General features: G+C 43.6%; 44 protein-coding genes, 1 other RNA gene, 14 pseudogenes and 1 other annotated feature. Of the genes and pseudogenes, 11 read left to right on the top strand and 48 right to left on the bottom strand.

What is annotated here, in order from left to right; translation table 11 throughout:
• Window positions 1-328: 328 nt before the first annotated feature.
• Window positions 329-646: a MerR family transcriptional regulator gene (locus JCM19037_RS16495; RefSeq protein ID WP_042403088.1), complete on the top strand. Its 318-nt coding sequence runs from the start codon at window positions 329-331 to the stop codon at window positions 644-646.
• A 51-nt stretch (window positions 647-697) separates the two neighbouring features.
• On the opposite strand, the gene ssrS is transcribed toward JCM19037_RS16495, so the two are convergent.
• Window positions 698-882: non-coding RNA, 6S RNA (gene ssrS, locus JCM19037_RS24545), on the bottom strand.
• 135 nt (window positions 883-1,017) lie between these two features.
• Between ssrS and JCM19037_RS16490 the strand changes: the two genes are divergently transcribed.
• Window positions 1,018-1,305, top strand: a complete 288-nt coding sequence (locus JCM19037_RS16490) for a hypothetical protein (RefSeq protein WP_042403080.1) — start codon at window positions 1,018-1,020, stop codon at window positions 1,303-1,305.
• Window positions 1,306-1,308: 3 nt separating this feature from the next.
• Here JCM19037_RS16490 and aspS read toward each other — a convergent pair.
• From aspS to JCM19037_RS16440, 13 genes and pseudogenes are all read right to left on the bottom strand, one after another.
• Window positions 1,309-3,077: pseudogene (aspS, locus tag JCM19037_RS16485) on the bottom strand (aspartate--tRNA ligase).
• Window positions 3,078-3,096: 19 nt separating this feature from the next.
• Window positions 3,097-4,358, bottom strand: a pseudogene (gene hisS, locus JCM19037_RS16480) (histidine--tRNA ligase).
• Window positions 4,359-4,411: 53 nt separating this feature from the next.
• Window positions 4,412-4,644, bottom strand: a binding site (T-box leader).
• A gap of 49 nt (window positions 4,645-4,693) precedes the next feature.
• On the bottom strand, window positions 4,694-5,143 hold the full coding sequence (dtd, locus tag JCM19037_RS16475) for a D-aminoacyl-tRNA deacylase (RefSeq protein WP_042403079.1): 450 nt from the start codon (window positions 5,141-5,143) through the stop codon (window positions 4,694-4,696).
• An 18-nt stretch (window positions 5,144-5,161) separates the two neighbouring features.
• On the bottom strand, window positions 5,162-5,812 hold the full coding sequence (locus tag JCM19037_RS27560) for an ACT domain-containing protein (RefSeq protein ID WP_304412695.1): 651 nt from the start codon (window positions 5,810-5,812) through the stop codon (window positions 5,162-5,164).
• Window positions 5,716-7,296, bottom strand: a pseudogene (locus JCM19037_RS16470) (bifunctional (p)ppGpp synthetase/guanosine-3',5'-bis(diphosphate) 3'-pyrophosphohydrolase); the annotation flags it as partial. The gene JCM19037_RS27560 and the pseudogene JCM19037_RS16470, both read right to left, overlap by 97 nt.
• Window positions 7,297-7,518: 222 nt before the next feature.
• Window positions 7,519-8,019 (bottom strand): adenine phosphoribosyltransferase, encoded by a 501-nt coding sequence (locus JCM19037_RS16465; protein WP_238544768.1) that lies wholly within the window; start codon window positions 8,017-8,019, stop codon window positions 7,519-7,521.
• The gene (gene recJ, locus JCM19037_RS16460; RefSeq protein WP_052363981.1) at window positions 8,009-10,168 is read right to left on the bottom strand and encodes a single-stranded-DNA-specific exonuclease RecJ; all 2,160 of its coding nucleotides are present in this window, start codon (window positions 10,166-10,168) and stop codon (window positions 8,009-8,011) included. The genes JCM19037_RS16465 and recJ overlap by 11 nt, the downstream gene beginning before the upstream one ends.
• Before the next feature lie 11 nt (window positions 10,169-10,179).
• Window positions 10,180-10,332 carry a hypothetical protein gene (locus JCM19037_RS25935; RefSeq protein ID WP_193744789.1) on the bottom strand — a complete coding sequence of 51 codons (153 nt, stop codon included), beginning with the start codon at window positions 10,330-10,332 and terminating at the stop codon, window positions 10,180-10,182.
• Between the two features lie 63 nt (window positions 10,333-10,395).
• A pseudogene (locus JCM19037_RS30255) lies at window positions 10,396-10,706 on the bottom strand (lipopolysaccharide assembly LapA domain-containing protein).
• Window positions 10,703-11,634 (bottom strand): annotated as a pseudogene (locus tag JCM19037_RS16450) (cation diffusion facilitator family transporter). Before JCM19037_RS16450 ends, JCM19037_RS30255 begins: the two co-directional pseudogenes overlap by 4 nt.
• Window positions 11,635-11,706: 72 nt before the next feature.
• A complete protein-coding gene (gene secF, locus JCM19037_RS25220; RefSeq protein ID WP_238544767.1) occupies window positions 11,707-12,636 on the bottom strand; it encodes a protein translocase subunit SecF in 930 nt (309 codons plus the stop codon).
• A complete protein-coding gene (secD, locus tag JCM19037_RS25215; RefSeq protein ID WP_152549111.1) occupies window positions 12,626-13,927 on the bottom strand; it encodes a protein translocase subunit SecD in 1,302 nt (433 codons plus the stop codon). Before secD ends, secF begins: the two co-directional genes overlap by 11 nt.
• 133 nt (window positions 13,928-14,060) lie before the next feature.
• On the bottom strand, window positions 14,061-14,369 hold the full coding sequence (locus JCM19037_RS16440; RefSeq protein ID WP_042403077.1) for a post-transcriptional regulator: 309 nt from the start codon (window positions 14,367-14,369) through the stop codon (window positions 14,061-14,063).
• Between the two features lie 114 nt (window positions 14,370-14,483).
• On the opposite strand from JCM19037_RS16440, the pseudogene spoVB reads away from it, so the two are divergent.
• Window positions 14,484-16,039: pseudogene (gene spoVB, locus JCM19037_RS16435) on the top strand (stage V sporulation protein B).
• 58 nt (window positions 16,040-16,097) lie between these two features.
• On the opposite strand, the gene JCM19037_RS16430 reads toward spoVB, so the two are convergent.
• A complete protein-coding gene (locus tag JCM19037_RS16430) occupies window positions 16,098-16,742 on the bottom strand; it encodes a DUF421 domain-containing protein (RefSeq protein WP_042403075.1) in 645 nt (214 codons plus the stop codon).
• Between the two features lie 136 nt (window positions 16,743-16,878).
• Between JCM19037_RS16430 and JCM19037_RS16425 the strand changes: the two genes are divergently transcribed.
• Window positions 16,879-17,256, top strand: coding sequence for a TIGR04086 family membrane protein (locus tag JCM19037_RS16425; RefSeq protein ID WP_193744788.1), 378 nt, complete (start codon window positions 16,879-16,881; stop codon window positions 17,254-17,256).
• A 48-nt stretch (window positions 17,257-17,304) separates the two neighbouring features.
• On the opposite strand, the gene yajC is transcribed toward JCM19037_RS16425, so the two are convergent.
• From yajC to hemE, 17 genes and pseudogenes are all read right to left on the bottom strand, one after another.
• Window positions 17,305-17,568 (bottom strand): preprotein translocase subunit YajC, encoded by a 264-nt coding sequence (gene yajC / locus JCM19037_RS16420; RefSeq protein ID WP_042403071.1) that lies wholly within the window; start codon window positions 17,566-17,568, stop codon window positions 17,305-17,307.
• A gap of 32 nt (window positions 17,569-17,600) precedes the next feature.
• Window positions 17,601-18,740 (bottom strand): tRNA guanosine(34) transglycosylase Tgt, encoded by a 1,140-nt coding sequence (gene tgt, locus JCM19037_RS16415; RefSeq protein ID WP_042403069.1) that lies wholly within the window; start codon window positions 18,738-18,740, stop codon window positions 17,601-17,603.
• A gap of 7 nt (window positions 18,741-18,747) precedes the next feature.
• Window positions 18,748-19,779 (bottom strand): tRNA preQ1(34) S-adenosylmethionine ribosyltransferase-isomerase QueA, encoded by a 1,032-nt coding sequence (queA, locus tag JCM19037_RS16410; RefSeq protein WP_042403068.1) that lies wholly within the window; start codon window positions 19,777-19,779, stop codon window positions 18,748-18,750.
• A gap of 30 nt (window positions 19,780-19,809) precedes the next feature.
• Window positions 19,810-20,028 carry a DUF2905 family protein gene (locus JCM19037_RS16405; RefSeq protein ID WP_042403066.1) on the bottom strand — a complete coding sequence of 73 codons (219 nt, stop codon included), beginning with the start codon at window positions 20,026-20,028 and terminating at the stop codon, window positions 19,810-19,812.
• 2 nt (window positions 20,029-20,030) lie between these two features.
• Window positions 20,031-21,034: pseudogene (gene ruvB, locus JCM19037_RS16400) on the bottom strand (Holliday junction branch migration DNA helicase RuvB).
• 10 nt (window positions 21,035-21,044) lie between these two features.
• Window positions 21,045-21,638, bottom strand: a complete 594-nt coding sequence (ruvA, locus tag JCM19037_RS16395) for a Holliday junction branch migration protein RuvA (RefSeq protein ID WP_042403063.1) — start codon at window positions 21,636-21,638, stop codon at window positions 21,045-21,047.
• Window positions 21,639-21,721: 83 nt separating this feature from the next.
• On the bottom strand, window positions 21,722-22,438 hold the full coding sequence (locus JCM19037_RS16390) for a YebC/PmpR family DNA-binding transcriptional regulator (RefSeq protein WP_042403061.1): 717 nt from the start codon (window positions 22,436-22,438) through the stop codon (window positions 21,722-21,724).
• A gap of 123 nt (window positions 22,439-22,561) precedes the next feature.
• Entirely contained in the window at window positions 22,562-22,960 is a 399-nt protein-coding gene (locus JCM19037_RS16385) for a YhcN/YlaJ family sporulation lipoprotein (RefSeq protein WP_042403059.1), read from the bottom strand.
• Entirely contained in the window at window positions 22,954-23,358 is a 405-nt protein-coding gene (locus JCM19037_RS16380; RefSeq protein WP_042403056.1) for a hypothetical protein, read from the bottom strand. Before JCM19037_RS16380 ends, JCM19037_RS16385 begins: the two co-directional genes overlap by 7 nt.
• 82 nt (window positions 23,359-23,440) lie before the next feature.
• Entirely contained in the window at window positions 23,441-23,764 is a 324-nt protein-coding gene (locus tag JCM19037_RS16375) for a hypothetical protein (protein ID WP_152549109.1), read from the bottom strand.
• A gap of 29 nt (window positions 23,765-23,793) precedes the next feature.
• On the bottom strand, window positions 23,794-24,381 hold the full coding sequence (gene safA, locus JCM19037_RS16370) for a SafA/ExsA family spore coat assembly protein (RefSeq protein WP_052363980.1): 588 nt from the start codon (window positions 24,379-24,381) through the stop codon (window positions 23,794-23,796).
• 90 nt (window positions 24,382-24,471) lie between these two features.
• Entirely contained in the window at window positions 24,472-25,341 is an 870-nt protein-coding gene (pheA, locus tag JCM19037_RS16365) for a prephenate dehydratase (RefSeq protein WP_042403050.1), read from the bottom strand.
• A 62-nt stretch (window positions 25,342-25,403) separates the two neighbouring features.
• Window positions 25,404-25,819 (bottom strand): annotated as a pseudogene (locus JCM19037_RS16360) (ACT domain-containing protein).
• 65 nt (window positions 25,820-25,884) lie between these two features.
• Window positions 25,885-27,168, bottom strand: a complete 1,284-nt coding sequence (obgE, locus tag JCM19037_RS16355; RefSeq protein WP_042403046.1) for a GTPase ObgE — start codon at window positions 27,166-27,168, stop codon at window positions 25,885-25,887.
• A 46-nt stretch (window positions 27,169-27,214) separates the two neighbouring features.
• Window positions 27,215-28,657, bottom strand: coding sequence for a protoporphyrinogen oxidase (gene hemG / locus JCM19037_RS16350; RefSeq protein WP_052363979.1), 1,443 nt, complete (start codon window positions 28,655-28,657; stop codon window positions 27,215-27,217).
• Window positions 28,658-29,585: pseudogene (gene hemH / locus JCM19037_RS16345) on the bottom strand (ferrochelatase).
• Window positions 29,582-30,625, bottom strand: a complete 1,044-nt coding sequence (gene hemE, locus JCM19037_RS16335) for a uroporphyrinogen decarboxylase (RefSeq protein WP_373901107.1) — start codon at window positions 30,623-30,625, stop codon at window positions 29,582-29,584. Before hemE ends, hemH begins: the two are co-directional and overlap by 4 nt.
• Window positions 30,626-30,953: 328 nt before the next feature.
• Between hemE and JCM19037_RS16330 the strand changes: the two genes are divergently transcribed.
• Window positions 30,954-32,639 (top strand): methyl-accepting chemotaxis protein, encoded by a 1,686-nt coding sequence (locus JCM19037_RS16330; RefSeq protein WP_042403039.1) that lies wholly within the window; start codon window positions 30,954-30,956, stop codon window positions 32,637-32,639.
• A 209-nt stretch (window positions 32,640-32,848) separates the two neighbouring features.
• Here JCM19037_RS16330 and JCM19037_RS27555 read toward each other — a convergent pair.
• The 3 genes and pseudogenes from JCM19037_RS27555 to JCM19037_RS27545 all read right to left on the bottom strand — a co-directional run bounded on the left by JCM19037_RS27555 (window position 32,849) and on the right by JCM19037_RS27545 (window position 35,005).
• A pseudogene (locus tag JCM19037_RS27555) lies at window positions 32,849-34,026 on the bottom strand (transglycosylase domain-containing protein).
• Complete coding sequence (locus tag JCM19037_RS27550; protein WP_238544766.1) at window positions 34,026-34,316, bottom strand: hypothetical protein; 291 nt, start codon at window positions 34,314-34,316, stop codon at window positions 34,026-34,028. The pseudogene JCM19037_RS27555 and the gene JCM19037_RS27550 overlap by 1 nt, the downstream one beginning before the upstream one ends.
• Window positions 34,317-34,321: 5 nt before the next feature.
• Window positions 34,322-35,005 carry a transglycosylase domain-containing protein gene (locus tag JCM19037_RS27545; RefSeq protein WP_238544765.1) on the bottom strand — a complete coding sequence of 228 codons (684 nt, stop codon included), beginning with the start codon at window positions 35,003-35,005 and terminating at the stop codon, window positions 34,322-34,324.
• Between the two features lie 266 nt (window positions 35,006-35,271).
• Between JCM19037_RS27545 and JCM19037_RS16320 the strand changes: the two are divergent.
• A pseudogene (locus JCM19037_RS16320) lies at window positions 35,272-36,449 on the top strand (M20 family metallopeptidase).
• A gap of 13 nt (window positions 36,450-36,462) precedes the next feature.
• Here JCM19037_RS16320 and JCM19037_RS28700 read toward each other — a convergent pair.
• From JCM19037_RS28700 to JCM19037_RS16300, 5 genes and pseudogenes are all read right to left on the bottom strand, one after another.
• Window positions 36,463-36,621 (bottom strand): EcsC family protein, encoded by a 159-nt coding sequence (locus JCM19037_RS28700; RefSeq protein ID WP_255357932.1) that lies wholly within the window; start codon window positions 36,619-36,621, stop codon window positions 36,463-36,465.
• 35 nt (window positions 36,622-36,656) lie between these two features.
• A complete protein-coding gene (locus JCM19037_RS16315; protein WP_052363978.1) occupies window positions 36,657-37,199 on the bottom strand; it encodes an EcsC family protein in 543 nt (180 codons plus the stop codon).
• 24 nt (window positions 37,200-37,223) lie between these two features.
• Window positions 37,224-37,991, bottom strand: coding sequence for an ABC transporter permease (locus JCM19037_RS16310; protein WP_042403038.1), 768 nt, complete (start codon window positions 37,989-37,991; stop codon window positions 37,224-37,226).
• On the bottom strand, window positions 37,946-38,449 hold the full coding sequence (locus JCM19037_RS28695) for an ABC transporter permease (protein WP_042403035.1): 504 nt from the start codon (window positions 38,447-38,449) through the stop codon (window positions 37,946-37,948). The genes JCM19037_RS16310 and JCM19037_RS28695 overlap by 46 nt, the downstream gene beginning before the upstream one ends.
• Window positions 38,439-39,187 (bottom strand): annotated as a pseudogene (locus tag JCM19037_RS16300) (ABC transporter ATP-binding protein). The gene JCM19037_RS28695 and the pseudogene JCM19037_RS16300 overlap by 11 nt, the downstream one beginning before the upstream one ends.
• A gap of 196 nt (window positions 39,188-39,383) precedes the next feature.
• Here JCM19037_RS16300 and JCM19037_RS16295 point away from each other — a divergent pair.
• The 3 genes and pseudogenes from JCM19037_RS16295 to JCM19037_RS16285 all read left to right on the top strand — a co-directional run bounded on the left by JCM19037_RS16295 (window position 39,384) and on the right by JCM19037_RS16285 (window position 41,617).
• Window positions 39,384-39,800 (top strand): HIT family protein, encoded by a 417-nt coding sequence (locus tag JCM19037_RS16295; RefSeq protein ID WP_042403081.1) that lies wholly within the window; start codon window positions 39,384-39,386, stop codon window positions 39,798-39,800.
• Window positions 39,800-40,902 (top strand): annotated as a pseudogene (gene serC / locus JCM19037_RS16290) (3-phosphoserine/phosphohydroxythreonine transaminase). The gene JCM19037_RS16295 and the pseudogene serC overlap by 1 nt, the downstream one beginning before the upstream one ends.
• Before the next feature lie 154 nt (window positions 40,903-41,056).
• Window positions 41,057-41,617 carry an HTH-type transcriptional regulator Hpr gene (locus JCM19037_RS16285; RefSeq protein ID WP_042403033.1) on the top strand — a complete coding sequence of 187 codons (561 nt, stop codon included), beginning with the start codon at window positions 41,057-41,059 and terminating at the stop codon, window positions 41,615-41,617.
• Between the two features lie 298 nt (window positions 41,618-41,915).
• On the opposite strand, the gene JCM19037_RS16280 is transcribed toward JCM19037_RS16285, so the two are convergent.
• The gene (locus JCM19037_RS16280) at window positions 41,916-42,467 is read right to left on the bottom strand and encodes a YpmS family protein (protein WP_042403031.1); all 552 of its coding nucleotides are present in this window, start codon (window positions 42,465-42,467) and stop codon (window positions 41,916-41,918) included.
• Between the two features lie 125 nt (window positions 42,468-42,592).
• On the opposite strand from JCM19037_RS16280, the gene JCM19037_RS16275 reads away from it, so the two are divergent.
• Window positions 42,593-42,775 carry a hypothetical protein gene (locus tag JCM19037_RS16275; protein WP_042403030.1) on the top strand — a complete coding sequence of 61 codons (183 nt, stop codon included), beginning with the start codon at window positions 42,593-42,595 and terminating at the stop codon, window positions 42,773-42,775.
• A 69-nt stretch (window positions 42,776-42,844) separates the two neighbouring features.
• Here the strand turns inward: JCM19037_RS16275 and JCM19037_RS24535 are convergent, their stop codons facing one another.
• The gene (locus tag JCM19037_RS24535) at window positions 42,845-42,949 is read right to left on the bottom strand and encodes a YjcZ family sporulation protein (protein ID WP_081829368.1); all 105 of its coding nucleotides are present in this window, start codon (window positions 42,947-42,949) and stop codon (window positions 42,845-42,847) included.
• 382 nt (window positions 42,950-43,331) lie between these two features.
• Here JCM19037_RS24535 and JCM19037_RS16270 point away from each other — a divergent pair, with 382 nt between their 5' ends.
• Complete coding sequence (locus tag JCM19037_RS16270; protein WP_042403028.1) at window positions 43,332-44,261, top strand: peptidylprolyl isomerase; 930 nt, start codon at window positions 43,332-43,334, stop codon at window positions 44,259-44,261.
• 31 nt (window positions 44,262-44,292) lie between these two features.
• Here the strand turns inward: JCM19037_RS16270 and JCM19037_RS16265 are convergent, their stop codons facing one another.
• The 6 genes and pseudogenes from JCM19037_RS16265 to JCM19037_RS25205 all read right to left on the bottom strand — a co-directional run bounded on the left by JCM19037_RS16265 (window position 44,293) and on the right by JCM19037_RS25205 (window position 48,948).
• Window positions 44,293-44,565 (bottom strand): sporulation YhaL family protein, encoded by a 273-nt coding sequence (locus JCM19037_RS16265; RefSeq protein WP_042403025.1) that lies wholly within the window; start codon window positions 44,563-44,565, stop codon window positions 44,293-44,295.
• Between the two features lie 117 nt (window positions 44,566-44,682).
• Window positions 44,683-45,622 (bottom strand): annotated as a pseudogene (yhaM, locus tag JCM19037_RS16260) (3'-5' exoribonuclease YhaM).
• A 47-nt stretch (window positions 45,623-45,669) separates the two neighbouring features.
• Window positions 45,670-47,016, bottom strand: coding sequence for a cell wall metabolism sensor histidine kinase WalK (locus JCM19037_RS16255; protein ID WP_042403022.1), 1,347 nt, complete (start codon window positions 47,014-47,016; stop codon window positions 45,670-45,672).
• Window positions 47,013-47,693: a response regulator transcription factor gene (locus JCM19037_RS16250; RefSeq protein ID WP_042403019.1), complete on the bottom strand. Its 681-nt coding sequence runs from the start codon at window positions 47,691-47,693 to the stop codon at window positions 47,013-47,015. Before JCM19037_RS16250 ends, JCM19037_RS16255 begins: the two co-directional genes overlap by 4 nt.
• Before the next feature lie 426 nt (window positions 47,694-48,119).
• The gene (locus JCM19037_RS25925) at window positions 48,120-48,599 is read right to left on the bottom strand and encodes a hypothetical protein (protein WP_042403017.1); all 480 of its coding nucleotides are present in this window, start codon (window positions 48,597-48,599) and stop codon (window positions 48,120-48,122) included.
• A gap of 166 nt (window positions 48,600-48,765) precedes the next feature.
• On the bottom strand, window positions 48,766-48,948 hold the full coding sequence (locus JCM19037_RS25205; protein ID WP_152549107.1) for a hypothetical protein: 183 nt from the start codon (window positions 48,946-48,948) through the stop codon (window positions 48,766-48,768).
• Window positions 48,949-49,224 lie beyond the last annotated feature (276 nt).

The following is a 49,224-nucleotide window of genomic DNA, read 5'->3' as shown; positions in this document are numbered from 1 at the left end:
ACGTGAGCCTCGGTCACGACTTTTTACCCTTCGGCAAACGTTTTTCGTGTTGCCCGCAACCCTTACAGTGACGAACAACGATCGGCAACGAGATGAATTTCATCAGACAATATGCAAGCACTCACCCGCAAAGCCCCATCTCGATCATCCGATACAGTGAAATTCTTTAGTTCAACTTGTTTAGTTACGCGCCCTTCTTTCTTAAATTGTTAGATTTACTTCCTTTCTTAATGGAAATTCACAGATAGATTATCTAACAAATTTATTACACGATGATTGTGAATTTTGCTATCATTAGGAGTATCATCAACGAATGGGCGGGGATATCATGAACTATAAAAAGAAAAAAGTCATCACGATTGGTGTGGTTTGTGAACTGACCGGCCTGAGTGAGCGTCAAATTCGCTATTACGAAGAGCGTCAGCTTATTTTTCCGGAACGAAGCAAAGGCGGAACACGCAAATATTCTTTTTTAGACATTGAACGCCTTATGGAGATTGCCGAAAAAATGGCAGATGGTATGCAAACTTTTGAAATTAAACGCATGGACAAGCAACGAAACGCATCTTTGCGCGAGAAAATGATTAAAGGTCAAATTAGTGCACGTTTCGGCGGGCCACAGACCGCGGAGAACAAAACAAATTAACGAAAAAGAGTGAATGACCATGACGGGTCATTCACTCTTTTTTGTTATGTATGTCGTCCCGTTGTGCCGTATATAAACACCAAGTTTTGAAGCCTGCTCTCACAGGTGGGTGCCTTGTTCAATACTCCGTAAAGTCCTCAGCTTCCGAGGCGTGTACTTCCTATTGAAACGGCAGGCTCCCAAGTTAAAAATGTTGGCTCAAAACGTATAGTGTGCTACGAACACCACAGGACTTCTTATGTAGCAAAATTATAGCACGTAACCTTCGCTCTGCAAGCTGTTAATCATTCTTAAAGAAATTGTGAAACCCTTGGTCCACAAGGGTTTCACTTGGACTACCTGTTGGGTATACTAGCAGAAGGAGGGATCATATGTCAAAAGCACTTCACCGAATACCTATCACTCATATCGAACAAAAGATCAGTTCCATTGAGAAACATACGGAACATTACGATACAGATATGGTACTATACGAAGAAAAGATTACAATCGACAACGAGTCATTTACCATTGAATCGGTTTTCGACATGTCGTACCGATTCAAACAAGGCGAAATTGGATTTTTGTATCTCCATACTTCGCAAGGAGTAAGGACGTTTTACATTAAGGAAGACCCGACTTCTTTCATAGATCGCTTTCGCACTGTCGAAAGGAAATAAACGTTACCTCGGGCGAATGTTCAACTCTTTCCATTGGTTAGCGCTGACTTCGCTCGGTGCTCCTGTTAACAAGCAACTTGCACTTGCAGTCTTAGGAAAGGCAATCACTTCACGCAAGTTGTCTACCCCGGCAAAAAGCATTACCAATCGGTCTAAGCCTAACGCAATACCACCGTGAGGTGGTGCACCATTGCTTAGCGCCTCAATCAAGAAGCCAAATTCATCCAACGCATCGGCCTCTTTAAACCCTAACGTCTTAAACATTTGCATTTGTAAGTCAGGCTCATGAATACGTTGTGAACCGCCACCGAGCTCGTAGCCATTTAATACAAGGTCATAAGCGTGTGCGGTAACTTCTTCTGGACGTTCCTCTAACTTATCGATATCTTCGGCAACAGGACGTGTAAACGGATGGTGTAAAGCGACGTGGCGTTTAGCATCTTTGTCATATTCTACGAGTGGAAAGTCCGTCACCCATAAGAAATTGAACTTGGATTCATCAATCAACTTCAATTCCTTCCCAAATTTCATCCGTAAAGCGCCTAGAACATCATAAACAATACCCGCTTCATCAGCGGCAAACATGAGTAAATCTCCACTTTCTGCTTGCATTGCTGTTTTCATTTGCTCTTGAATTTCTACAGATAAGAATTTCGCAATTGGACCTTTTAATTCAAGAGATTCGTCGACTTTCAACCAAGCAAGACCTTTTGCTCCGTAAATGGCTGCAAAGTCCGCGAGATCATCAATCTCCTTACGTGACATCTGATCTCCTTGGCCTTTTGCATTTAAGCCTTCACTTTTCCTCCAGACTCAACGGCTGAAGTGAATACTTTAAAATCACTTGATTGCACAATCTCCGAAAGCTCGACAAGTTCCATCTCAAAACGTGTATCTGGCTTGTCTGACCCGTAACGATTCATTGCTTCATCGTACGTCATTCTCGGAAACGGCTTTGGAATTTGGATACCTTTCGTAACATCCATTAAGTGCGACATCATCTCTTCTGTCATTTTGAACAAGTCTTCACTATCCATAAACGATGCTTCAATATCAATTTGCGTAAATTCTGGTTGACGGTCTGCTCGCAAATCTTCATCACGGAAACAACGCACAATCTGATAGTAACGTTCAAAGCCTGCAATCATAAAGAGCTGTTTAAACAACTGCGGGGATTGCGGTAGCGCATAAAATTCTTCTTCATGTACGCGGCTTGGTACGAGATAATCTCTAGCGCCTTCTGGCGTACTCTTTGTGAGCATCGGCGTTTCGGCTTCCATAAACTCTTGATTGTCTAAAAAGTGTCTGATTTCTTTTGTAATCTGATGACGCAGTCGAAAAACCTGTTGCATATCTGGTCGTCTTAAATCTAAGTAACGCTTAGAAAGACGTACATCTTCAGATACTTGTACATTTTCTTCAATCGCAAATGGAAGTGCTTTTGATGCATTTAAAATACGAACTTGGTCGACATGTACTTCCACTTTTCCCGTTGGAATCTTCTCGTTAATCGTTTCTTCTTCTCGAAGAACGACCGTCCCTTCTACATCGAGTACATATTCATTACGAATGGATTCAGCGATTTTGAGTGCATCTGCATTAATTTCTGGACTAAAAACGACTTGTACAATTCCTTTACGGTCTCTTAAATCAATAAAGATTACTTGACCGAGATCGCGTCTCGTTCTCGCCCACCCTTTCAGTTGCACTCTTTCTCCGATCATGCCTTCAGTTATTTCTCCACTGTAATGCGTTCTTCCTATCCCTACCATGTTTTTCTCTCCTTTATGTCTACTTTGACAGTTCAGATACGAGCGCTTCAAATGGAACTTGTTGTTGATCCCCAGTTTCCATATTCTTTACGTTCGCAGCTCCTGTTTCAAGTTCATTCTCACCGATAACAATGACATGCTTAGCGCCACTGCGATCAGCCGCTTTGAATTGAGCTTTCATCTTTCTTTGCAAATAATCTTTATCAGCGGTAATGCCAGATTGTCTTAATTCTCGAAGCATAACGGCTGCATAGTCACTCGCTTTCTCTCCAACCGCAACCACATACACATCCAATGTACGGTTGTTTTCTTCTAGTAATCCTCTTGCTTCAAGAGCCATGAGAACACGCTCAATACTTAAACCAAAACCGATCCCCGACACTTTCGGTCCGCCGAACTCTTCCACTAAGCCTTCGTAGCGCCCTCCGCCTGTAAGCGTCGTAATGGCACCAAACTCAGGTTCATCAAGCATGATCTCAAATGCGGTGTTCGTATAATAATCAAGGCCACGGACGAGGTTTGGATCAATAACGTACGGGATGTTCATCGCATCTAACAACTGCTTCACTTTTGCAAAATAGGCGACAGACGTTTCATTCAAATAATCTTGTATGGACGGTGCGGTTTGCACGAGTTCGTGCTCACGATCGACTTTGCAATCGAGAATTCGCATCGGATTGCTCTCGAGCCGGGACCTACAGTCTGAGCAAAATTCGTCGATTCGCGCTGAAAAGTGATCCACAAGTGCGCTGCGGTGATCGCCTCGACTTTCTTTATCTCCTAAGCTGTTTATGACGAGCTTCAACTTGTCTAGACCGCACGCTTTATAAAAGTCCATAGCTAGAGAAATAACTTCCGCATCAATGGCTGGGTCATCACTTCCGAGCACTTCGACACCGACTGGTGGAATTGCCGCATTCTACCGGACTCTGGTCGTTCATAGCGAAACATCGGACCCGTATAATAAAGTTTGATCGGCTGCTGGACAATGCCGTACATTTTATTTTCTACAAATGAACGTACGACTGAAGCCGTACCTTCCGGGCGCAATGACAGATGTCTTCCTCCCCGGTCTTGGAACGTATACATTTCTTTTTGCACAATATCTGTGCTATCCCCGACACTGCGCTGAAATACCTCAGTTGTCTCAAATATCGGTGTACGAATTTCTTCGTAATTGTAAGCTCGGCTCACCGACCGAGCGATAGCTTCGATCTTTTGCCAATCCGAAGACGCGCCTGGCAAAATGTCTTGTGTTCCTCTTGGAATCCGATAATCCATAATATCATTCTCCTTCCGGTCTCATAAAACGCAAAAACGTCCCTCTGTAAAAACAGAGGGACGAGTATAACCCGCGGTGCCACCCAAACTTGAAGTACAATTCAATTACTTCCGCTTATCACAGTTAACGCCTGTGTTACGTCTCATCCTACTGCGTAGAACACGGTTCGAATGAGGCCCTGTGAAGTGTCTTTCTCAAACGGATAAACAGAAGGGCTTTCAGCTATTGCCGCTTCCTCTCTTTTGAATAGTGCCGCTTGATACTTTTCTCCGTTAACGGGATGTATTATGTTTTATATCATAAATATCTCTTTGCACGTTGTCAACTGTATGTGTTACTTTTTTTCTGGCGATTCAAGCATTAACGTAACTGGACCATCATTTACGAGAGCGACATCCATCATCGCCCCGAACTTGCCGGTTTGCACATCTAGCCCATAGGCGCGGAGTTTTTCATTGAATAATTCATATAAACGATCCGCCTCGGTCGGATTCGCCGCCCCAGTAAAACTTGGTCTTCGACCTTTCTTTGCGTCTGCGTAGAGCGTGAATTGCGATACGGACAAAATGCTACCTTCTCGGTCTAAGATGGAGTCATTCATTTTTCCGTCCCCATCTTCAAACAAACGAAGATGGGCGCACTTGTCCGCCAACCATTCCACGTCTCTTTCGGTATCTTCATGAGTGACGCCAACGAGAAGAACATACCCATAGTCAATCTCGGCAATTCTCTTATCATCCACCGTCACGCTTGCTTGTTTGCTTCTTTGCAAAAGCACTCTCATCTTGAAAAACTCCTTTGCCTAATGCATCACACGACGAACGGAATAGATATCTGGTAGCTTTTTTATCTTGTCGACGACTTTGTAGAGATGATCAAGGTTCGTGATCGCGATCGTCATATCAATGACCGCCATTTTATTCTTATCTGACCGTCCATTTACCGCATGAATATTCGTTCTTGATTCCGCAACAACGTGTAACACTTCATTGAGCAGACCTCTACGATCATAACCAGTCACTTCAATATCCACATTGTAGCTTTTCTTCTTTTCTTCGTCTCGGTCCCATTCAACCGGAACGAGTCGGCTGTTGTCTTCTTCCAAACCAACGACATTAGGGCAATCTGAACGGTGAATGGATACACCTCGACCTTTCGTAATAAATCCTAAAATCTCATCACCTGGAACCGGATTGCAACATTTGGACAGTCGAATGAGTAGATTATCTACCCCTTTTACACTCACACCTGCGCCGGATTTGCGCGTGCGAACTGGCGTACTAATTTCTTTAACTGCCTCAGTAACGGTCTTCTTTTCTTGTTGTTCATTTTCTTGACGCTTCTTATCCGTGAGACGTGTAACGACTTGTTTAGCGCTAATGCCATTATAGCCGACCGCGGCAAACATATCTTCTTCGCCCGCAAAACTAAACTTGTCCGCTGCTTTTTGCAAATTCTCCCGATGAGAATTTCTTTTGGACTAAATTCTTGGGATTTTAATTCGCGTTCAATCGCTTCCCGTCCTTTTTGCACGTTCTCATCTCGCCGCTCTTTTTTGAAGAACTGTTTAATTTTATTTTTTGCATGGGAGCTTTGTGTAATTTTTTGCCAGTCTTGCGATGGACCATAAGAATGCTTGGACGTGAGAATTTCAATAATATCTCCGGTCTTCAATTCATAATCAAGAGGAACCATCTTGCTGTTTACTTTCGCCCCGATCGTTCGATTTCCAATTTCTGTATGAATCCGGTATGCAAAGTCAATTGGCACTGAGCCTCGCGGTAATTCAATCACATCACCTTTTGGCGAGAAAACAAACACCATATCGGAAAATAGATCAATTTTGAGCGATTCCATAAATTCTTCTGCGTTCGTTGCATCGTTTTGCCATTCGAGAATCTCTCGAAACCACCCGAGCTTATCGAGTGAATGCTCGGTACTTGCAGCACCCTCTTTATACGCCCAGTGTGCTGCCACACCGTATTCAGCGATGCGGTGCATTTCTTCTGATCGGATTTGCACTTCTAACGGCTCACCTTTTGGGCCAATAACCGTCGTATGAAGTGACTGATACATGTTCGCCTTCGGCATCGCAATGTAGTCTTTAAACCGACCTGGCATCGGTTTCCATTGCGTATGAATCACCCCTAATACCGCATAGCAATCTTTGATGCTTTTGACGATAATTCGTACAGCTAACAAATCGTAAATCTCATTGAACTGTTTCTTTTGGATTGTCATCTTGCGATAGATGCTATAAATATGTTTCGGGCGTCCGGAAATGTCCGCCTCGACATTTAATTCTTTCACATTGTCACGAATATCGGTCATCACTTCATCAATGTATTGCTCACGTTGTGCACGCTTTTGCTTCATGAGATTGACAATCCGATAGTATTGCTGTGGATCTAAATATCGAAGCGCGATATCTTCAAGTTCCCACTTAATCGTTGAAATCCCTAGACGATGAGCAAGAGGAGCAAAAATTTCTAAAGTTTCGTTGGAAATACGTCTTTGCTTCTCTGCAGGCAAATGCTTCAACGTCCGCATGTTGTGCAGACGGTCGGCGAGTTTAATGAGGATGACCCGTATATCCCGTGCCATGGCAACGACCATTTTACGGTGATTCTCAGCTTGCTGTTCACGCTTGGATTTGTATTTGATCTTCTTTAGCTTTGTGACACCGTCGACGAGCATCGTTACCTCTTCGCCGAAATGTTCATTCAACTGCTCTAAGCTCGTCTCTGTATCTTCGACAACATCGTGCAAGAATGCACCGGCGATTGTCGCAGGTTCAAGCTGAAGGTCAACAAGAATCCCTGCGACCTGTACGGGATGGTGAATATACGGTTCTCCTGATTTTCGAAACTGTCCTTCGTGTTCTCGTTCTGCATACTCATAAGCTCTTGTAATAAATTGTACGTGCTCATCTGACATATACTTCGCTGCCCGCTCTAGTAACTGCTCAATCGTCATGGAATCACCTTTCATCAATCTCTCGGTTCTCTATTTAATCTATTATCAATAAAAAATGATGGCATGTAAAGTGTCATGCTCGTTAAAACCCAAATCTTCAACAACAAATAGGGTCAATAATAAAAAGGTCCTCTAAAAGAAAGGACCTCCATGTCAAAAAAGTATCACATTATTTGTAAGAGATTAATGAAAACACATCATAATCTTTAATCTTTGAACGACTGTCAATGTAAGCGAGTTCAATGAGAAATGCACAGCCAACCACTTCGCCACCGAGCTTTTCAACGAGCTTAATCGTCGCTTCAATAGTACACCTGTCGCCAACAGGTCATCGGTAATAATGACACGGTCCCCAGGCTTGATGCTGTCTTCATGAATCGCTAATGTGTCATTGCCATATTCTAAACCGTAATCGGCTTGCACAACTTTACGTGGAAGTTTGCCTGCTTTTCTAACAGGCACAAAGCTTTTTTCTAATTGAAAAGCAATTGGGCAACCCACGACAAATCCCCGGGCTTCAGGACCGACAATAATGTCAGCTTTTCGTTCTTTGACATACTCACTCATTTCAAGAATTGCACTTCGATAAGCAGGCCCGTTTTGTAAGAGTGGGGTAATGTCTTTAAATTGAATGCCTTCTGTTGGGTAGTCCTCAATAATCGTAATATGTTCTTTATAATCCACTGAGTAATTCCTCTCTTTCAGGTAACTTCCGCTTCAATTGCTGGTCAAACCAGCGTTTTAACTCCTCTGAACTTGAAAGTAACAACGTTTTTTCTGCATCTACACGTGTTTGATGCATCATATAGGTCGGTGCATCTTTCAAGTCTTTCTTCAATGGCGCATGATGAATCTTAATCAAACCATCCTCTATTGTAACAAATTCGAGCTCTCGAAACACGTTTGTCATGAATTTAATCATCGGTTCTGACCAACCTTTATACTTTTCAAGCTGCGTCAATTCATTTTTTGAGATTGGACCCTTTTGCTTAATAAAGGCAAAGTACCACTTAAATTCTTCTCGAGAAGGTACCGTCATAAAGTAAGATACCGCTTCTTCTTGGAAAGCGACATACACATTCTTTACAGATGATGAGGTTCTTGTCAACAATGTTTCGATTTCCTCAAGTGAGTCTGGAATTTCGACGAGAGCACACGTGCCAGGCATCGTTGAATCTACTTCATCTGCGCGGATAACCGCACTCTCTGTGTCTAAACGCTTCAGCTGTTGTTTTTTCTCTTCGGTAAACACAACAAGTGCAACATCAGCGGGTAATGAAGCGAGTGATTTGCCTCGCACATCAAACAGTTGGTAGCCGTTTACTTGTGCATCTTTCAAAATCAGTTGCGGCTTTATCTTCCCTCGCCATTCGTTCGTTTCCAACTCACCAATCACAGATATGCTGCTGCTCATGCTCACTTGATCATCGATATAACTTTTGCGAAAACCGATGCAATCCAATTGCGCATCGTCATCCGCCAGTTGCATCTTCACGTGATTCTTCTTTGCGCCGATCGAGCGTTTATCAATGATCTTAGACTCTTCAATCAGTACACATGGCTTGGGATTGCCCATTCCAAAAGGGGCCAACTGTTCAACTTCTCGAATAAGGTCAATCGTTACATCAGAAACCGTTAAAGACAATTCAATGTGAGTGACCGGAATAAACTCTTCTTCTGTCATCGTCTCGTTTACACGCTTATTCATATGACTTCGGAGCTCGTCAATATGAGTCGTATCGATCGTTAATCCTGCTGCCATCGGATGTCCGCCAAAATGAGTAAATAGGTGACGAACTTCTGAAAGTGTATCGTATAAATCAAAACCTGGAATGCTACGTGCCGAACCTTTCCCGACGCCATGTTCATCTACCGCAATGACGATCGCCGGTCGATTGAACTTTTCCACGAGGCGAGAGGCCACAATACCGGTCACACCCGAGTTCCAGCCAACACCAGATACGACAACGGCATCAACATCTGTCTCTTGATCTACGCTTTTAAGGGCCTCTTCGGCAATCCGCTCTACCGTCTCTTGGCGGTCTTGATTTAAATGATCAATTTGCTCAGCAAGAACGAGCGCTTCCTCTGTATCTTTCACCATCAGCAGCTCACAAGCTGGCCTAGCAGAAGCCATTCTCCCTGCCGCATTTAGCCTTGGACCAAGTCCAAACCCAACATCTTGAGCAGAAAACGGAGGGCCGTTTAACCCACTCACTTCGCCTAATGAACGTAAACCCGCACGCTTTTGTAGGCCCAACTGCTTTAACCCCCGCTTTGCAAAATATCGGTTTTCATCTACTAGCGGAACAAGGTCACTGATCGTGCCAAGTGCAACCAAATCAAATCCGTCTTTAGGTACTTCACCTAACAGTGCGTGCGATAGTTTCAGCACAACGCCGACCCCTGCCAGGTCTTTGTAAGGATACGAGCAGTTTTTCTTCTTCGGATTAATGATGCTTTGAGCAGCTGGCAATTCAGGACCGACTTCATGGTGATCAGTCACAATGACGTCTAAGCCAATTTCATTGGCAAAATTTACCGAGTCTATTGCCGCAATGCCTGTATCCACCGTAATGATAAGCGACGCACCTCCATCACGTAAACCTTGAAAAGCGTTCACGTTTGGACCATACCCTTCAGTAAACCGGTTGGGGATGTACCAGTCATACACCGCTCCAAGCTTTTGTAGTGTTTCACACATGAGTGCTGTACTTGACACCCCATCGACATCATAATCCCCGAAGACAATGATCTTCTCTTTGTCAATCACCGCTTTATGGACCCGGTCAACAGCTTCTTTCATGCCATGCAAAAGAAAAGGATCGTGCATACGATCCTCGTTCATATGTAAAAAGCTTCAGCTTTCTCTTTCGTCTCACACCCGCGATTCATGAGGAGATGGGCAGTCAAAGATGACACACCGAGCACTGATGCCAACTGATCTGCTTTCATCGTCTGTGTTTTCATTTGCCATTTTGTGTTTGCTTGTAACATTCGTTCTTCACTCCTCACCTGACCGTATACATTATACAGAACAGCTGAACGCTCAGCAATCGACTAATCTGTGTCCGAATGCTCGGTTTCTGAAGTTTGATCTTTCGGATCTGGGTGATCACTCACTTGGCGACCTTCTTGTTGGCTCTTCTTCAAACGACGAATTTCTTGTTGCAATTTGTACACTTTCAACATTCCTACAGCGCCGACAATCACCCCACCCATTAATACAGAACCTAAAATGATGAGAATAAGTGGCACTTGGTTGTGGCAAACATAAAGTCTACCGTTACCGAGTCAACGTTTATCACAGCAAAAATTGAGATTAAAAGTGCAGCGATTAAACCGAGAATTAATGTCCATTGACCTTTCATGTTAGATCACTCCTGCGTATAGTTTCTCGTTCATCAACATCTAATGGGTTAACGTGGACGAGGACGTCCCGAACCCGCTCCTCTTCCATCAGTGTATTCTTTACACGTTTGGCAATGTCGTGCCCTTCTCGAACTGAGATGTCAGGATTTACTACTATTTTAATATCAACAATCACATAATGTCCATGCTCTCTTGCGTGAAATTCGTCAATTTTTATGAGACCTTCCACTCCGTTTACACGCTCAATCATGTCAACGGTATCTTCCTCATGCAACACATGGTCCAAAGAGTTGTGAATCGCATCTCGACCGAGTTTATACGCCATAACCATTACAAGAGCTGCGACAAATACACCAGCAATCATGTCTCCATACATGAGCCATGACAGACCAAATTGCGCCCCTAAAAGTGAAGCACCGACCCCGACCATTGCCGCGATCGAAGAATAAGCATCAGAGCATGATGCCATGCATCCGTAATGATGGCTTCACTGTTATATTTCTTCCCAAGATGAAGCTTATAACGGAATAACGCTTCTTTTACGATGATCGAGAAAATAATTACATACAGAGCAGCAATACCTGGAACAGGGTTCTCAGACCCGATGTCTCCAAGCGTACTGATCGCAATATCTAGGCCGACCACGAACAGCAACACACTAACGATAATTGCTGTAATCGATTCTGCTTTCCCGTGACCATACGGGTGGTCTTCGTCTGGTGGAAGCTCGGCGGCACGCACACCAATCAGCACAGCAAAAGAGGTGACGACATCTGCAGCTGAGTGAAGCGCATCGGCAATAAGTGCCCGGCTATTCGCAAACCAACCGACGAAAAACTTTAAAGCGGCGAGGATGATATTAATCCCGATTCCGAGCCAAGCAGCGAAATTAATTTTCTTGAAACGCTCACTGTTTCCATTTTGCATACCGATCGCTCCATTATTCAAAGATTTGATACGGTAAAAACACCCCTCCAAATGTCTCGGAGGGGTATTGTCCTAGTATTCTTCTGCTTCTACTGGCTTATTCTTTTTTCTTTCTAACGAACGATGCTTCATCACTAACCACAATTGTGCGGCGAAGAACAATGAAGAATACGTTCCGGCAATAAGACCAATGACAATCGCAAAGGCGAAGGACGTAATTGCTTCACTACCAAACAACCAAATTGCACCTGCTGCGAATAGAACGGTAAGAACAGTGTTAATGGAACGAGTGAGCGTCTGTAACAAACTATCATTCACAACTTTAGCAAGATGGTTAAAGTCTCGAATCTCATCTTGTTTCTTCATATTCTCGCGAATACGGTCAAACGTAACGATCGTATCATTTATCGAATACCCGACAACCGTCAAGATCGCGGCAATGAACGGGATGTTCACCTCAAGCTGTAAGATGCTAAAAATGGTTAGCACAAAGATGGCATCATACAAGAGAGCGGCAACCGCTGCAACACCGTATAGAAATTCAAATCGAAACGCAACGTAAACGACAATCCCGAAGGCAGCAAGTAACGTAGCGATAATCGCGTTTTGTGCAAGCTCGCGCCCAATTTGTGGAGAAACGGTGCTTATGTTTGGTTCTTCTCCAAATTCATTCGTGAAATACGCCTGTATCGCCCCGACGTCTTCTTGGTCCATTGCTCCGATAAACCGAGCAGATGCTTGTTCATTGTTGTCACCTGCAAGTGTAATATCATCGGGTTCAAATCCACCGGCGGCGATAAAGTGATCCGCCACTTCTTCTTCTGTTAACGGCTCCCCAGCAACGACATCGACACGCGTTCCACTTTCAAAGTCAATGCCGAGGTTGAGACCGACCGTTGAGAGCAATATCGCTCCAATGAGCGTCATAATGATTGTTAAACCGAAATATTTTTTGCGGTGTTTAATCAGGTCCCAGTTCTTGTTAGCCATATTAAAGTCCACGAACGTCACGCCCCTTTACACCAAATAACCAATATTTACGGTTTAAGGTCCGGCTGTTCACCCATAACCCAAGGAGAACCCTCGAGCCCCACACAGCCGTAATAAAGCTTGTTAGAATACTCGTAATCAACATGACAGCAAACCCTTGAACCGCACTTGTTCCGAAGTAGAACATGACAGCAGCGGCAATAATGGTCGTAATATTGGCGTCAATGATCGTACCTAGCGCACGACGACTTCCCGCTTTGTATGCTGATTTCACTGATTTTCCATCTTTTAGTTCTTCTTTTATTCGTTCATAGGTAAGAATATTCGCATCAACCGCCATACCAACACCGAGAATTAATGCTGCAATCCCTGGCAATGTGAGTACACCTTGGATGGCATTGAAGAAAATCATTACCAAATAGATGTATACCGAAAGTGTGATCGTTGCAATGACACCCATGAAACGGTAATACGCCAACATATAAATAAACACTAACGCGACACCGATGATGCCGGCAATCAACGTCTGCTCTAATGCTTGTTCACCGAGTGACGCACCGACGGCATTTGAATACACTTCCTCTAGTGATACAGGAAGGGCACCCGCATTAAGTATGTCTGCAATAAATTCCGTCTCTTCGAGTGTAAAACTACCCGTAATTACAACTTCTGGCTGACGAAGCGTTTGTGTCACTTGCGGTGCAGAAAGATAAGCTGGGTCTTCACTTTGCGCTTCTTCTGCAAATGACATGCCTTCTTCGTAGTCTAACCAGATAACGAGTAAGTTTTCTGGTGGTGTTTGTTGCGATAATTCCGCAGTAATGTCACCAAACTTGTCACCATCTTGAAGCGTTAAAGCGACAATCGGGGAGTTGTCATCCGGGTCAAACGTCGCTTGCGCGCCTCCCTGCTGTAAATCTTCACCGGTAAGTAACACATTATCGTTTACGTCTCTAAACGTTAACTCCGCTTCCGTACCGAGCGTGGCCCTTGCTTCTTGTTGGTCCTCAACGCCAGGCAGCTGAACGCGAATTCTGTCTTCCCCTTCTACAGAGATTGCCGGTTCGGATACACCGAGTACGTTTACTCGTTGGTTCAGAGCCGTTGCTGTTGACTGTATATCATCGTCTGTCAACTCTTCTCCATCTTCAGGTTGCAACTGGTACAACACTTCGAACCCGCCTTGAAGGTCAAGTCCTAAATTCGTATCTGATGCAACGTCTTCAGCTGTCTGAAAAATCAGCACACCTAGAGCGATGACGATGGCGAAAAATGTACCGATTCTCAGCCACTTCTTACCCATTACATGTCCTCCTTCATTAAAAACAAAAAAACTATCCATCTCGCAATCCCTTCAGACACGGTTCACTGAAGATGATGATCTACGAGCATCTTTTGCACAACATATCTATTATACGAACCCTACTTTTTTACTGTCAATGCCGAAGAACGTCATGAAGTAAGCCTTCTAGCTCATCTTCGGTATCTTTCGACCATTTTCCCTCACCTTTATACGCTGAAATTGTGACTTTGTTCATATAGTCCGTCACATTCAAACGCATAAACACACTCACGAATTGATAGAAAGGGACAAATTCTTCTTCTTTTTGCAATTTCTCTAGCCCTAGCTGCCATACGTCTTCTTTCGTCGCTTCTTTTTGCCCTAGTAAGTGAAACTCATCGGCTTTCAATATTAACACCGGTTCTAAATCATCTCTCCACACTTCAAATTGTTGGGGGTTCACTACGTTCACCTCTCGATTTCTTCCCTTCCGTCACGAGCTTGTCATGCCTTCCAAAAATGCGCATACATATGGAGAAGGACAACCTTACGATTAGATGACAAAAAGGAGGCGTAAATGTCTAAACAAACCTTCTTTGCAGGAGCATTTATCCTGATTATGGCCGGTCTTGTTACCCGTTTGCTTGGTTTTGTCAATAAAATTGTCGTCGCCAGAATTATGGGCGCTGAAGGAATGGGCTTGTACATGATGGCCATTCCAACATTTTACTCGTGATTACACTCACACAGCTCGGTCTACCCGTTGCAATCTCAAAGCTCATCGCCGAAGCCGATGCTGTAGGAGATCATGACCGTAAAAAGCGAATTCTAGCAGTAAGTATGGTCGTTACGGGCTCGTTGAGCATCTTGTTTACGACGTTAATTATTTTTCTTGCACCGGTGCTTGCTGAGTGGTTACTTACCGACACGAGAGCTTTATATCCATTGCTGGCGATTATCCCAATTGTTCCCATTGTAGCACTTTCTGCCGTTTTACGCGGCTATTTTCAAGGAATGCAAAATATGAAACCGATCGCCTACGCTCAAGTGATTGAGCAGATCGTCCGCATTGCGCTTGTCGCCATTTGTACGAGCACACTGCTTCCTTACGGGATTGAATTCGCCGCTGCCGGTGCGATGATCTCGGCGGTGCTCGGTGAACTTGCATCTCTACTGTACGTCATCTACATGTTCAAAAGAAAAAAACCGATGAGAATCCGCAAAAATTTCTCTCAAGCCTTAGTCGGAGGTAAAAAAACGCTACATGATTTAATGACGATCGCTTTGCCAACAACCGGCAGCCGTCTCGTTGGCTCGGTGTCACTATTTCTTGAGCCCATTATCGTTGCACAAAGTCTTGCTGCTGCTGGTGTCGCTACGATTTTAGCGACAAGTCAATACGGTGAACTGAGCGGTTTTGTTATCCCGTTGTTATTTTTACCTTCTTTTATTACGTATGGACTTTCTGTATCGCTTGTACCTGCAATTAGTGAAGCCCATAGCAAAGAAGATTACACTCTCATTCAAAGAAGGCTTCAACAAACGACAAAAGTGGCCTTGTTATCTGGGGGCATCTCCATTGTTATTTTGTACGTGTTTGCGGTTCCTGTGCTTACGCTTATGTATCATGCTCCTCAGGCGGCTGTATACTTGAAGCTGATGGCACCTTTTTGTATCTTCCTGTATTTTCAAGGGCCACTGCAAGCCATTCTACAAGCACTTAACCTTGCGAAGTCGGCGATGTACAACAGTTTAATTGGCGCTGTCGTCAAACTATCTGCCATTGCATTTCTCGCATCTCAACCAGAACTTGGCATGATGGGCGCTGCTCTTGCCATCTGTACGAGTATGGTGCTTGTTACTTTGCTTCATTTTATTAGCGTTTCACGTGCGGTAGGGTTTACGATTCGTTTTCGTGATTGGACAAACACCGGTATTGTAACGCTTTTATCTGCGGGTGTGGCCATCATGTGCTTTCGTACGTTTGTTACCGCTGAACAAATGCTTGCTGGAACGCTACTGAGCATATTGATTACAGTTGCTGTCTATTTTATCGCCCTTTTCCTATTCGGTTTGCTTCACATCAAGAATATCAGTCGCATTCCGATCGTTCAATCCTTGTTTCGTTCATAATCTTCGTTTAGCAACGAGAAGTGCCTTCACGCACTTCTCGTTGTCACACCCACCACGCTTATGCATCTGATTTTATGTTAATCACAAAGTTCCCTTCCCGATTCCCAGAACAGACCGCAATTTTTTTCACGTCGTCGTACCCTCTTTTTTTCAATTCTGTCCTCAACCACTCTTCATCTCGACCAATGTGCTGTAACTGGTGCCTTTGCATTTCTCCATCTACGATAAATGGAAATGGGAAAATGACTTGCCCAGCATTTTTCGTTGCCTCAATGACAGACAAATCCCCCGATGGCTCAAGGATGGCATAAGCCACTTGCGTGAAGTCCGTTAAATCGTGTTGGCGCAACTGCAGCATCAAATCATCAAAATTGTAACGCAAACGTCGCATCGCCTGTTCATCTACTTTGCCGTTTTCAATAACAATCGTCGGCTGTCCGTCCAATAGATCCCGAAGCCGGTTGCTTTTTAAAGATATATAGGCCAATACAATTTGCAAACACGCGAGAATGATAATCGGAAACATGCCTTCAATAAGCGATTCCTCCTCAATCCCGGTAACTGCAAATTCGGCAATCATGATCGACACGACAAAATCTAGTAAGGTCAACTCTCCTACTTCTCGTTTCCCCATCACACGTAATGAAATTAAGAGAAAGAAATAAAAAAACAATACACGCCAAAAAATCGAAAACAGATCCAATGTGATCCTCCTTAACAACTTCTTGCCATTATGTTTTCCGTTAGGAGGAATTGCATCCGTAATTTTTTATTCTATATGCTTGTATGACACATAAGCTGTAGAGAAGAAAATGAATCTAATGATTGGAGGCGATCCAGTGGATACCCCATATTTAAAAGCAATTGGCGGTTCTTTTCTCACGATGCTCACGCTCGTCATTGCAAGCAGTCTCATTCTCGCTACGATCCTTCGCTTTAGTTCGTTTACCGAACAATCTTTAGGTGCAGTAACGATTGCCATCACGTTAACGATTACGTTTATTGGTGGGCTCGTCGCCGCCATTCGTGCAGGATCGAAAGGATGGTTGTTCGGGCTTCTGGCAGGGGTTAGTTTTGTACTCCTAGCGCTTAGCATCCAGTTTCTAGGATACGGGACACCCGTAGTCATGTCCCAACTCATCGTATTTTCTCTTTGCATCGTTACGGCGTTGATCGGGGGGATGATTGGCGTATCGATACGATCATCGATTGCGTAAATGAAAAAGACCGACATTCACCACCTGTGTGAATTCGGCCTTTTTTACTTAGTTTTGGTTCATCACTTCGCGAACAGCAGAACGATCATACGTAAGCTTGCGGTTATCATTGACAAGCAGTACAATCTTTTCTTCATCGATCGCATCGATCGTGCCATGCAGTCCGCCAATTGTAACGATGTCATCCCCTTTTTGAAGGTTTGCATGCATTTCACGCACTTGCTTTTGGCGCTTTTGCTGAGGACGAATCAGCAAGAAATACACAATCGCAAACATCAAAAGTAACATAATAATTGGTTCGATCATTATCATTCACTCCCTTCTCGTAATACAAACATCCTCTGTTAGAAATTCTTCGCATCCGGACGATTAAACCCATATTGTTCAAAGAATGCTTCTTTAAAATCAAGTAGCCTGTCCTCTTTAATCGCCTCACGAACATTCACCATTAAGTTTAGCAGGAAATGCAAGTTATGGTAAGAGGTTAAACGAAACCCGAATGCTTCTTTGCTTTTAATTAAATGTCGAATATAAGCTCGAGAATAATTCTTACATGCATAACACGAACAATTTTCGTCGATTGGACGAAAGTCTCTCGCGTATTCGGCATTTCTAATGACTTTACGCCCCGTAGATGTCATGCACGTACCGTTTCGACCAATCCTTGTTGGAAGCACACAATCAAACATGTCTACCCCACGAATGGAACCATCTATGAGTGCATCTGCTGAGCCTACACCCATTAAATAGCGCGGCTTATTGTCTGGAAGGTGAGGCATCGTCTCTTCAAGAACACGATTCATAACGTCCTTTGGTTCACCGACGGAAAGTCCTCCAATTGCATATCCTGGAAAATCCATCGAAACGAGGTCCTTCGCACTTTGAGCGCGTAGGTCTGGATACTCTCCTCCTTGTACAATCCCAAAAAGCCCTTGCGTTTCGTTTCCTTCATGGGTCGTAAGGCATCTTTCTGCCCAACGGCTTGTACGTTCTACACTTCGCTTCATGTATTCATATGAAGCTGGATAAGGTGGGCATTCGTCAAATGCCATCATAATATCTGATCCAAGAGAATGCTGGATTCGCATCGCTTTCTCTGGAGAGAGAAACAATTTCTCACCACTAATGTGATTGCGAAAGTGCACACCCTCTTCTTGAATGTCACGAAGCTTGCTCAAACTAAACACTTGAAATCCACCGGAATCCGTTAATATTGGGCGATCCCAGTTCATAAAGGAATGCAAACCACCCGCTTCCTCTATGAGATCTTCCCCAGGTCGCAACCATAGATGATACGTATTGGAAAGGATGATTTGTGCGTTCATCTCTTTCAATTCTTCAGGACTCATCATTTTTACAGTCGCAAGTGTCCCTACCGGCATAAACATTGGTGTATCAAAGCTACCGTGCGGCGTATGAACCTTTCCTAACCTTGCCCCTGACTGTTTGCACGTCTTGATGTGCTCGTAATAAACTGCTGACATACAGATCTTAGCTCCTCTTAATAAACATTGCATCGCCAAAACTAAAAAAGCGGTATCGGTGTTCAATGGCAGACGTGTACGCCGCCATAATTTCATCTCGTCCTGCCAGAGCACTTACTAGCATCATCAGTGTGGACTTCGGGAGGTGAAAGTTTGTAATCAAGCTGTCTACCGCTTTCCATTCATACCCTGGATAAATAAAGATGTTCGTCCAACCTGAGCACGGGGCAAACGCTTCGCGCTCACAAGCGATTGTCTCGAGCGTCCGCGCTGACGTTGTCCCACAAGCGATAATTCGGTTTCCATTACGCTTTGCATCATTCAAACGTCTCGCTGTGTCTTCATCCATCTCATAAAACTCTTTGTGCATGTCGTGGTCTTCGATTTTTTCCACAGAAACCGGACGAAACGTACCTAATCCGACGTGCAGAGTAATATAACAGATTTGGACGCCTTTTGCACGCAATCTGTTTAACAACGCTTCGGTGAAGTGAAGACCAGCGGTTGGAGCTGCTGCAGCACCCGTCTGTGTGGCATACACCGTTTGGTAACGATCGCGTTCTTCAAGCGTCTCAGTAATGTATGGTGGCAGTGGCATTTCACCAAGACTCTCCAATACCTCTAGAAAAATCCCATCGTAGGAGAATGAGAGCTCTCTGCCGCCGTGCGGAAGTACGTTTGTACAGACCGCTTGCAAACGGCCGTCTCCAAACGATATGGTCGTGCCTTCTTTCACGCGTTTGGCTGGTTTAACGAGTGCTTCCCACGTATCATCACTTTGTTCTTTTAACAACAAACATTCAATGTTTGCACCACCGTTCTCCTTCGTGCCAAACAACCGAGCCGGCAGCACCTTTGTATTATTTAAAACGAGACAATCCCCGTCGTTTAACTCTTCTTCAATGTGCGTAAAATGGGTATGATGAAGCGCCCCACCTGGTGTCTCAAGAACGAGAAGCCGCGATTGGTCTCGTTCCTTTAAAGGGGTCTGCGCGATCAATTCTTCTGGTAGTTCAAAATCAAAGTCATCAACTCTCATCGCTATGTTCACTCCTGTTGTTCCTGTAGGTCATCGAAAACGCCCCACAATAAAGAAAATGAGGCTTAACACAATGCTTATTATGATGGATGTAACGATCGGTATATAGACCGTCGTATTTTCACCTCGAAAGAGGAAATCTCCTGGCAACTTGCCAAGCGGTATAATCTTCCCGCCGACCTGCCACAACAGCCCAATACCGATAAGTATCGCCCCAATAATGATGAGCATTTTCGGAAATTGCCCCATCGCTAAACTTCTCCTTGAGACGCCCACCCAAAATGTTCATATGCAAGTGGCGTTAACAATCGTCCCCGTGGTGTCCGTTGCAAAAAACCGATCTGCAAAAGATAGGCTCATACACTTCTTCGATCGTTTCCGTCTCTTCACCTACATTGCTGCCATCGTCTCAACACCTACAGGTCCGCCATTAACTTGTGAGCGATCATCGTTAATAAGCGCACGTCGTTAGGGTCAAGGCCTAGTCGGTCTACTTGCAGTTGTTCCAATGCTTCTGACGTTTCATCTACGGCAATTGAAGTGACACCGTTCACTTGTGCAAAGTCCCGGACCCGACGAAGTAAGCGATTGGCGATACGCGGCGTGGCACGAGACGGCGCGCTAATTCAAATGCTGACGCTTGTTCCATATCAAAACTAAGCAATTGACTGCTTCGCTGAACAATCCGGGCCAACTCATCCAATGAATAATATTCTAAGCGACTTAGCACACCGAACCGGTCACGTAACGGTGCGCTTAACATGCCTGCTCTTGTCGTCGCACCAACGAGCGTAAATGGGGGCAAGTCCAGTCGGACTGACTTGGCTTCAGTCCCTTTTCCGATGACGATATCTAAACAGAAGTCTTCCATTGCCGGATACAACACTTCTTCCACCGCTCGATTTAGCCGGTGAATCTCATCAATAAATAGCACATCCCCCGGTTCAAGCGTCGTAAGAATGGCGGCAAGATCACCAGGACGCTCAATTGCTGGTCCTGACGTCGTTTTAATATTTACGTTCATTTCATTCGCAATAATTGCAGCAAGGGTCGTCTTCCCAAGACCTGGAGGACCATATAACAGCACATGGTCCAAACTCTCTTCGCGCATCTTTGCCGCTTCAATGAACACACGTAAATTACGTTTCACTTGCTCTTGACCAATGTAATCATCAAACGAAAGGGGTCTCACCCCTTGGTCTACGCGTTCTTCTTCTGCATTTAATGCTTCTTGAGAGATGACACGATCGTCCATTTTATCCCTCCTAGCGCTCCACAAATAAACGCAGCGCTCTTCTTACGTATTCATCGGATTGAAGGTCTTCGTCTTTTAACGCTTTCTCTGCTTTCTTTACTTCACGCTCACCGTACCCTAATGCCCGGAGCGCATCCATCGCTTCATCTAGCGCATCATTTGTTAAACGTATACGTGTGTCAGGCTCCACTGAGGCTGCCTGAACAAAATCAAGTTTACCTTTTAGATCAAGAATCATTTGCCTCGCTGTTTTCTTTCCGATACCTGGAAATTTGGTGAGCAGTGTTTCGTTTTCTTCTTCAATAGCCCCGACTACAACTGCAGCATTTCCTTCTGCAAGTACAGCTAGCGCTCCTTTTGGACCGATACCTGACACTTGCAACAAACGGCTAAATAGCACGCGCTCTTCTCTTGTTTTAAAGCCGTACAGCCGAATGGCATCTTCCCTTACGTGCGTATAAATGTAAATCGTAAATAAATCTGCTTCATTCACTTGGTATGTTAAAGGATCTGCGCATAGTACGTGGTAACCGACTCCGTGTACATTCATCGTTACGGATTCATGGTCACGATACACGACAGATCCGTATAAGGATTCAATCACAGACGTTCCCCTCTCCATTCAAACTAGTTTAAGTGTAGCATAATCGCGAAAAGGATGGGAACATACGTATTCATTGCAAATGGTCAATCTGCGTTATAATATACATTTTGCACATCATCGTTGTCTTCTAAACGATCAATCAGTTGGTCCATCATCACCCACTGCTCCTCATCCAACGTTGTTGTCGTTAATGGAATCTTCGCCAGGTGACTGTTACTCACTTTATACCCCGCTGCTTCTAAAGCGAGCTTTACTGCTTCAATATGTTTAGGTTCCGTTGTAATCATGTACTGATCGTCCACAAGTTCAAACTCTGACGCTCCTGCTTCAATTGCATCAAGCATAACTTCTTCTTCCTCACCGCTATTAGCAGCAATTTCTAAGATGCCAACATCTTGAAACAAAAAAGCGACACAACCATCCTCTCCAAGATTACCCCCGTTCCTGGAAAAAGCATGCCGTAAATCCGCGACGACTCGGTTTTTATTGTCTGTGAGCACTTGTACAAAAATGGCTGCCCCACCAGGTCCATACCCTTCATAAGTCAGTTCGTAATACGTGACATCTTCTTGGTTTCCTGCTGCTTTTTTTATCGTTCGTTCAATGTTATCTGCAGGCAAATTCGCAGCTTTCGCTTTTTGAATGGCTTGCCTGAGTCGTAAATTCGTATCAGGGTCATCTCCAGCTGCACGAACAGATGCAAAGATTTCCTTCGTTATTTTCGTAAACACTTTGGCACGTTTCGTGTCTTGTGCTTCTTTTCTTCGTTTAATGTTATTCCATTTTGAATGTCCAGCCATGTCGCATGCTCCCCTCCATTGCACATACTCTAATAAATAAATATAGCACGAATCAAAAAAGCGCAAAAGGAGAACTCTCCTCTTACGCTTACGATTTTTATCTGCTCCGTTCAAACGGACGCTCTACATATCCCCAAGGTCGCTTACCATATCGTCAAATGTGGCTCTCGTTTCATCCATCATTTCCCCGCCTGCGCGCTGGACATCATTTGCGATGTTGCGCACATTCGTAAACATTTCTTCATCATCAGTAACGTAGACGGTTCTGTTCGTATAATCTTCAACTTCATCCTTGATTTCTTCTTTTGTGGAGTCGCTAATGTTATTTCCTTTTATCGCAATGACGATTTGGTCATCGTCAACAACAACATGAGTGTCACTTACCGCTTTCATATCCGTAACAGCTTGATCAATGGTTCTTTCAAGATCGTGATGATTGTCACTGTTATAACGGTCTGTGTGCCCAACATGATATGGGTTTTCGTCGTTATCACCATTCATATACCCGCGATTATTCACCATGCCAGGATGGTTTCCAGTTTCTCCGTTATATTTTTGGAAACGTTCTTTGTTTGCATTTCTTTCTGCGTTCGTATAATGGTCTTTGTCGATACATCTCTCGCATTATTATATGCCCAAGAACTCCCAGTACGGTCATCTACATTGTGCGTGCTGTCATGACGTTCTGTACGTGTAGTACGGTCATCAACAGTTAGCATATCCGTAATTGGTCCTTCACCACGGTCTCCCCTGTTACTTCGGTTCATCGCATAATCTTGGTCGGCACCACGATAATCGTTCACATAGTTCATATCATAAGCAGCCCGGTCATTCGCTGCCTGATTATTGGCATCCCCACAACCTGCAAGACTTGTTGCTAACAATGTGCAAGCGGCAACCGACAAAGCAAATTTCTTCATAAATGAAACATCCCCCTTCACAAGTATTTTGTGAAGAAGGGCGTTAAGATACTCCTGTTATTTGGAGGAAGGTCCTCCATTGTTATTCCTCATTGTCCTCATTTGGAAACTGCCAACTCTGTTGAGGCGCAGGCGGTGCACCGTACATCATTGGTGGAGGATAATAGTATCCGTATGGATCCACCATTGGTGCATGCGTTACCGGTGCAACGTAACGCGATTGCTCAAACGATTCAGAATAAGGCTGGTTTTCACGATGATCGTACTCATCATCATAGCTTCCTTGGTATTGGAATTCATATGGCTGATGATACCCGTATCCTTCATTAAAAGGATGCATTTCATAATGATTGCTTTGTGGTTGCGCGTATGCCGGTGGCATCATTTGATAAGGTGTGGGTGGCATATACGGGCCACATGGATAACAATACTGCATTAAATGAGGCGGTATCGGTTGATGGTAGCTCCGTAGTATGGGGACGGTTCCATACAAGGATGTGCCATTTGCTGTTGATACTGCGGCATTACTGGCGATAATACGGCACTTCTTCTTGTTTTTTGTTCCGGCTTTGGCATTGCTTTTTGTTTCGGCATTTCTTTCATAGCTACAGGTTCTTTTTCCTTTTTCGGTGTCGGTTTTGTCATTTTTGGTGGTACCGTTTGCTTCTTTGCAGGAGCTTTAGCTGGTTGTTTGTATGCTGTTGGTTCTTTTTTCGGTACTTCCATCACTGACTTTTTCATCGGCGGGGGCTTCACAGCAGGCGCTTCTTTTTTCGGCTGTGCTGGCTGTTCTTTTGCGACTGGCTGCTCTTTTTTCGTGTAATCCTTTGCAGGGCCTGCTTTTGATTGAACTTCTTTTTTCGCTTGAACACCTTTACCAGGAATCTTGATCTTCATTCCTGGCATCACCATATCTGGATTGGCAAGCTGCGTGTTCGCTGCTTTAAGCTCTTCAAAGCCGACATCATATTTCTTCGCCAAATTCCAAAGTGTGTCGCCTTTTTGTACAATATGGATCTTCACAATTGTCGTCCCTCCTGTGCATATAATCAGTCCGTCATCATTGATGCTTCCCTTAAGAAGATATGCACAGCCGGGCACAAGTATTCATTATTATAGCGTCGTCTCCTGCTCTTCTTCAATAAAAACAGATGGGTACGTACCAAGAACTCGCGTCTCACACCCGAGTGCTTTTAGTTCTTCTAATGTACTCGGGAGTAAAATCGAATCATAGGCATGATCAACGTCAATAATAAAATAATAATTACCGATCCCAGTTTTTGTTGGACGAGACTCAATCTTCGTCAAGTTTAGTTTGCGCCATGCAAACGCGGATAATACTTGGTGCAACGCTCCAGAGTAATCGGAAGGCAGCGTGATCACAATCTTCGTTTTTTGCGGGGCAGCTGAACCGAAATGGCGCGTCATCTCTGGTACATCATTTGCCAACAACACGAAGCGGGTATGATTATTCGGGAAATCGTGAATATTCTCTTCAGCAATCGTTAGCCCGTATTTCTCTGCTGCTAAACGATTGGCAATCGCTGCTCGATTAAGCTCTGGCCGCTCGGACACTTCTTTTGCAGCACTTGCCGTTGATGTCGCGTAAGCAATTTGCGCATCCGTTATCTTGTCACTAATGAATTCATGACACTGAGCGATCGCATGAGGATGCGAATAGATTGTGTCTACCTGTGTATAATCCGTCGTCGACGGATGGATAAGTAAATGTTGAGCAATCGGTATCGCCACTTCTGCTACAATCGGAAAATGATAGCGATGAATGAGGTGGTCAAGTGTAACGTTAACCGACCCCTCAATTGTGTTCTCTAATGGAACAACTGCTGCATCAACTTCCTGGCTTTCCAATGCGTTCATCGTGCTTGGAATATCTTTGTATGGAACCCGGGCAGTCTCACCTAAAAATGACTTCGCAGCCAACTCGGTAAATGTTCCTTCCGGCCCTAAATACGCGGTTTTCATGGGTCTCTTCTCCACTCTCTCTTTAGATGGTATCTTGCAGATAAAAGCCTTCAAAATGCAGCTTATGCGCCTGATACACCTGAACCGATGATCTCCACTTTTTCAACAGCTTCCATCGCTTTAATGTCAGCCATCAGCTGTCGAACCTCTACATTTAACATGCTCGTATCAACGGTAAGCGTAATGTTTGCTCGGCCTTGTAATGGAATTGTTTGATTAATCGTAAGTACATTTGAATCCGTTTCTGCGACTTTTGTCAGGAGCCTGATAGGGCTCCTGAGCGGTCAGCAAGATGGATCGAGAACGTAATAATCTTTTCTTGAATCATCGTATGAAAAGGTTGGACGGCATCTCGATATTTATAAAACGCACTCCGGCTTAAACCAACTTGTTTGACGGCTTCGCCAATCGTCGAGCAGGTCTTATTTTCTAATAAAATCTTGGCTTGGACGGTTTTTTGCATTGCTTCTGTGAGCATGTCTTCTCGAACGAGATAAAACTGGTCAATTTCTTCTGCCACCAGTACTCACCACCATTTAAACGTTATTCATCAATAAATTCAAACTCAATGCCTGCAAGTCTTACGAGGTCTCCATCCTTCGCTCCTCGATCTCGAAGCGCTGCATCAACACCTAAATTCCGAAGCGTTCTTGAGAATCGTCGTGCTGACTCTGTACGATTTAGGTCTAACATTTGAATTCTGCGTTCAAGTTCATCACCGCTTAATACATACGTTCCATCCGGATCACGCGTGATGACAAATATTTCTTCTGGTTGATGCTTATACAACACATTTTCTTCTAGAGCGGGTTGTTCAAACGCATCGACTTCCGGCGCTTGTTCGAGTTCATCAGCAATGTGGTTAACGAGCAAGTCTACCCCTTTACGCTGAAGTGTAGATAATTCATATACTTGAACATCGTCGTCTAACTGCTCTTTAAACGTCCGAAGCGTCTCTTCACTGTCTGGCATATCAATCTTATTCGCAACAACAATTTGCGGACGGTTCATGAGCTGTTCGTTATATTCTTTCAGCTCTTGATTGATTGTCAAGTAATCCTCGTATGGATCTCGACCGCTTAAGCCGGACACATCAATGAGGTGAACGAGCACTTTCGTACGCTCAATATGACGTAAAAATTGATGACCTAACCCTACGCCTTCATGAGCACCTTCGATCAGCCCAGGCAAATCAGCCATAACGAAACTTCTTCCGTCATTTGTAGAAACAACACCTAAGTTTGGCTTAATCGTCGTAAACGGATAATCAGCGACTTTTGGTTTTGCTGCAGTAACAATGGAGAGGAATGTCGACTTTCCTACACTTGGAAAGCCAATCAGCCCGATATCAGCGAGAAGTTTCAGCTCGAGAATAATCTCCCTCTCGATGCCTGGCTCCCCATTTTCCGCATGTTCTGGAGCTGGGTTTGCTGGTGTCGCGAATCGAGTATTCCCGCGACCTCCACGTCCGCCTTTGGCAATCATTGCTTCTTCTCCGTGTTCAGTTAAATCAGCAATGACTGCTTCACTATGTTTGTCTTTCACAACCGTACCGGGAGGTACGAGCACTATTGAAGACTCTGCGTTTTTGCCGTGTTGGTTTTTACTGCGGCCATTTTCTCCACGGCTTGCTTTAAAATGTCGCTGATAGCGGAAATCCATGAGCGTTCGCAATCCTTCATCGACACGAAAGACGACGTCTCCACCCTTCCCGCCATCTCCCCCTGCTGGTCCACCGTCAGGGACGTACTTTTCTCTTCGAAACCCAACCATTCCATTTCCTCCGTCGCCGGATTTCACATAAATGGTTACATAATCTATAAACATGTGGTTCACCTCAATTATTAATGTAGTTATTGTAACACATTGCTCGTCATTTCAGTCCGAGACGAGACAAAAACAAAAAAGGTGTGCTGTATTCAATGCAGCAACACCTCGAATTAACGTTCAGAAATCTGCTGAAGCACGTGTTTTGCAGCCATCTGCCTTGCCTCACACAATCAGGTAGACCGACCCCTTCATATGAAGCACCGGCAAGTTGTACAGTAGGGTAAACGGTTTGAACCGCTCGTTTCCAATCTTTTATCCGCTCCGCATGCCCAACCGCATACTTAGGCATCGCTTCTTTCCAGCGCTCAATATCAATCCAAATAGGGGAACCCTTTACGTCTAGCATCTCGCTAATTTCTGACTGTACCATGTTTTTTAAACCTTCATCACTCGTATAAACCGTTTGTTCATCCCCTGGTCGTCCAACAAAGCACCGAAGGAGGACATATCCTTTCGGAACAGCATGAGGCCATTTCTTATCTACAAATGTCATCGCTTTAATGTTCGTCCCATTTGCCCGTGGAACAAGAAATCCCGTCCCGTTTACACGACTGTGTACATCTTCTTCTTTATAGGCTAAAGCAACAGTAGCAATGGAGGAACCTTTCATTTCCTTCATCTCTTGCGCCATTTCACTATTTGGTAAAACGTCCGACACCCGGTCATGGGGGACGGTCAGTATGACGTGATCGACAAGCTCGTAACTCGCATCTGAAAAAATAAGCTTTGTTTTTTCTTTTTCATTGACGACCGTGACCAGTTCTTTGTTTTTATGAATCCGCTCCGATGAACACGCTTTTTCCAACGCATCAATCATCTCGCTTAACCCATTTTTGAATGTGCGAAATTGACCTTTGCTATTGCTCGAACCTTGACGCTTTTGTTGAAGATGTCCACTCGCTTTTATCAAGCTTTTATGATCTTTTGCTAGATCATAAAAAAGCGGAAGTGTCGATTTGAGGCTCAAGTCTTTCAAGTTCCCTGCATAGATGCCTGAGAGTAATGGTTCTAAAAGACGATCGACCATTTGGTTCCCAAAGCGTTTTCTAAAGAAATCACCGGCCGAGCGATCATGCTCAACGTCTCGACCTTTAGGAATCCATAGGTCAAGTGCCGCCCTTGCCTTTCCGAGTGGATTTAAAAGCGAAGACGAGGAAATAGAGGAGAGTGACCCAGGTACTCCCATTACAGAACCTTTCGGGATGGGGTGGAACTCGTTCTCCCAAAAAATAAAAGCCTGGCCGATTTCATTCGGTACGAGACGATCCTCCATGCCCAACTCTTTTACGAGGTCCATGAGCTCTGGTTTTCGTGCGAGAAACGAATCCGCTCCTCGCTCAATGATAAATCCGTCCCGCCTATAGGTGCGAACCTTACCTCCAAGTTGTTCTGATGCCTCAAATAGATGGGCATCAATGCCATGTTTTTCCAACTCATAAAGAGCGGAGAGCCCTGTAATCCCTCCGCCAATAATTGCTGTCTTCATTTAACGACTCAAGTCTTTCTGTTTAAGCACTGCATCTGCAAGCGCATCGATAAACAGTGCATTTGTGTTAGGCATTTCCGGTCGCTCATACTGAACCCCTAGCTCATCCGTAACCACTTTACATTCATAGTCATTATCAAAGAGCACTTCCAAATGATCCGCAACAAATCCTAGCGGCACGTATACAAAGGTTTGATACTTTGATTTGTTATACAAATCACGCGTAAGGTCTTGAACGTCAGGTCCAAGCCACTTGTCCGCAGTATTGCCCTCACTTTGCCAACCAATCTCATAGTTTTTCACGTTAGCCGCTTCGGCAACGAGTCGACTCGTTTCGGTTAATTGGTCTACGTACGGGTCATTGTCTGTCAAGATTTTCTCTGGAAGACTATGCGCTGAGAAAATGACGACTGTGTCATCTTGATTCACATCTTCGAGCGTCTTTCTAAGCTCGTCTGACCAATATTTAATAAATTTCGGCTCTGTATACCAGCTCTCGACTGCATGGATAACAGGCCCATCAATCTCTTCGCTTTTTTGAAGGCTCTGCCGTTGTATGATTTGACGCTGAACGTTGAGTAATGAGGCGCAAGTACGATTGAAATGGCTTCTTCAATCCCATCTGCCTTCATATTCTCAACAGCATCTTCAATAAATGGATCAATATGCTTCAAGCCTAAATACGCTTTGAATTCAACAGTAGTGGAACGTTCATTCAATCGGTCTTCAAGTGCTTGCATTTGCGCATTTGTAATTTTTGCCAGAGGAGACACCCCTCCAATGGCTTTATACCGATCGATCAGATCGTCTAGTGCCTCTTTTGAAGCTTTCTTCCGCGACGAATGTGTGTGTAATACGGTTCCACTTCATCTAAGCTTCGCGGCGTTCCATATGCCATGACTAAAATCCCGACTTTTTTCTTGCTCACTTTATAATCCCCCCGCTGTAATCGTGGACAAATTGCGTTAAACGCTTTAGCGTGTCCGGAGATATGGACGGAGTCACCCCGTGCCCTAAATTAAAAATGTAGGCAGGGTCGTCCATGGCTTCATCAAGTATCTTTCTCGTTCTCTCTTCAATCGTCTCCCAAGGAGCTAAAAGCACGGCTGGGTCCAAGTTGCCTTGGAGTGCTTTTGTAATGCCCATTTCACGTGCTTCTGTCACGGACGTACGCCAATCAAGACCAATGACATCCACATCTAAGTCGTTCCATTCTTGTAGCAGATGCCTTGTCCCAACACCAAAAGTAATGAGTGGGATCCCTTCTTTCTTAAGTTCACTAAAGATCTTCATCATCGTTGGCTTCACATACGTCCGATAGTCTGGGGCACTGAGGGACCCAATCCAAGAGTCAAAAAGCTGAAAGGCTTGGGCGCCAGCAGCAATTTGTGCTTTAGCATACGTAATCGTCATATCGCTTAGCTTGTCCATGAGCAATTGCCACTGTTTTGGATTTCCGTACATCATCGCCTTCGTGTTTTCATACGACTTCGACGGTCCACCTTCAATCATGTAGCTTGCCATCGTAAATGGTGCACCAGCAAATGTAATTAAAGGTACGTCCAATTGTTTTCGCAGAATTTTAATCGTTTCTAAGATGTGAGGCACATCTTTTTCTGGGTCAATTTCCCCAAGCCTTTCAATGTCACTCGTTGATTGAATCGGATTATGAATCACCGGACCGATTCCACTTTTAATCTCTACGTCTACCCCAATCGCTGGAAGCGGAGACATAATGTCTTTGTACAAAATGGCAGCGTCGTTATTGTACTGCTCCACTGGCAATCGAGTAACATAAGCCGCTAACTCAGGTTCATGGGTAATCCCAAATAATGAATACTTTTTCTTTATTTCGCGATACTCCGGCTGAGAGCGTCCCGCTTGTCTCATATACCATACCGGCTTTGTCCGTTCACCTTCGCCTTTTGCCGCACGAAGCAACCGATCATTAAAATTCGCCACAACTATACACTCCTCTATATCCCTATACGTATGTGACTTTATCACGCCACACTTGTAGGTACCAAACTTATCCTATCACAAGATAACTTTCCAGGTCTTTTGAAACGCCCTCTTCAAACATCATGTAAAGCGTCGATACTATAAATAGCACTTATGTATGCGTGTCTTTGGTAGCATACCCAATCTTTCTCAAAACGTGCACCAAACGATACGCGAGTTGTGCATCGTACCTTAGAACTCTACCCTTACCTACCATATAGAAATTATGTTGTCTTGTGTAGAATCTTTGGGAAACGTTCATAAAATCGTAGAACTATTGCTAGGAGGAGAGAACATGGATGTGAAATCACGCTTTTCAACCATTCGTTCAAAAATGCTATTATCTTTATCTTTTATTATCTTCTGCTTTCTTATTGGATTTGTGTTAATTTACTTCTTATTGAGTCATATCCAAACACAAGCTGAAGAAATGCAACATTGGAATACATACGCCCTAAAAGCGCAAGAAACATCTTCCACATTTCAACAAAAGTATATCTTTGTGTCAGACCTACGGTTGCAAGAGGAACCCGACTTCTCTCAGTACGAGCAAATTGACGAGCGTATGACCTCACTGCTTGCCGAATTGAATACACAAATCTCTGATGAGGAAACGACAAATGCGTTAGAACGTTTTCATTTCTTTAACGAAATGTTCGATTCAAGAGTTGGTCAATATGTATCGATGGAAGTCGTCCCTGGTGATCAAACGCTCCAAGGTTTTGAATTCATTAATGCAGAGCTGCGGGAACTCTCTGCACAATTGGAAAATTATTTCTTAGGGCATGCGGAATCTGCAAATGAGAATATGGAAGCCGCGATGGGGCAAGCAATCTTACTGAGTATCATCATTGCCATCGGTGCATCGGTAATTGGCTCTGTTTTATTCATTTTGTTCTCAAGAAGAATTCAAAAACAAATCCAGCAAATCTCCCAAACTGCAAAAAAGGTGGCTGCTGGACAGTTGCATACCGAACCTTTAGATGTTAACGGAAATGATGAACTGTCAGCGTTGTCTAAGGAAATCAATACAATGACCGAACAATTGCGCACGATTATGACAGAAATGTCTAACGCAAGTCAATCGATCGCTGCCTCTTCAGAAGAACTCGTCGCATCTTCTGAAGAAGTGAATGCTGGTGCTGAAGAAGTGTCCGGGTCTGTGCAGGAAATCGCAGACATACAAAGCACGTTAAATTCATCAATTAACCAATCAAACAAGACATTTCAAACGATGGGCAGCGAGCTAGACGATGTTTATGCTGCAGTACAAGACATTGTTTCCCAAAGTGAACAGTCAAATACGCACGCAGCCAACGGTCAAAAACGATTAGACCAGTCACTGAAAGGCATGCAAGAAATACGTACCCAAAATGAAACGACGGCTTCCACCATTCATTTGCTCGGAGAGGCTTCTAAAGAAATTGAACACGTAATTACGGTCATTAAAGACATCTCTGGACAAACGAGTTTACTTGCGCTCAATGCGAATATAGAAGCCGCACGTGCTGGGAAAGCAGGAAAGGGCTTCGGTGTTGTTGCTGATGAAGTAAGAAAGCTCGCTGCCGAAAGTGAGAATGCGGCTGCCTCAATTACTGAAACAATTTCGAATATGACGTCCAGCATACAGCAATCTGTCGAACAATCGAAAGAAAGCACGCAACTCATCTCCAAAGGCGAGCACATGCTCACCGAAATGATGAAGACGTATCAGCTCATTCTTGAAGCGTTTCGAGCCGTTACAGAAAAATCGGAAACAATTGACCAGCTCGTCAAACGAGTGACAACAAATAGCAATCATATTAAGGACAACTTAGCTGCCGTTCAAAGCACATCAACACAAGCAACAACGAACACTGCGTCAATTGCTGCAACGGTGGAAGAACAAGTCGCTACAATGGATTCCATTAGTGACGCCGCCGGCGAACTCGCTGAAATTGCGAACGACTTAGACCAAAGAATGTCCCGTTTCAAGTTGTAATATCAATCCGTTTATAAGTGTAATCTCACATAGAATAAACAAACTTAGATGAACCCGAATACAAACACCCCGACGTTATTGTCAAAGAAGAACGTCGGGGTGTTTGTTCGTTTTAAATCGGGACTTGTTGCTCCTCATAATAATAGCGAGCTTATGTTAATGGTAAGCGTGTTCTTTTGTCCACCCTTACCACATGAGCTTAGCGACGCTTAGAAGATGGACATCACACTCACATCAGCAACATTGGACGGTTCTCCTTCTTGGCCTGTTTGTGGATTAAAAGGGACAACCATATAGTCACCTAACGAAAACATATTCGCTCGGTTTACAGTATACGAACCTTCTCCTTCGACTTCACCCACTTTACTCGCTTCTCCATCTTTCACTTCATAGATGTTATACACGAGCCGATCGTCTTCTGCCGCTGTCCAATTTAGTTTCACATTTAAAAACCCTTCGCCTTGGAGTGTGAGAGCGGCATCCAAGTCTTCAATTGCCGCAAATTGTACAGGTGATTCTAATTCTGAAACACCTTCAGGTTTATGGAAAGCGACTCCTTGCTCTGTGACAGGAACGGAATTTAAAATCGATTTGAACAATTGTGTAGGGTAGGCACTCCCACCTTGTAGGTACTGTTCTTCAGTCGTCGAATCATAGCCCATCCACATTGCCCCAGTATACTGCGGTGTGTACCCTACAAACCAAGCATCTCGATTCCCACCGTCTACTCCCTCAAAATTAGTCGTTCCCGTTTTTCCTGCCAACGCATGATCTGTATTGCCAGGCTGGGCCGTTCCTTCTTTCACCGCACTTTCGAGCATTCTCGTCATATACCATGCATTTTGTTCAGATAAGAGCTGGGACTGATCTACTTTTGCCTCGACAATCGATTCACCATTTGACGCTTTAACCGAGTTTATAAAATATGGTTCAGATTTTATCCCGCCATTTGCGAAAGCTGTATACGCTGATGCCATGTGCAATGGAGACACACCTTCAGACATCCCCCCAAGCGCGACCGAGAGACCGTCATCTTGGAATTCCGGTACTGCCTCATTTGCCCATTCAATCCCCTTTGCTGTTCCTAGTTCATTTAGGAGCCACACAGCACTCGTATTTGTCGATTGGATAATCGCATCGCGCATCGTAATCGAACCTTGGTACACATCGTTCACATTGCTCGGTTCGTAATCACCGTATTCTAAAAGCTCGTCTTTTAAAAGTGAGTACGGTTTGTACTGGCCACTCTCAAGGCAGGTGCGTAAACGGATATTGGCTTAAACGCAGACCCAGGCTGCCTTGGGATATTTACGCGGTTCAATCCTTTTCTCACGTAATCCCTTCCCCCTTGAACGGCTTTCACTGCTCCCGTTTTGTTATCTAGCATCACATAAGCGGCTTGGACTCCTGTGCTCTCATCAGGAAAGTGCTCATTGTTTTCCATTGCACTGTATGCTGTGTTTTGTAATTCATGATGGATAGCACTTCAATCGTATACCCACCGGTGAAGAATTGCTGCTCTGAAATGCCGTGCTTTTCAATTCCTTCTTGAATCATCATATCTACATACGTATAAAAAGAAGCATCCATTTCTGGCTCCGTGTGCACATCTGATGAAATGGGCGTATTCATTGCTCCAGTCATCGTTTCTTCATTAATAAATCCGTGCCGTTCCATCAATGCTAACACCGTACCTCGGCGCTTCTCAGCTCGTTCAATGTCAGACGCAGGAGAATAGTGATACGGCGCTTTCGGGATGCTGCAAGTAACGCTCCTTCAGCAATCGTTAAATCTTTTGCGCTTTTGTCAAAATACAGTTCTGATGCTCGTTCAATACCGTACACACCATGTCCAAAATAAATTTGATTCAAGTACATTTCTAAAAGTGTGTCTTTACTAAAGTTTCGTTCTAAGTTCATGCTAATTAACACTTCTTTTGTTTTTCGTAAAAGTGTCTTGTCATTTTCTAGGTACACGTTTTTCGCAAGCTGCTGGGTAATCGTACTTCCGCCCTCAACAGCAGCACCCGCAAGAATATCGCGATATAATGCACGGCCAATGGCAATAAAGTCTACACCTTGGTGCTCATGAAAACGGTGATCCTCAACAGCAATAAACGACTGTTGCACGTGTTCTGGAATTTCATCAATTGAAATATTCGTGCGATCTTCAAAAAACAATCTCGCCAATACTTCTCCTTCTTCATCAACAACGGTTGACGTTTCTGCGAAATTAAGTTGATCCTCATCAGTAAGGATGCTACCGGTAATGAGCGCGGCTGCATATCCTCCAACCGCAACGACAAGTGTCGAAAGCACCATAACTATACTTATAAAGACAGGTCGATTCATTCGTTTTGGTTTCATTTAATTTGCCTCCAGTGCTCGAGGGAAGCACAGTTGTCATCGCACAGTCACATGATCTAGCGGCGTAATGTTTATTCCTTATCATACAATAAAAACTAAAAATCATGTAAAGTGCACAAGATTTTCTCGATCATTCGCTTGCATTCGATCCGTTACACAAAGATTTTCCTACTCTTTTCTACGACATCCACAGAAAAAAGTTTCACAAGCAAAGTATCGTCTTTTGATATGATACAATAGAAAAATATGTTAAGGGAGGCGAAATGATGGAGGAAAAGCTTTATAATCTTCTCGAGCAATCTTATGAAGAGATGGTAGAAATTCGTAGGCATTTGCACAAAAATCCCGAACTATCCTTTCAAGAAGTTCATACATCTGCTTATATTGCCGAGTACCACGAAAGTCTCGGAAATGAGGTCAGAAGAAATGTTGGAGGAAACGGGGTTGTTGCTACCATGACCGGCGGCAAGCCAGGTCCAACAGTGGCCTTACGCGCTGACTTTGATGCGCTGCCAATCCAAGATGAAAAAGATGTTGAATATAAATCAACAGTCAAGGGGGTAATGCATGCTTGTGGACATGACGGGCATACAGCCACCTTACTCGTCCTTGCAAAGGCACTCAAACACATTCAAGCCGAAGTAAACGGGACCGTTGTTTTCATACATCAACACGCCGAAGAAAAAGCACCTGGTGGCGCTCTTCCAATGATTCAGGACGGAGCAATTGAAGACGTCGACGTCATTTTTGGCACGCATTTATGGTCTCAAGACCCTTTAGGAACGATCCAACATTGCTCAGGACCATTTATGGCTGCCTCGGACCACTTCTCCATTCATGTCCAAGGGAAAGGCGGGCACGGTGCTTTGCCTCATACAACGAAAGATGCGGTTGTGATTGGTACACAGATTGTGTCCAATTTGCAAACGATCGTGGCAAGACGAGTAAATCCACTTGACTCTGCCGTTGTATCCATCGGTAGTTTTGTTGCTGAGAATGCATATAATGTGATCGCTGATCATGCTAAGTTAATCGGTACAGTCCGGACGTTTAATGAAGATGTAAGAAACCAAATTGAACGAGACATCGAAGAAATTGCCGTTCATACTGCAAAAGCCGGAGGGGCTGAAGTGGATTATCAATATTTCCGCGGATACCCTGCTGTTGTTAATCATCAAACTGAAAATGAATACCTCGCCCGTGTAGCCCAAGAAGTACCTGGTCTTACTGGCGTCCATGAACGCGAGCCCCTTCTCGCAGGAGAAGACTTCTCCCACTACTTAAACGAAATAAAAGGTACCTTCTTTTTTACAGGGCGGCCTTCGGTGACCGTGAGGTGAATTATCCACACCACCATCCAAACTTTGACTTTGATGAACGGGCGATGCTCCACGCAGCAAAAACACTCGGCAAAGTAACGATTGATTATTATAAAGAAGCATAGTCCTCGTCGAGGACTATGCTTCTTCTTTGAACCAACGAACGCGATAACACTGCTTAGCTGTTTGACCGAGCAATTCGAGCAGCTGATAATTGATGGTTGCCCCGACAAACAAGCCGAAGCCAGGGATAAGTTGCAACGTTTTGGGTACGTCGATAAAATCACGATACTCCAACTGGAATGTGACCCAATCAATTGCCCTTTCTGTCGTTAAATCGTCCCCAACTCAGCGAGAAACTCATCCCAACGCTCGATCCTCGCTAACGTTTCATGCTGGGCATGACTACTTGAGAACGCCATCTGAAAAATGTGAAGCAAAAACAATCGCTCTTCCAAAGAGTTTGGCTCATATCCGTACAGCGTCGCTGTAGTAAACAAGTACCGCATTTTAATGGCTAGAAGCATCGGAAAGTCACTCATTCCAAGTAAAATCCCTCCCGCTCCAGTACCTGCCCCTTCTAGACTAGCTGTGCGTTTATAAGAGACGATCGCGCGGTCTACACGCTTCTCTCGCTCTTCTAACGATTCACCTTGCACAGGTGCATTCTTCGTCATATACCGCGAGCCATTTAATGTCGTTTCAATCATCTGCCTGACGGCCCCGCCAATCGTTTGGTGCACCTTATCAGGAATATAACTGTTTAGCCGGCTTTGTGCTGATTTCGTCCACGTCTTTACCATCGTTGGGTTTCTTGTGATCTTGCGTTTCCAATCATCGAGCGAGTCTCTAGCCTCAGCTTCGTAGGATCGCATAACAACTCCCCTTTTGCGAAGAAATTAGCTTGCTGTTGACCGAAACAGTTTCGGGACTTGCACTTGCGCATAAAAAATGACAAGTAATAGCCCTATAAACAATACCATCATCGCATAAGCAACACTCATCGAAGTAATACCTGTAATGAGCGTGAGCCAAAATACTTGAGCAACCATTAACGTTCGCACAAATGACTGAACCGATTGCTCCCGAACGTGTTGATGTACGGGATATAGGTCTGGCCATACAATCGTACGATGATGATAATATATCGTTACGAGTTGAGATCCGGTGATATACGTAAAAAGTACAGAAATTGCAACGGCTAACCATTGCCATTCTCCAGGTGTTGCATAAACGAGCAATGCGCCAACAATTGCCAACCTCACAAAAATCCCAAAGTAATCACCTGAGCGCGCAAACGTCTTCCCATATAAATAAACGTACGTATTCGAACTTTTATTGTGCAAACGCTCCCACTGGTTTGCCAACATACTCCGCTTTCTTACCCGTGACTTCAGGTGAGGGACATCGGTAAATGCATTAGCAAAGCGGTAAAAAGAGTTTAACGTTTGCTCTTCTAATTCAATGAGTTGATCCCATTTTAATTGATGGTTTTTCATCTTTGGCCGATAGTAAAAGGCGAGCAAAAATCCCATCAACAACAAAAGAACTAGCACAAAGAGAGGCTCTACCATCAATACAAACAATGCAAAGACAAGATTTATTAAAAACCGTAACCACTTTAGCTTCCATTGATTTGCAACGTATTGGCTTCGTAATTCTGCCACTGTGCTTGAATGTTCCACGCCTTCGCTACAAGAAAGACCGCGATCGTCATTAAAAGATGACTAAACTCAGGACTCAAGCGGTCAATATACAACGGGCCCAATAAGAACAGAACAAATACGAATACAGCACTTTGAATGGTCCAACTGTACACTTGTGCTTGCCTCGTGTAGCGGTCGAGCTTTGCTTCAAGAGGCAGTAAATAGACAAGATCACCAGACTGAAAGAACGTTCGAATCGGGCTTCTTGTTAGCATATAGGCGAATAAAACGGTTAGTACGAGCAAAACTGGGAAGTCTTGCGGTAGCCAATCTAAGAAATTTTGATAATACAGCCCTATAATAAGGATTAGCGCAAGGACAGCTGCCATTAACCCACTGTTCGCCATAAGTCGAATATAGCGGATGCTTACATTCCAAAACGCCTGTCTACGATCGGAAAACAGCTGCTCAATATTCATTGTCATTTTCCTTTGTCATGTTCACATAGATCTCGTCCAAATCCGCTTTGGGCTGACCACTTCGTGCACGTAATTCCTCAAGCGTCCCTTGCATATAAATCGTTCCGTCATGTAACATGACGAACCGGTCACAATATTTCTCAGCTGTTGAAAGAATATGCGTAGACATCAGAATACCTGCGCCCTCACTTTTCATACGAATCATCTGATCGAGCAACGATTGAATACCGACAGGATCTAATCCTAAAAACGGCTCATCAACGACGTAAAGTTTTGGCTGCACGAGAAACGCACACATAATCATGACTTTTTGTCTCATCCCTTTAGAGAAGTGACTCGGAAACCAGTGCTTCATCTTCTTCATCCGGTAGAGCTCCAGTAAACCTTCAGCTCTTTCTTCCCAATCGGAACCTTCAAGATCATAGGCCATTGCCGTTAAGCGTAAATGCTCCCATAACGTTAATTCATCATAAAGAATAGCGTCTCAGGGATAAAACTCATCGCTCTTCGGTATGTATCCACATCTTCACGAATCGTTTGGTTATTCACACGAATCTCACCTGAAGTTGGCTCCAAAAGTCCTAATATATGCTTAATCGTCGTACTCTTCCCTGCTCCGTTTAATCCAATTAGCCCAACAATTTCACCTGGTTCAACAGTAAAATCAATGTTTTTTATGACCGGTTTATTGGCATTGTAGCCACCGGCGAGGTTATCAATTTTTAGTAAAGATGCCATTCATCTACCTCCACAAACAACGTTACCCTTATTGTACCCTTTCAATTAAGAAATGAAAACGACTCTCGCTTTGCATGTATGTTTTTTTCCGTGAATTTGATAGAATATGAATCATTAACTGTAATGGAGGGATCATTTCGTGGCACAAAAAGACGATTGTATATTTTGTAAGATTGTCGATGGTGACATTCCAGCAATGAAGGTTTATGAAGACGACCATTGCCTAGCGTTTTTAGATATTAGTCAGGCGACAAAGGGGCATACACTTCTTATCCCTAAAAATCATGAAGAGAACATCTATGAACTGCAAGAAGAGACAGCCGCTCATTTACTAAGTAAAGCCCCAGCCATTGCCCGAGCAATGAAAAGTACGTTGCAATGTGAAGGAATGAACTTGGTGAACAACAACGGTGAGAAAGCATCGCAATCTGTGTTTCATTTTCACATGCACCTCATTCCTCGTTATGGAAACGATGAAATTTATGCCAACTGGAATGAAAATCCTAAGATTGACATGAGTGACGAAGATATGCATGCCTTAGCGGGACGTGTACAACAGGCGGTTCAATCTAAAACGAGAGGAGGCCCTTCATTTTCGAAGGGATTTCATTAATGTCTAACAATCGAATACATAACTTTAATGCTGGTCCAGCGGCACTACCCGAGGAAGTATTACTTGATGCACAACAAGAGTTGTTGAATTTTTCCGAATCCGGAATGTCGGTTATGGAACTTAGTCACCGCAGTTCGATTTATGAGAACATTCATGAACAAGCAAAACAATCTGTAAAAGAGCTGCTTTCTATTGAGGATGACTATGAAGTCTTATTTTTACAAGGGGGGCAAGTCACCAATTCGCGATGGTGCCGTACAACTTTTTGCCTGCTCAAAAGAAAGCAAACTATATTTTAACTGGCTCTTGGTCAGAGAAAGCACAAAAAGAAGCGAGCATGATTGGCGAAACCTATGCTGGAGGGTCTTCAAAATCTGAAGGTTATCGAAAGATACCCGCTTTTCATGAGATTTCTACGTCTCCAGAAGATGCGTACGTCCACTTAACGTCTAACAACACGATTTACGGGACCGCGTGGCAACGTTTTGATCAGGTGAGCGAATGGGCCCCACCTGTGATTGCCGATATGAGTTCGGATCTGTTAAGTCGACCACTTCCGGTTTCTCATTTCGACCTTATTTATGCGGGTGCACAAAAGAATTTAGGCCCTTCAGGAGTAACCATTGTCATTGCTAAGAAATCCTACTTAGCGTCATCTCGTCCCCAGGCGGAGACATTGCCACAAATTATGCGCTATCTCACACATGAAAAAGCGAATTCTTTGTACAATACTCCACCGACTTTTGCCATTTACATGATGGAACGGGTGCTCCAATGGATTAAAAACGAAGGTGGATTGATCACGATCGGTGAGCGTAACGCAGAGAAAGCGTCAATGATTTATCGAGCCATTGATGAGAGCCAAGGCTTTTACTCCGGTCATAGTGACCGCGAGTCTAGGTCTTTAATGAATGTTACGTGGACGTTGCCGTCAGAAGAACTAACGAATCAGTTTCTTGCTAAAGCAAATGAGCAACGGTTTAGTGGGTTAAAAGGGCATCGTTCTGTCGGTGGATGTCGCGCTTCCATCTATAACGCTGTATCACTTCAATCCTGTGAAGTGTTGCATGATTTTATGATCGATTTTGCCAAAAACCATTAATTTTTTAAGAACCACAATGTTATTTTAAAAATCATTGTGGTTTTCTCTTCCATTTTAATTACTTTTTTCCTATACTAAACATACAAGCTTTTTTACAATATTTATAAAAACTTCAGAATCATGTAGTAAAATGACACAACGATGGAGGATTTTTATGGACGTAACGAATGAAACTTGGGAGCAATCCCTCGCCTTCAAGCATCGTCTCGCTTACTTAAGCAAAGCACTATGGAAATCAGTCGAAAAAGATTGGCAACGATGGCTCCAACCTCATGGTCTGAATATCAATGAACATCAAATCTTATGGATTTCTTATCAGATTGGATCTCCTGTCTTGTCAGAAATTGCAAAGTTTGGTGTCATGCACGTATCAACAGCTTATAATTTTTCTAAAAAGTTAGAAGAAAGAGATTTAATCGTGATGGGTAAGCAAGAAGAAGATCGTAGGCATACGTATGTACGACTAACAGAGAAAGGCAAAGCGCTCTTTTTGTTAACGTTGGAAGAGTTTAATGTAAACAACCATGAAACCATTCAAAGCACGATGCCTTTAAAGAATCTTTATGGGAAGTACCCAGAATTCTCAGAGATTGCAACAGTTGTCCGTCATATGTATGGTGATGATTTCACTGACCAGTTTGACACACTGGATTTGCAATCCAAGGAGAGCGTACATTTAGACGATGAAGTAGCCACGACCATCTCGCCTCGATAAATGATCGCGATGTATGGCCTTGCAGTTTTACATGCACTCCCTTCGTCTGCAAGACGTCCATTACTCATTATGAAATAACCGAACCCGCAACATCCAATTGCGGGTTCGGTCTTCATTGTGAAAAGAAAGATCGTTTACTTACCTACTCGAGTTTCAAAGAAAATTTACGTTTACACTTATTTCAGTTGACGTCAATCCTTGCAGTTTTATCGCCGAACGATGCCTTAATTCGTTTTATTACGTAGTTTTCGTTACGTCAACAATTCCTCTGAATGAAGAGACCTCTACTATCTTTAATTTACGGTTCGATGACGAGTGCTTCAATCGTGATCGTACCCTCATCGGATAATTCAGCTGCTCGTAACCCTAATCCCTCTCCGGTATCAATCTCATTCACTCGAATGTCAATAAATCCCTCATCAGGATTCACATGAATCCAATTAGGTAAGTCTGCTTGTTCGCTAATCAATGTTAGCACTGCGCTTGCTGGCAAGGAGAGCGAACCGATCGATAATCCATCTTCATAAAGCCGTATGTTCCCAGCTTCCGTTATTTCAGGTTGCAATTGCATTTGAATATCAATGTTTAACCCAAACAGTTCGTACTCATTTGTAAAAACGTAATTGCCATCATCTGCATGTAATTGAAATTGATCATCACTTGCTTCATCAATGTAGTCATTAATACGTGCGACGGATGTTTCAACCGTAAATAACGGTTCACCTACACTCATCTGCTCACGCTCAGGTACTACATCTCCCGATGAGCCACTTGTGAGCATAATTGCCAGCACAATGACAGCGAGTGCTTGTAATCCGAGCAGAATAAAAAATGCCCAACGCCATTTCACAACTCCACCACCTTATCTATTACACAGATTCTAACACACTCTTGCACGTGAGTAGGATGTATTGCTATCATTTTGATGCTTTTTTTGATACAGTTAAAAACAGAAGAGTGTTTGGAGGTCTCGGGATGGAAATGTTTTTATTCATGTTATTCGCAGCAACTTATCTACTCATCATTAATTCAATGACAAATACAATGGTTGTCCAAAAAGAAATCGCAGAAGAAAAAGTACCGAGCATCTTTACGACGATCAACATCTTAATTATTATTCTGTTAACGTCAACGTATGTCAGACTAGTGGTCGTCTAAACAAACGCCAATGAATGAACACAAAAAAGGATGGGCTTTTTGCCCATCCTTCTTTATTTCGATTACGGATTAGTAACCGTATCCACCCCAAGATGCACCGATGATGATAAGAAGGATGAAAAGCACGACAACTAATGCGAAACCTCCGCCATAACCGTATCCACCGTAACTCATGATCATATCTCCCCTTCTGATATTTATTCAATCTTAGGCCAATTGTTAGCACCTATGATTCGTATTGAGATGAACAGGATACTGGCAAGTGCGAAACCACTGCTGCTTCTTAACTGTTCGCATGTGGCATCGCCCCCTCTCCCATTCCTAAGCTATACTATGTAGCTCATGGTGTAGACGTTTGGGCGTTATACCCAGAAAAGCATTTTTTCTTCTTCTTCTTTATGTTATAGTAATGGTTGTCTCGATGGATTATACTGTCAGTATGCATGCAAAAGCATGACCATTGATGAAAAGGTTTTTTTCTGCCGGGGGGCAGCTTTTAAAGACAACGTGATTTACATTAGTGTATGATTGAATTTTTAATTAGGGAGTGTATGATTTGAATAAAAAACACATAATTCTTGCACTTAGTCTTACATTAGTCCTTGCTGCTTGTAATGACGATGAGACTGACGAAAATGACTCTGCAGCTTCAGTTGACGAAGGCAATGAAGTTGCTACAGTCAACGATGTGAGCATTACTGAAGGCGAATTCGTAGATTACATGAAGAATGAATATGGAGAAATGGCGTTTAATCAAATGATTCAGAGCTACGTGTTTGACCAAGCAGCGGACGAGCTCGGAATCGGTGAAGAAGAAATTCAAAGTGAAATGGACGACGTTAAAGAGCAATTTGGCGTAGAGTCCGACGAAGAGCTTCTGCAAATGTTACAAATGCAACAAGTACCTGTAAGCACTGTCGATCAACTCGTTGATGATTTCATCGTTCCTCAAGTTGTTATTGATGAATTACGTTACCAAGATGTCGATATTAGTGAAGAGGACATGCAAGCCTACTACGAAGAAAATGAAGACCAACTCATTGAGGTTGAAGCTCGTCATATCCTCGTAGAAGATGAAGAAACTGCACAAGAGGTACAACAAGAACTAGAAGACGGCATGTCTTTTGAAGATGCTGTTGAGGAGTACTCTCAAGATACAAACAGCATTCCAGCTGGAGGTAATGTTGGTTTCTTCCCACGAGAAGGTGTAATGGAAGAGAACTTTTCTGAGACCGCTTTTGATTTAGAAGTTGGTGAAGTGAGTGACCCCGTTGAGTCCAGCGCTGATTATGGGTACCACATCATTGAAGTGCTTGATCGCAATGACTCATATGAAGATGTTCAAGAAGAGATTGAAATGCGACTGATGGAAGAACAAGCACGACCATCTAATGAAGTCATTCAAGAGTTGATGGAGGACGCTGACATTAACATCACTGAGAGTGAATATGAAGATTGGTTCCAGCTTCCAGAACCGATGGAATAAGTAGAGAAACCCGGCGGATTCCCGCCGGGTTTTATGCGTCTTGGTTCATTCGTTCACGCCGTTCGTTTTCCATCCTTCGAATGTATACCCTGCCTTCTTGCTCAATCCACTCTGCCTGCTCTTTACGGTTTTCTGCCACTGCTTTTATCCACATATACCCCGAAACAATCGTTGCAAAGATCAGCACGAATACCCACCATGGCAACGCCGTAACTGCTGTATCTGCTGTAAATCGTTGAACTATTGCTAGTACAACAAACAGTACAGCCAGTGTAATTAACATTCGTTTTGAACGTCTTTCCATTTTGCCACCCTTACTCTTGTCCACCTTTACTAGTAACTCTATGTCGGCAACCGAGCAGTTATGCTTGTTCAGTCAATAAAGAAAGACCGAAAATGAATGGTCATTTTCGGTCTTTCTTTATGAAAAGGAATGAGGCTTATAAAATGTTCGATTCTCTAACGGCATGACACGTTCGCTAAAGCCACCAGGTTCTGTTTTTGCGAGGGCTCTATCCATCATGTTCATTTTTGCGTCGATATTATCGATATAGTGTATCACTTCAGCTTCTCTAACGAGGGGAGCTTTAGGACTTCCCCACTCTCCCTTGCCGTGATGACTGAGCACGATATGCTCAAGAAGCATCACTTCTTCCCCATCAATACCTAGTTCGTTTGCGGCCTGACGGATTTCAGAGGCGATAATTGAAATATGACCAATTAACTTTCCTTCTGTCGTATATTCTGTATCAATCGGGCCAGATAATTCTCTTACTTTTCCAAGGTCATGGAGAATAATACCTGAATAGAGCAGATCCGTACTTAACGAAGGATACTGTTTCGCTATTGCTTTTGCCAACTCCAACATGCTAACAACATGGTAAGCAAGACCCGACATAAATTCATGATGATTTCTAGTCGCAGCCGGAGACACCATATATTCTTCTTGATGCTTTTTGAATAGGTGCCGCGTAATTCGTTGCACATTCGCATTTTGAATATCGAAAATGTATTGATTGATCCACTCTAACATGTCGTGCTTCGACTCAGGAGCACTTTGAACGAGGTCCTCCATTCGAACTTGATCGTTTTCATTCGTCGTTCGAATACCTGCAATCTTTAGCTGCAATCGTCCCCGGTAGTCAAATACCTCTCCTTGCACGAAAACAACCGTCTTACCGATATACTTTTGCTCATCATCAGCTCACTCCCCAAAGTTTGGATTCAATTTCCCCGCTATCATCGGATAGACGCAACGTTAGAAATGGTTTTCCATTACTTGCAATTCCTCGCACCGATTGACGGATGAGCATATAACGTTCAATTTTTTCGCCTACTTTTGCGTAATGTATTCCTTGCATATTTTAGGTGTACAAGGGGATGAAACCTCCCCCTGCTGCCTCCTCTCTTATTTTTTGTGTGGAATTCGCATCTGGAATGACACTTTGTGATCATTATTTTCGACATGGTGCTGTCCATGGTGAAGCTCGACGATTTGCTTAACGATCGCAAGCCCAAGACCATACTGGCCCTTGTTCCCTTTGCGGAATGGGTCAAAAATCGCATGTACGTCTTCTTCAGGTATGGCTTCTCCATCATTCTCTACAAAGAGCGTGACTTCATGAACGCCGTTCTCCGCGCGTATCCAAATGTTCTGCTCGGCATAACGCATCGCATTTTCGATGAGATTTTCGAGTAAGATTTGTAATTGTTCCAAATCACCATAAAACGTAACATCTGCACCTTGGACGATAAAGTTTAATTCTGTTCTTTGCAGTCGATACCGCTCTTCTAAACGATACGCCAGCTCACCGAACACAATTTTCTCTCGGTTAATCGTTTCTTGTTTCATCGCGCCAAGCTTTGTGAAATAAAGCATATCTTTTACACGTTTGTCCATGCGATTGGCTTCTTGCAAAATCACATCCATCGATTCTTCCACCGTGTCTTTAGGCATAACCCCGTCTTTTACAGATTGTGCGTACGTTTTTACGACCATGATGGGTGTCTTTAATTCGTGTGAAGCATGTTGGATGAACGTCTTCTGTGATCGGTCATGGCGAATTAGATTTTGGCGCATAAGCTCGAATTGATCAGATAACTTCTGGAAATCCTCATCACCTTTCCAATGGAACGGTTCTTTCCAATTTCTCTTTGCAATCTGTTCAAAGTGCGAGCCGAGTAATCGAAGGGGTTTTCGTAAATACCGGGTCAACCAAATGGCTGGCAATAACGTAAACGCCGTCGTGAGAATGAGTAAGTAAATGAAATTGCCCCATAAACTGTTTAATAATGTATCCCGGTATGAATCCCACATGAAGGAAATAAGATACGCTTCTTCATCAGAAGATTGGTATTGCTGAATGACGTAAAAGAGTGTCCTACCTTCGTATACAAGCTCATAACGAGCCGTTTCTGCCTCTTGGGCTTCTGCTTCCTCCATCATCACATCAATGGCTGCTCCCGGGGGAACACTCATTTGCCTTGCAGAAATTACACGATCAATAACAGTGAGATGCCCAGTTTCTCTCATTGCCGGATCAATTATTGCACTTTCATCATCAAAGTCAGGTGTAAATTGATCACTAAAAGGATTCACTTGGCGATTTTGTGCCTGTTCAATAATACGATACGTTTCTTCGGTGAGTGTACCTTGAATGTACATCGGATAGATAATCGCCATTGAAAGGGCTACGAGAATTAATAAAGCTGAAAACGATAGCCATATTCTTCTCGTCAAATTCATGCGGATCATGACGAGAGAATCCTATAACCAAAACCATACAAAGTTTCTAAATGAATGCGGGGCATTTTCTTTCGTACGCGACGTACAACATCATCCACTGCACGTTCAGAACCAAAATAGTTCTCCCCCCATACTTCTTCAATAATATCTTCCCGAGACAAAGCCTTTCCTACTTGCTCAGTAAGCAGTAAAATTAAGTCCATCTCTTTCGTCGTCAAGTCCACAGGAGCATCCGGATCATGTTCATCAATAACGGTCCGGGCTTGTGGATCAATCGTGTAATCATTTAGATCAATTTTTTTCGTTTCTTCTGTTTCTGATCCGTATGTTCGTGTTAACAACTTCTTAGCTCGGATAATGAGCTCTTGGGGAAGGAAAGGTTTGGATATGTAATCGTCACTACCCATTTCTAAACCGAGCACCCGGTCTAAATCTTGATCTCTTGCACTAATAAAAATGACTGGAATATCTCCTTGGTGCTCACGAATACTTTTTAAAATTTGGTAGCCGTCTGTGCCCGGAAGCATAATATCAAGTACCCAAAGGTGAGGAGTTTCTACAACAGCTTCACTAGCAGCGTCCCCATCATGAAATAATCGAACGGTCCAACCTTCACGTTCCATGTATGCTTTTAAAGCTTCAGATAGATTTTTTTCATCTTCTACGAGAAAGATTGTGTAGCTCATGAATTCCCACCTATTTCTGTACATAATTTGGTTTAATCGTATCAATGTTCATAAGAAAAGCCAAGCGTCGTATGCTTACTCATTATTATCACCTGTAAGGAGCACAAACACAAGAAAGAACTGGTGCTGTATAGGTTTAGTTTAATTCGTCATCCGTCCTGCAAAAACAAAATGTCTCTCCCAGCGGTGTATAATAAACAAAAAAAGGAACCCTCGGCAACATCCCGAGAGTTCCTTCTTTCCTCCCTACATTAGAAAAGTAGGGAAAGTGCTGCTAAACCAGCTAAAGGAAGTGCAATTCTTCTAAAACGCCCGCCTCCATAGCCACCATAATATGGGCCTGGGCATATCCAAACCCTGGGCCGTACCCGCCAAAAATTCTCTCCTGCGCTTGTGAGCGCATGCCGTTTTGCTCGTGCCATCCATTCATCTGTTCAGAACTTGGGTAAGGCTGCTGACCATATCCTTGTTGAGGCATGTGGTGCATACCTTGCCCATGGCCATAACTTTGGCCCGCATGATGTTGGTGGTTTCCTTGGTGATAATGGTGGCCTTGGTGATGACCGTGGTGGCTCCGTGATGATCATGATGATGATGACCGTGGTGACCTCCATGATGATCATGACCATGATGATGACCGTGGTGACCTCCATGATGATCATGACCATGATGATGACCGTGGTGACCTCCATGATGATGGTGGCTTCCTTGGTGATGGCCTCCATAGGACCCGCTCATACCGTCATGGTCGACATTGTCTGAGTGATCTTGTACGAGCAAATACACATGTTCTTCATCGACACTTTCTAACAATCCCATAAACACTTGATTATCCGCCATTTGAGCTTGCACATTATGCCCGACATGCTGCAGACAATGATCGTATTTCTGTTTCATATCCTTCATGATAAATGCCTACCTCCTTCTACCCAACAGCGTATTCATTACTACAGAAGTTGGTGCATGAAGAGAGCATATAATCATGAAGACTAGGTGTAGAGTTCAACCCGTTTGTCAAAGTTGTCCGCTCCGGTGTCGTAAACATACATTTGCCGACTATCTAGTGTGGACTTTAGATTTCTTGATTTGAACTGTTGGTACTTAATTTCCACCATCTTTCCAAAGTCGGAGAACCGGTCGAAGTTTCCCATCGACGTTGGAGGTCGCTGAAAAGGCTTGCTGCTTCCAAAGAGCTTGGATCGGAAACAGAATTACCCACCAATGCCTTTTTGACTGCATTTTGTTTCCAATCCATGTCCGTCTGCTTCCAAAAAGACGTGATTGGAAACAGATTGGGCGCTTTGCAGAAAATGAACGACCGTCTACTTCTATAGCCTTCTTTATTCTCTCAATCATTTTTTTAGTTTGAGTAACAGGTATTGTGGAGAACAAGGTGGTCTATAATTGCATGATATTCTTTAGTTCAACTTATATATATAAGTTGAACTAAAGAATATCTTCACAAACGAATGGTACACCAACCGTTAAAGCCTAAAGTTCACCGACTTTGAGATCGATCATCTTCAGCTTC

This window comes from Geomicrobium sp. JCM 19037, assembly GCF_000698105.1.
Taxonomy (GTDB): domain Bacteria; phylum Bacillota; class Bacilli; order Bacillales; family Marinococcaceae; genus Geomicrobium_A.
Note: the sequence above shows the minus strand (reverse complement) of the source record. Positions and strands in the feature narration are given on the sequence as shown.

Excerpts from the sequence above, each read along its gene's own strand:
- JCM19037_RS16495 (WP_042403088.1), top strand. The coding sequence starts at position 329 with ATGAACTATAAAAAGAAAAAAGTCATCACGATTGGTGTGGTTTGTGAA.
- JCM19037_RS16490 (WP_042403080.1), top strand. The coding sequence starts at position 1,018 with ATGTCAAAAGCACTTCACCGAATACCTATCACTCATATCGAACAAAAG.
- dtd (WP_042403079.1), bottom strand. The coding sequence starts at position 5,143 with ATGAGAGTGCTTTTGCAAAGAAGCAAACAAGCAAGCGTGACGGTGGAT.
- recJ (WP_052363981.1), bottom strand. The coding sequence starts at position 10,168 with ATGCACGATCCTTTTCTTTTGCATGGCATGAAAGAAGCTGTTGACCGG.
- JCM19037_RS25935 (WP_193744789.1), bottom strand. The coding sequence starts at position 10,332 with ATGTTACAAGCAAACACAAAATGGCAAATGAAAACACAGACGATGAAA.
- secD (WP_152549111.1), bottom strand. The coding sequence starts at position 13,927 with ATGGGTAAGAAGTGGCTGAGAATCGGTACATTTTTCGCCATCGTCATC.
- yajC (WP_042403071.1), bottom strand. The coding sequence starts at position 17,568 with ATGATAATGATCGAACCAATTATTATGTTACTTTTGATGTTTGCGATT.
- tgt (WP_042403069.1), bottom strand. The coding sequence starts at position 18,740 with ATGTCAGCAGTTTATTACGAGCACATCAAGACGTGCAAACAGTCAGGG.
- queA (WP_042403068.1), bottom strand. The coding sequence starts at position 19,779 with ATGAGAGTTGATGACTTTGATTTTGAACTACCAGAAGAATTGATCGCG.
- JCM19037_RS16405 (WP_042403066.1), bottom strand. The coding sequence starts at position 20,028 with ATGGGGCAATTTCCGAAAATGCTCATCATTATTGGGGCGATACTTATC.
- JCM19037_RS16390 (WP_042403061.1), bottom strand. The coding sequence starts at position 22,438 with ATGGCTGGACATTCAAAATGGAATAACATTAAACGAAGAAAAGAAGCA.
- JCM19037_RS16385 (WP_042403059.1), bottom strand. The coding sequence starts at position 22,960 with ATGGTGAATAATCGCGGGTATATGAATGGTGATAACGACGAAAACCCA.
- JCM19037_RS16380 (WP_042403056.1), bottom strand. The coding sequence starts at position 23,358 with ATGAAGAAATTTGCTTTGTCGGTTGCCGCTTGCACATTGTTAGCAACA.
- JCM19037_RS16375 (WP_152549109.1), bottom strand. The coding sequence starts at position 23,764 with ATGCCACCCACACCTTATCAAATGATGCCACCGGCATACGCGCAACCA.
- pheA (WP_042403050.1), bottom strand. The coding sequence starts at position 25,341 with ATGAAAACCGCGTATTTAGGGCCGGAAGGAACATTTACCGAGTTGGCT.
- obgE (WP_042403046.1), bottom strand. The coding sequence starts at position 27,168 with ATGTTTATAGATTATGTAACCATTTATGTGAAATCCGGCGACGGAGGA.
- hemG (WP_052363979.1), bottom strand. The coding sequence starts at position 28,657 with ATGAAGACAGCAATTATTGGCGGAGGGATTACAGGGCTCTCCGCTCTT.
- JCM19037_RS16330 (WP_042403039.1), top strand. The coding sequence starts at position 30,954 with ATGGATGTGAAATCACGCTTTTCAACCATTCGTTCAAAAATGCTATTA.
- JCM19037_RS27550 (WP_238544766.1), bottom strand. The coding sequence starts at position 34,316 with ATGGAACGGCACGGATTTATTAATGAAGAAACGATGACTGGAGCAATG.
- JCM19037_RS27545 (WP_238544765.1), bottom strand. The coding sequence starts at position 35,005 with ATGAAACCAAAACGAATGAATCGACCTGTCTTTATAAGTATAGTTATG.
- JCM19037_RS16315 (WP_052363978.1), bottom strand. The coding sequence starts at position 37,199 with ATGCGATCCTACGAAGCTGAGGCTAGAGACTCGCTCGATGATTGGAAA.
- JCM19037_RS28695 (WP_042403035.1), bottom strand. The coding sequence starts at position 38,449 with ATGAATATTGAGCAGCTGTTTTCCGATCGTAGACAGGCGTTTTGGAAT.
- JCM19037_RS16295 (WP_042403081.1), top strand. The coding sequence starts at position 39,384 with ATGAAGGTTTATGAAGACGACCATTGCCTAGCGTTTTTAGATATTAGT.
- JCM19037_RS16285 (WP_042403033.1), top strand. The coding sequence starts at position 41,057 with ATGGACGTAACGAATGAAACTTGGGAGCAATCCCTCGCCTTCAAGCAT.
- JCM19037_RS16275 (WP_042403030.1), top strand. The coding sequence starts at position 42,593 with ATGGAAATGTTTTTATTCATGTTATTCGCAGCAACTTATCTACTCATC.
- JCM19037_RS24535 (WP_081829368.1), bottom strand. The coding sequence starts at position 42,949 with ATGAGTTACGGTGGATACGGTTATGGCGGAGGTTTCGCATTAGTTGTC.
- JCM19037_RS16265 (WP_042403025.1), bottom strand. The coding sequence starts at position 44,565 with ATGGAAAGACGTTCAAAACGAATGTTAATTACACTGGCTGTACTGTTT.
- JCM19037_RS16255 (WP_042403022.1), bottom strand. The coding sequence starts at position 47,016 with ATGATCCGCATGAATTTGACGAGAAGAATATGGCTATCGTTTTCAGCT.
- JCM19037_RS16250 (WP_042403019.1), bottom strand. The coding sequence starts at position 47,693 with ATGAGCTACACAATCTTTCTCGTAGAAGATGAAAAAAATCTATCTGAA.
- JCM19037_RS25925 (WP_042403017.1), bottom strand. The coding sequence starts at position 48,599 with ATGAAGGATATGAAACAGAAATACGATCATTGTCTGCAGCATGTCGGG.
- JCM19037_RS25205 (WP_152549107.1), bottom strand. The coding sequence starts at position 48,948 with ATGGATTGGAAACAAAATGCAGTCAAAAAGGCATTGGTGGGTAATTCT.